The 57,059-nt window shown below is 64.1% G+C and carries 49 protein-coding genes and 1 pseudogene (1 of these 50 running past the window's edge); 26 read left to right on the forward strand and 24 right to left on the reverse strand.

Annotated elements, in window-relative coordinates; genetic code table 11:
• Positions 1-759: pseudogene (locus BM269_RS29545) on the forward strand (hypothetical protein); the annotation flags it as partial.
• Positions 760-840: 81 nt separating this feature from the next.
• Here BM269_RS29545 and serB read toward each other — a convergent pair.
• From serB to BM269_RS24510, 4 genes are all read right to left on the reverse strand, one after another.
• Positions 841-1,686 (reverse strand): phosphoserine phosphatase SerB, encoded by an 846-nt coding sequence (serB, locus tag BM269_RS24495; protein ID WP_090443837.1) that lies wholly within the window; start codon positions 1,684-1,686, stop codon positions 841-843.
• A 14-nt stretch (positions 1,687-1,700) separates the two neighbouring features.
• Positions 1,701-5,132 carry a transcription-repair coupling factor gene (mfd, locus tag BM269_RS24500; protein WP_090443566.1) on the reverse strand — a complete coding sequence of 1,144 codons (3,432 nt, stop codon included), beginning with the start codon at positions 5,130-5,132 and terminating at the stop codon, positions 1,701-1,703.
• Between the two features lie 61 nt (positions 5,133-5,193).
• Entirely contained in the window at positions 5,194-5,976 is a 783-nt protein-coding gene (locus BM269_RS24505; RefSeq protein ID WP_229204787.1) for a lipase secretion chaperone, read from the reverse strand.
• Positions 5,977-6,140: 164 nt separating this feature from the next.
• Complete coding sequence (locus tag BM269_RS24510) at positions 6,141-7,049, reverse strand: esterase/lipase family protein (protein WP_090443573.1); 909 nt, start codon at positions 7,047-7,049, stop codon at positions 6,141-6,143.
• 245 nt (positions 7,050-7,294) lie between these two features.
• On the opposite strand from BM269_RS24510, the gene BM269_RS24515 reads away from it, so the two are divergent.
• Complete coding sequence (locus BM269_RS24515; RefSeq protein ID WP_090443575.1) at positions 7,295-9,124, forward strand: methyl-accepting chemotaxis protein; 1,830 nt, start codon at positions 7,295-7,297, stop codon at positions 9,122-9,124.
• On the opposite strand, the gene BM269_RS24520 is transcribed toward BM269_RS24515, so the two are convergent.
• From BM269_RS24520 to BM269_RS24530, 3 genes are read right to left on the reverse strand one after another with little or no spacing between them, the layout of a single operon-like run.
• The gene (locus BM269_RS24520) at positions 9,121-9,891 is read right to left on the reverse strand and encodes a PP2C family protein-serine/threonine phosphatase (protein WP_090443577.1); all 771 of its coding nucleotides are present in this window, start codon (positions 9,889-9,891) and stop codon (positions 9,121-9,123) included. The genes BM269_RS24515 and BM269_RS24520 overlap by 4 nt on opposite strands.
• A complete protein-coding gene (locus BM269_RS24525) occupies positions 9,888-10,898 on the reverse strand; it encodes an ABC transporter substrate-binding protein (protein WP_090443580.1) in 1,011 nt (336 codons plus the stop codon). Before BM269_RS24525 ends, BM269_RS24520 begins: the two co-directional genes overlap by 4 nt.
• Before the next feature lie 2 nt (positions 10,899-10,900).
• On the reverse strand, positions 10,901-13,300 hold the full coding sequence (locus BM269_RS24530) for a penicillin-binding protein 1A (RefSeq protein ID WP_090443583.1): 2,400 nt from the start codon (positions 13,298-13,300) through the stop codon (positions 10,901-10,903).
• Between the two features lie 108 nt (positions 13,301-13,408).
• Here BM269_RS24530 and BM269_RS24535 point away from each other — a divergent pair, with 108 nt between their 5' ends.
• The 3 genes from BM269_RS24535 to glpD are packed head-to-tail and all read left to right on the forward strand — an operon-like array spanning position 13,409 to position 18,454.
• Positions 13,409-15,640, forward strand: a complete 2,232-nt coding sequence (locus BM269_RS24535) for an OPT family oligopeptide transporter (RefSeq protein WP_229204788.1) — start codon at positions 13,409-13,411, stop codon at positions 15,638-15,640.
• A 13-nt stretch (positions 15,641-15,653) separates the two neighbouring features.
• Complete coding sequence (locus BM269_RS24540) at positions 15,654-16,931, forward strand: metal-dependent hydrolase family protein (RefSeq protein WP_090443588.1); 1,278 nt, start codon at positions 15,654-15,656, stop codon at positions 16,929-16,931.
• Positions 16,932-16,942: 11 nt separating this feature from the next.
• A complete protein-coding gene (gene glpD, locus BM269_RS24545; protein ID WP_090443591.1) occupies positions 16,943-18,454 on the forward strand; it encodes a glycerol-3-phosphate dehydrogenase in 1,512 nt (503 codons plus the stop codon).
• 64 nt (positions 18,455-18,518) lie between these two features.
• On the opposite strand, the gene BM269_RS24550 is transcribed toward glpD, so the two are convergent.
• Positions 18,519-20,024, reverse strand: coding sequence for a peptide MFS transporter (locus BM269_RS24550; protein ID WP_090443594.1), 1,506 nt, complete (start codon positions 20,022-20,024; stop codon positions 18,519-18,521).
• Between the two features lie 183 nt (positions 20,025-20,207).
• Between BM269_RS24550 and ppnN the strand changes: the two genes are divergently transcribed.
• Positions 20,208-21,578 carry a nucleotide 5'-monophosphate nucleosidase PpnN gene (gene ppnN / locus BM269_RS24555; RefSeq protein ID WP_090443597.1) on the forward strand — a complete coding sequence of 457 codons (1,371 nt, stop codon included), beginning with the start codon at positions 20,208-20,210 and terminating at the stop codon, positions 21,576-21,578.
• A gap of 33 nt (positions 21,579-21,611) precedes the next feature.
• Here ppnN and lysS read toward each other — a convergent pair whose 3' ends face one another.
• The 9 genes from lysS to BM269_RS24605 form a co-directional block, all read right to left on the reverse strand.
• The gene (gene lysS / locus BM269_RS24560; protein ID WP_090443599.1) at positions 21,612-23,150 is read right to left on the reverse strand and encodes a lysine--tRNA ligase; all 1,539 of its coding nucleotides are present in this window, start codon (positions 23,148-23,150) and stop codon (positions 21,612-21,614) included.
• Positions 23,151-23,154: 4 nt separating this feature from the next.
• On the reverse strand, positions 23,155-23,814 hold the full coding sequence (locus BM269_RS24565) for an HAD family hydrolase (RefSeq protein WP_090443839.1): 660 nt from the start codon (positions 23,812-23,814) through the stop codon (positions 23,155-23,157).
• A 16-nt stretch (positions 23,815-23,830) separates the two neighbouring features.
• Positions 23,831-24,935 (reverse strand): peptide chain release factor 2 gene (prfB, locus tag BM269_RS24570; protein ID WP_139232860.1). Its coding sequence is split into 2 segments (ribosomal slippage): positions 23,831-24,853 and positions 24,855-24,935, totalling 1,104 coding nucleotides; the frame shifts between segments, so codons are not numbered across the junction.
• Between the two features lie 70 nt (positions 24,936-25,005).
• A complete protein-coding gene (locus BM269_RS24580; RefSeq protein ID WP_090443605.1) occupies positions 25,006-25,392 on the reverse strand; it encodes a DUF6916 family protein in 387 nt (128 codons plus the stop codon).
• 3 nt (positions 25,393-25,395) lie between these two features.
• Entirely contained in the window at positions 25,396-25,872 is a 477-nt protein-coding gene (locus BM269_RS24585; protein ID WP_090443608.1) for a GNAT family N-acetyltransferase, read from the reverse strand.
• 6 nt (positions 25,873-25,878) lie between these two features.
• Positions 25,879-26,400 (reverse strand): phage tail protein, encoded by a 522-nt coding sequence (locus BM269_RS24590; RefSeq protein WP_090443611.1) that lies wholly within the window; start codon positions 26,398-26,400, stop codon positions 25,879-25,881.
• A gap of 14 nt (positions 26,401-26,414) precedes the next feature.
• Positions 26,415-26,957, reverse strand: a complete 543-nt coding sequence (locus BM269_RS24595) for a phage tail protein (protein ID WP_090443615.1) — start codon at positions 26,955-26,957, stop codon at positions 26,415-26,417.
• A 19-nt stretch (positions 26,958-26,976) separates the two neighbouring features.
• Complete coding sequence (locus tag BM269_RS24600; protein ID WP_090443617.1) at positions 26,977-27,486, reverse strand: phage tail protein; 510 nt, start codon at positions 27,484-27,486, stop codon at positions 26,977-26,979.
• Between the two features lie 65 nt (positions 27,487-27,551).
• On the reverse strand, positions 27,552-28,163 hold the full coding sequence (locus BM269_RS24605) for a PEP-CTERM sorting domain-containing protein (RefSeq protein ID WP_090443621.1): 612 nt from the start codon (positions 28,161-28,163) through the stop codon (positions 27,552-27,554).
• A 230-nt stretch (positions 28,164-28,393) separates the two neighbouring features.
• On the opposite strand from BM269_RS24605, the gene BM269_RS24610 reads away from it, so the two are divergent.
• Positions 28,394-30,427 carry a bifunctional 2',3'-cyclic-nucleotide 2'-phosphodiesterase/3'-nucleotidase gene (locus tag BM269_RS24610; RefSeq protein ID WP_090443624.1) on the forward strand — a complete coding sequence of 678 codons (2,034 nt, stop codon included), beginning with the start codon at positions 28,394-28,396 and terminating at the stop codon, positions 30,425-30,427.
• On the opposite strand, the gene BM269_RS24615 is transcribed toward BM269_RS24610, so the two are convergent.
• Genes BM269_RS24615 through BM269_RS24625 form a run of 3 tightly spaced genes read right to left on the reverse strand, consistent with a single transcriptional unit; the run spans position 30,390 to position 31,841 of the window.
• The gene (locus tag BM269_RS24615; RefSeq protein WP_090443627.1) at positions 30,390-30,710 is read right to left on the reverse strand and encodes a DUF2288 domain-containing protein; all 321 of its coding nucleotides are present in this window, start codon (positions 30,708-30,710) and stop codon (positions 30,390-30,392) included. The two genes, BM269_RS24610 and BM269_RS24615, sit on opposite strands and share 38 nt — an antisense overlap.
• A gap of 9 nt (positions 30,711-30,719) precedes the next feature.
• Positions 30,720-31,403 (reverse strand): RES family NAD+ phosphorylase, encoded by a 684-nt coding sequence (locus tag BM269_RS24620; RefSeq protein ID WP_229204789.1) that lies wholly within the window; start codon positions 31,401-31,403, stop codon positions 30,720-30,722.
• Entirely contained in the window at positions 31,404-31,841 is a 438-nt protein-coding gene (locus tag BM269_RS24625; RefSeq protein ID WP_090443630.1) for an MbcA/ParS/Xre antitoxin family protein, read from the reverse strand.
• A 132-nt stretch (positions 31,842-31,973) separates the two neighbouring features.
• Between BM269_RS24625 and BM269_RS24630 the strand changes: the two genes are divergently transcribed.
• The 3 genes from BM269_RS24630 to BM269_RS24640 are packed head-to-tail and all read left to right on the forward strand — an operon-like array spanning position 31,974 to position 34,605.
• Complete coding sequence (locus tag BM269_RS24630) at positions 31,974-33,347, forward strand: type VI secretion system baseplate subunit TssF (protein WP_090443633.1); 1,374 nt, start codon at positions 31,974-31,976, stop codon at positions 33,345-33,347.
• Complete coding sequence (locus BM269_RS24635; RefSeq protein WP_170860476.1) at positions 33,311-34,120, forward strand: type VI secretion system baseplate subunit TssG; 810 nt, start codon at positions 33,311-33,313, stop codon at positions 34,118-34,120. The genes BM269_RS24630 and BM269_RS24635 overlap by 37 nt, the downstream gene beginning before the upstream one ends.
• Before the next feature lie 32 nt (positions 34,121-34,152).
• Positions 34,153-34,605 carry a YybH family protein gene (locus BM269_RS24640; protein WP_090443637.1) on the forward strand — a complete coding sequence of 151 codons (453 nt, stop codon included), beginning with the start codon at positions 34,153-34,155 and terminating at the stop codon, positions 34,603-34,605.
• Here the strand turns inward: BM269_RS24640 and recJ are convergent, their stop codons facing one another.
• Both recJ and BM269_RS24650 read right to left on the reverse strand, forming a co-directional pair.
• Positions 34,606-36,300, reverse strand: a complete 1,695-nt coding sequence (recJ, locus tag BM269_RS24645) for a single-stranded-DNA-specific exonuclease RecJ (protein ID WP_090443640.1) — start codon at positions 36,298-36,300, stop codon at positions 34,606-34,608.
• Positions 36,297-37,286 carry a hypothetical protein gene (locus BM269_RS24650; protein ID WP_090443643.1) on the reverse strand — a complete coding sequence of 330 codons (990 nt, stop codon included), beginning with the start codon at positions 37,284-37,286 and terminating at the stop codon, positions 36,297-36,299. The genes recJ and BM269_RS24650 overlap by 4 nt, the downstream gene beginning before the upstream one ends.
• Positions 37,287-37,351: 65 nt before the next feature.
• Here BM269_RS24650 and BM269_RS24655 point away from each other — a divergent pair, with 65 nt between their 5' ends.
• The 7 genes from BM269_RS24655 to dcd all read left to right on the forward strand — a co-directional run bounded on the left by BM269_RS24655 (position 37,352) and on the right by dcd (position 45,319).
• Positions 37,352-38,602, forward strand: a complete 1,251-nt coding sequence (locus BM269_RS24655) for a lipoprotein-releasing ABC transporter permease subunit (protein ID WP_229204790.1) — start codon at positions 37,352-37,354, stop codon at positions 38,600-38,602.
• Complete coding sequence (locus BM269_RS24660) at positions 38,595-39,857, forward strand: lipoprotein-releasing ABC transporter permease subunit (RefSeq protein WP_090443649.1); 1,263 nt, start codon at positions 38,595-38,597, stop codon at positions 39,855-39,857. Before BM269_RS24655 ends, BM269_RS24660 begins: the two co-directional genes overlap by 8 nt.
• A complete protein-coding gene (gene lolD, locus BM269_RS24665) occupies positions 39,850-40,527 on the forward strand; it encodes a lipoprotein-releasing ABC transporter ATP-binding protein LolD (RefSeq protein ID WP_090443652.1) in 678 nt (225 codons plus the stop codon). The genes BM269_RS24660 and lolD overlap by 8 nt, the downstream gene beginning before the upstream one ends.
• Before the next feature lie 10 nt (positions 40,528-40,537).
• Positions 40,538-41,341 (forward strand): TatD family hydrolase, encoded by an 804-nt coding sequence (locus tag BM269_RS24670; RefSeq protein ID WP_090443656.1) that lies wholly within the window; start codon positions 40,538-40,540, stop codon positions 41,339-41,341.
• Between the two features lie 25 nt (positions 41,342-41,366).
• A complete protein-coding gene (locus BM269_RS24675; protein WP_090443659.1) occupies positions 41,367-43,808 on the forward strand; it encodes a DNA internalization-related competence protein ComEC/Rec2 in 2,442 nt (813 codons plus the stop codon).
• 63 nt (positions 43,809-43,871) lie between these two features.
• Positions 43,872-44,711, forward strand: a complete 840-nt coding sequence (locus BM269_RS24680) for an alpha/beta fold hydrolase (protein WP_090443662.1) — start codon at positions 43,872-43,874, stop codon at positions 44,709-44,711.
• A 41-nt stretch (positions 44,712-44,752) separates the two neighbouring features.
• Positions 44,753-45,319, forward strand: coding sequence for a dCTP deaminase (gene dcd / locus BM269_RS24685; RefSeq protein WP_090443665.1), 567 nt, complete (start codon positions 44,753-44,755; stop codon positions 45,317-45,319).
• Positions 45,320-45,322: 3 nt separating this feature from the next.
• Here dcd and BM269_RS24690 read toward each other — a convergent pair whose 3' ends face one another.
• Together BM269_RS24690 and BM269_RS24695 are read right to left on the reverse strand one after the other, a co-directional pair.
• On the reverse strand, positions 45,323-46,873 hold the full coding sequence (locus BM269_RS24690; RefSeq protein WP_090443668.1) for a HAMP domain-containing sensor histidine kinase: 1,551 nt from the start codon (positions 46,871-46,873) through the stop codon (positions 45,323-45,325).
• A gap of 3 nt (positions 46,874-46,876) precedes the next feature.
• On the reverse strand, positions 46,877-47,560 hold the full coding sequence (locus tag BM269_RS24695) for a response regulator transcription factor (RefSeq protein ID WP_090443672.1): 684 nt from the start codon (positions 47,558-47,560) through the stop codon (positions 46,877-46,879).
• Positions 47,561-47,686: 126 nt separating this feature from the next.
• Here BM269_RS24695 and BM269_RS24700 point away from each other — a divergent pair, with 126 nt between their 5' ends.
• From BM269_RS24700 to BM269_RS24740, 9 genes are all read left to right on the forward strand, one after another.
• Complete coding sequence (locus BM269_RS24700) at positions 47,687-48,145, forward strand: Spy/CpxP family protein refolding chaperone (protein ID WP_090443675.1); 459 nt, start codon at positions 47,687-47,689, stop codon at positions 48,143-48,145.
• Positions 48,135-48,668: a hypothetical protein gene (locus tag BM269_RS24705; protein ID WP_090443678.1), complete on the forward strand. Its 534-nt coding sequence runs from the start codon at positions 48,135-48,137 to the stop codon at positions 48,666-48,668. The genes BM269_RS24700 and BM269_RS24705 overlap by 11 nt, the downstream gene beginning before the upstream one ends.
• 13 nt (positions 48,669-48,681) lie before the next feature.
• Entirely contained in the window at positions 48,682-49,533 is an 852-nt protein-coding gene (locus BM269_RS24710) for a dioxygenase family protein (protein ID WP_170860477.1), read from the forward strand.
• A 172-nt stretch (positions 49,534-49,705) separates the two neighbouring features.
• A complete protein-coding gene (locus tag BM269_RS29690) occupies positions 49,706-50,860 on the forward strand; it encodes a hypothetical protein (protein ID WP_211482746.1) in 1,155 nt (384 codons plus the stop codon).
• A gap of 5 nt (positions 50,861-50,865) precedes the next feature.
• The gene (locus tag BM269_RS24720; RefSeq protein ID WP_090443683.1) at positions 50,866-52,125 is read left to right on the forward strand and encodes a hypothetical protein; all 1,260 of its coding nucleotides are present in this window, start codon (positions 50,866-50,868) and stop codon (positions 52,123-52,125) included.
• A 13-nt stretch (positions 52,126-52,138) separates the two neighbouring features.
• Positions 52,139-54,313 carry a hypothetical protein gene (locus BM269_RS24725; RefSeq protein ID WP_090443685.1) on the forward strand — a complete coding sequence of 725 codons (2,175 nt, stop codon included), beginning with the start codon at positions 52,139-52,141 and terminating at the stop codon, positions 54,311-54,313.
• Between the two features lie 7 nt (positions 54,314-54,320).
• Entirely contained in the window at positions 54,321-55,358 is a 1,038-nt protein-coding gene (locus tag BM269_RS24730) for a PLP-dependent aminotransferase family protein (protein WP_090443688.1), read from the forward strand.
• On the forward strand, positions 55,351-56,457 hold the full coding sequence (locus BM269_RS24735; protein WP_139232862.1) for a hypothetical protein: 1,107 nt from the start codon (positions 55,351-55,353) through the stop codon (positions 56,455-56,457). Before BM269_RS24730 ends, BM269_RS24735 begins: the two co-directional genes overlap by 8 nt.
• A protein-coding gene (locus tag BM269_RS24740; RefSeq protein WP_090443693.1) for an amidohydrolase family protein crosses the window boundary here: on the forward strand, positions 56,454-57,059 show its 5' portion. Its footprint extends 132 nt past the window's final position; the window shows 606 of its 738 coding nt (coding positions 1-606); its start codon is at positions 56,454-56,456; its stop codon lies off the right edge, out of view. Before BM269_RS24735 ends, BM269_RS24740 begins: the two co-directional genes overlap by 4 nt.

A 57,059-nucleotide genomic window follows, 5' to 3' on the forward strand; every position in this document is an offset into this window, starting at 1 on the left:
CGCCAATCAATTTGCCATTCTGTTTGGGGAACGCTTTACCAACGCGATCAATTAATCAAACCGCGACCCCGGCACACAAAATTCCTGACAGGTCCCAGCGCTTGGAATCGGCTGGAGACTGCGGATCCTGCAACGGGAGTCTCGCTCACCGACCGGCATATCGCGACATATGAAGATGGTGGCCCAAGGCCGGCTCACTATCTCGACTACTTCCATGGCAGGCTGTGGCCCAGCCCCGATGGCAGCAGCATCCTTGATGATGGGTGGGTCTGGCATCCGGTTTCCGTGCCACGCATTTGGTCAGCCACGGATTGGCTGCGCCGCAATCCGTGGGAAAGTGAAGATGGTCCTTCTGTTGTTGATCTCGTATTTCGGGACGACTGGAACACTCCCACTTGCTGGATTGGCGACCATCATGTTGCGATGTGGGGCTTGGTTGATTCGGGAGATCCTGAGGAGAGCGGAAAACGACCTGGTGTACAAATCTCCGATACGACATCCACCGACCGATCATCGGATGAGCAATGGCCAATGGAAGCGGATCAGGTTCCTCGAAACCTGTTCAGTGACGGAAAGCGGCTTGTCGTCGTTGATGAAAAGAGCTGTACTGTTTGGGATATAGCATCTCGTTCAACCATTGCGGCCTTGCCCAATTTTCCAGCCCATATATACGATGCGAACCGCGGGACGCTGGTTGCGATTGGCGAAACCACTGTGGCCGAGCTTAGGCTTTCCTGGCTTGCTGGCCATGCGAAGTAACAGCTTGCCCTGAAGCCGGCAACCTTCGGGCAGGTCTGAAAACCGGCCGAAATGGCGGGTTGCCAGAGCTGACCCCGACTTTTAATGCGCTAGCAGGTTCAGGATGCCGTCCAGGCCGACGAAGTTGAGGGCGACGTTGGCTTGTTCGCGCACCACGGGCTTGGCGCGGAAGGCGACCGACATGCCGGAGATGCCCATCATCTTCAGGTCGTTGGCGCCGTCGCCCATGACGATGGCTTGCTCCGGCAGGATGCCGATGGCGGCGCATACGTGTTCGACCGTGTCGCGCTTGACGGTGGCGTCGACGATCTCGCCGATTACTTTGCCGGTCAGCTTTCCGTCGACGATCTCCAGTTCGTTGGCGCGGGTGAAGTCGAGGCCCAGGCGGGTCTTCAGGCGTTCGGTGAAGAAGGTGAAGCCGCCCGATACCAGCAGGGTTTTCAGGCCGGCGGCTTGTACCGCTTTCAGCATGTCCTCGGCGCCCATCGACAGGCGCAGGCGTTCTTCGTAAACGCGTTCCAGGGCCGATGCTTCCAGGCCTTCCAGCAGTGCCACGCGGCGCTTCAGGCTTTCGGAGAAATCGAGCTCGCCGCGCATGGCGGCTTCGGTGATTTCGGATACTTGCGGCTTCAGGCCCTGCATGTCGGCGATTTCGTCGATGCACTCGATGGTGATCAGGGTCGAATCCATATCCATTGCCACCAGCTTGAATTCGTCCAGGCGGCGCACGCCCATCATGTAGGTTGCGTCGAGCTGGGCCGCCTGGGCTGCAATCTCGATGGTCTGGCGCAGGGCTGGCGTGAAGCTGATTCCTTCGCAGCGCAGGGCGTTGTCGGAAACAGTCACCACGTTCTTGGGCGCGGTCAGGGCGGCAATGCGTTGCAGGCGGGCGGCGCATTCGCCGACGCCTTGCAGCACAAGGTTCATGGTCATGTCGTGGTTCATGTCAATTGTTTGATGGCGGTCTTGATCTGGTTCACGCGGGCCGCCAGGTCAGGCATGTTCGCTGTGATCTTGAGCTTGTCCTGTCCATTCAGCTTGATGTGGCGCTGGTTCTGGATCAGGTGGATGATGCGCATCGGGTCGATCGGTGGCTGCGGCATGAACTGCAGGTTGACCGCTTCCGAGTGGGCATCGATCTTGACGATGCCGACAGTCTTGGCGGCGATGCGCAGGCGGTGGGTCTCCACCAGCGCTTTGGCGGATTCAGGCAGTTTGCCAAAGCGGTCGATCAGCTCCTCTTGCAGGTCGTCGATTGCGTTCTGGGTTTCGCAATTGGCCAGGCGTTTGTAGATCGACAGGCGTTCGTGCACGTCGCCGCAGAAGTCCGCTGGTAGCAGGGCAGGCGTGTGCAGGTTGATTTCGGTGGTGGTGGCCAGCGGGGCCGCCAGGTCGGGCTCTTTGCCGGCTTTCAGCGAGCGTACGGCCTCGTTCAGCATGTCGGTGTAGAGCTGGAAGCCGACTTCCAGCATTTCGCCGGACTGGTTTTCGCCCAGCACTTCGCCGGCACCGCGGATTTCCAGGTCGTGCATCGCCAGGTAGAAGCCGGAGCCCAGTTCTTCCATCTGCTGGATGGCGTCCAGGCGGCGCTGCGCTTGCTTGGTCAGGCCTTGCACGTCGGTCACCAGCAGGTAGGCATAGGCCTGGTGGTGCGAACGGCCGACGCGGCCGCGCAGCTGGTGCAACTGCGCCAGCCCGAACTTGTCGGCGCGGTGCATGATGATGGTGTTCGCGGTCGGCACGTCGATACCGGTTTCGATAATCGTCGTGCACAGCAGGATGTTGTAGCGCTGCGCCACGAAGTCGCGCATCACCTTTTCCAGGTCGCGTTCGTGCATCTGGCCGTGGGCCACCGCAATGCGCGCTTCGGGCAGCATTTCGGTCAGCTTGGCCAGGCGGTTCTGGATGGTCTCGACCTCGTTGTGCAGGAAGTAGACCTGGCCGCCGCGCTTCAGTTCACGCAGCACGGCTTCGCGGATGATGGAGTCGTTTTCGCTGCGCACGAAGGTCTTGATGGCCAGGCGCTTTTGCGGTGCGGTGGCAATGACGGAAAAGTCGCGCAAGCCTTCCAGCGCCATGCCAAGGGTGCGCGGAATCGGGGTTGCCGTCAGGGTCAGCACGTCGACTTCGGCGCGCAGGGATTTCAGCGCTTCTTTCTGGCGCACGCCGAAGCGGTGCTCTTCGTCGATGATGACCAGGCCGAGGCGGTCGAACTTGACGTCGTCCGACAGCAGCTTGTGGGTGCCGATCACGATGTCCAGGGTGCCGTCCTGCATGCCTTTGATCGCATTGGCGATCTCTTTGCCGGTGCGGAAGCGCGACATTTCGGCGATCCGTACGGGCCAGTCGGCGAAGCGGTCGGCGAAGGTCTGCGCGTGTTGTTCGGCGAGCAGGGTGGTTGGCGCCAGGAGGGCGACCTGCTTGCCGCCCATGACGGCGATGAATGCCGCGCGCAGAGCGACTTCGGTCTTGCCGAAACCGACGTCGCCGCACACCAGGCGGTCCATCGGCTTGCCGGAGGTCATGTCCTTGATCACGTTCACGATCGCGGCCGCCTGGTCGGGCGTCTCGTCGAAGCCGAAGCTGTCGGCGAAGCGCTCGTAATCCTGCGAGGAGTATTCGAAGGAGTGGCCCTGGCGGGCGGCACGGCGCGCGTACAGGTTGAGCAGCTCGGCGGCGGTGTCGCGCACTTGTTCGGCGGCCTTGCGCTTGGCTTTGTCCCATTGGCCGGAGCCGAGGGTGTGCAACGGTGCGTCGTCCGGCGCGGCGCCGGAGTAGCGCGAGATTACGTGGAGCTGCGATACCGGTACATACAGCTTGCTCTCCTTGGCGTATTCCAGGTGCAGGAATTCGGTCTCGCCTTCGCCCAGGTCCATGCTGACCAGGCCCATATAGCGGCCGATGCCGTGGTTGATGTGCACTACCGGGTCGCCGATCTTGAGCTCGGACAGGTCGCGTACCATCGATTCGACCTGCGTGACCGCCTCCTGTTTCTTGCGGCCGGCGCGGCGGCCGCTGCCTGCGTACAGTTCGGTTTCGGTGATGAAGGCCAGGCCCTCGTCCAGTTCGAAGCCGGCGTGCAGCGGCGAGACGCCCAGCACCACCTTGGCGTCGCTGGCGAGGAAGCCGTCGAAGCCCTCGACCAGGGCTGGCGCCAGCTCGAACTCGGCGAAATACTGCTGCAGGGTCTCGCGGCGGCCGTTGCTTTCGGCACAGATCATCACGCGGCGGCCCGATTGCAGCAGGTAGGCGCGCAGGTTGGTCAGCGGGTCGTCCAGGTGGCGGTTGACCGCGATATTCGGGATCGGCGCCGACAGCTCGGACGATGGCAGCGACATGTCGCGCGATACGGCGAGCCGTGGGTGCGGCTTGGCCAGCACGAAGAACTGTTCGTCGCCGAGGAAAATGTCCTGCGGCGGCAGGATCGGGCGCTCGCGGTCGGCCTTCAGGAATTTGTAGCGCGACTCGGTGTCGGCCCAGAAGCGCTTGATGGCGGTGTCGATGTCGCCGACCATGGCCACGCTGGCTTCCGGCGGCAGGTAGTCGAAGAAGGTTGCGGTTTCGTCGAAGAACAGCGGCAGGTAATACTCGATGCCGGCCGAGGCGATGCCGCTGCTGATGTCCTTGTAGACCACGGAGCGCGATGGGTCGCCTTCGAAAGTCTCGCGCCAGCGGCTGCGGAAGGCGGTGCGCGAGGCTTCGTCCATCGGGAATTCACGGCCCGGCAGCAGGCGCACTTCCTTGACCGGGTACAGCGAGCGCTGGGTGTCGGCATCGAAAGTGCGGATGGTTTCAATGGTGTCGCCAAACAGGTCCAGGCGATACGGCAGGGCGGAACCCATCGGGAACAGGTCGATCAGCCCTCCGCGCACCGAATATTCGCCGGGCGACATCACCTGGGTGACGTGGGTATAGCCGGCCAGGGTCAGTTGCGACTTGAGCTGGGCCTCGTCCAGCGATTCGCCTTGCTTGAAGAAGAAAGTGTAAGCGGCCAGGAAGGAGGGCGGCGCCATGCGCACCAGCGCGGTCGTGGCCGGGATGATGGCCACGTCGCACTGGCCGGTCTGGATCTCGTGCAGGGTTGCCAGCCGCTCGGACACCAGGTCCTGGTGCGGCGAGAATGCGTCGTAAGGCAGCGTTTCCCAGTCCGGCAGCAGATGGCAGCGCAGACCGTTGTTGGCGAACCATGGGATCTCGGCCAGCAGGCGCTGGCCGTCGCTGGCCTGGGCTACGACCACGGCCAGCATCTGGCCGCGCGCCTTCAATTCGAGTGCGGTTTTCGCCAGCGCGTAGGCGTCACCGGAGCCGAACAGGTTGGGCAAGGCAAAGCGATTGCCGGGCTTGGGAAGTGCTTTTTTGAAGTCGAAAGGCATGCAAACGTGGCGCTAACTGAGGAGACACTAATATGCTGGCCCCACATTATAGTGCAAGCATCTATTCGTAGGCGCCCAGCCGTTTTTGTTCCCACGATGTAAAAAGACTATCGCGCAGTTGCTGGATTGCGGCCGGGTTGCCGCCCAGGGCGGTGCTTGCCGAACGGTAGGCCGCGACCCGGCGCACCCATTCGGCTTGTTCGCGGTCGAGTTGGGCCAACCGGTTGGCGGCTTGCGGGTCGAATGCCGCTGCGCGCAGCCGGAAAACCTCATCGTCGCTGGCGCCGCCGTTGCGGGCCGCTTCGACCTGCTGTTCGACGTTGAGCACCCTCTGCGGGGCGGTCCGTTCTTCCTGAAGCCCGGCGGGCAGGTTGCGGTCCAGGTCCGCCATCTTCTGCAGGCGCTGGGCGGGCGTCAGGGATTTGTCGTCCGCCAGCGCCAGGCGGGCGATGGCGTCCTGGTCACGGGCGTCCGTGTCGCCGAACAGTCCTGCAGTTTCGACGGGGCTGAAATAGCGCTTGCGCAGTTCCTGCATGGCGAGCAATCGACTGCGCGCTGCGGCGGCCAACGAGGTACCGGATGCCGGGGCGCCCACACTTTGTTCGGCTTCGGCCAGGGCCCGTTTGTAGGCCAGGTACTGAGCGAGAAGCCGCTTGGCTTCAGCGGCTGCGGCGGGTTGCAGGCGCCGTTCCAATTCGCGCTCGATGCCCGCGCGGATGGCGGGCAGCCCGGCTTCGCCCAAGGCGGACAGGTAGTAGTCGAACAGGTGCCGCAGCTCGGCGTCGACTTTCAGCCCGCTGCCGGCAGCGGCGTCCAGCCGGCCGTCGGGCTGGGTGCCGGCCATGGAGGGGACGAAGGGGACCGGTGCCGGCGACCTCGCCGGCGGCCCGGGTTGGGCGCCCGGGCCGGGCGGCTGTGCCGGCGGGGCGCTGGCACCCCAGACCCAGAGAGCGCCCGCGCCGGCTGCCGCCAGGACGAACGCCGCCAATCCCGCCCGTCCCCGGGCGCTCACAGGCCCATTCCCTGCAGGCGGTTGGCGTGCTGGCGGAACAGCGTCACCGGACTGGTTTCGAACAGGTGGGTGATGCCGACCATCTGGTTGACCTCATCGAGGTGGTTCATCCAGTAGTCGTCGCGGATCACTCGGCCAAGGTGGGACGAGCAGCTCGCGACCAGGCCATCGTTCTTGGCGCCGCCAAACGCGATGGAAGTGACGGCGAGGAAGGGATCGGCGGGATCGAAGATGTTGGTATAGGGCGTTGCGCCGCTCCAGGAGAAGTAATACACGCCGTTGGCTTGGTGCGCACCCTCGCCGCAGGCGGTCGAAGGCAGGCCGGCGGGATGGCGGGCGTTGAAGGTTGCGGTGCCGGTCGTGCTGAGCGATTGTGCTGCCGCGTAGGCGTTCTGCGGCAGCGAAGGGCTGCCCGAGATCAGGCCGAGGAAGCCGCCCAGCGCGTTGCCAATGCTGTAGACCAGGTCCGGCGCGGCGCCGACCAGCGCATCCGCCACCTTGGAGCCCTTGTTCACCCCGCCAATGCTGGTCACCGAGGCCACCAGGTCCGGCCGCACCGAGGCGACATAGCGTGAGGTCGGGCCGCCGTGGCTATGGCCGATCAGGTTGACCTTTTCGGCGCCGGTGGCGGCAAGTATCTGGCGGACCTGGAACAGGAGCTGCTCGCCGCGAACTTCCGTGCTGTTGGCTGCCGACACCGAGGTCACGTAGACCCGCGCTCCGCCGCTACGCAGTGCACCGGGAACGCCGTAAAAGTATTCGAGCGGGCCAAGGCTGTCAAAGCCGAACAGGCCGTGCACCAGGACGATGGGGTAACGGGTTTGTGTGTAGCCGGTTGCAGAAGCGGGGAGTGAGGTGATGGCGATGAACAGGACCGAGAGCAGCTGCCAGACGAACTTCTTCATAAAGCCTCCTGTGCTGATGGGTGGTGGGAGAGTCCAATCTAGCACCGGCAATGCGGCGCGCGACAAGATTGCTGAATAAGTACGGTGGGTTCCTTCAGTGCCAAATCACTTTGTTGCACGAATGGTGCGCGGTGACGGGATTCCGTTGACGCACAGGAATTAAAGTCCGATATTCGTTCGGGAGGAGCACAATCTCACCAAATATCACTTGATTAATAACCGTGCCTCAGAAGAAAGGTGGATTCATGTTCAAGAACCTTCTGATCAAATGGAAATTGGCCGTGCTGGTGGCGGTCATGATGTTGGCGTTGGCGGTACTTGGCATCGCCGGCTACGGCGGCATTGCGAAAGTGGGCGAGTCGGTCAATGAGATCGGTGTGGTGCGGCTACCGTCGATCCACGGCTTGCTGGTCCTGAGTGAAGGCCAGACCGCGGTCGATAAGGCGACCTTGTCGACGGCTATCTACGAGAACGATTACCAGGCGCAGGCCAAGTTCGCCGACGTGGCGAAGGCGCGCGACGCGGCCTGGGCGAAGGCAACGGCGGGCTGGAAGAAATACGAACCGCTGCCGCAAACCGCTGAGGAAGCTGTGATGTGGAAGCAGTTTGTCGGCGAATGGGAAGCCTGGAAGGCGGCCGACGCGAAGCTTGGCGGCATCGTGTCTGCCTTGGCCGGCAATCAGGATGAAGCGAAGCAGAAGGAAATGTTTGCCCAGTTCTTCCAGCAATACCAGGCATCGGGACCCTTGTTCAGCAAGGCGGAGCAGACGCTGAACAAGATCATTGAACTGAATGACAACATTGCGAAAGATTCGATCCGGTCCGGTAGCGAAGCGGTCGTCTCGGCGGAGCGCGTGATGGTCATCACAGCCGTGGTCGCGATGGCGCTGGCGATTGCGATTGCGTGGTATATCGCGTTGGCGATCACGCGGCCGATCGAGTCGGCCGTGAAAGTGGCGCAGACGGTCGCTGCGGGCGACCTGACCAGCGATATTTCTGTCGAGACGTCAGAGGAGACCGGCCAGTTGCTGCAGGCGCTGAAGGATATGAACGAAAGCCTGATCCGCGTCGTGGGCCAGGTGCGCAAGGGCACCGGCATGATCGGCAGCGCCACGTCGGAAATTGCGACCGGCAATATGGATTTGTCCAGCCGCACCGAGGAACAGGCCAGTTCGCTGGAGGAAACCGCGTCGTCGATGGAGGAATTGACGTCCACCGTGCGGCACAATTCCGACAATGCACTGCAGGCGAACCAGCTGGCCAAGACTGCGTCGACGGTGGCGGCCAAGGGCGGCGAAGTGGTGGCGCGCGTGGTGGAAACCATGGATTCGATCAACGAGTCGTCCAGCAAGATCGTCGATATCATCAGCGTGATCGATGGCATCGCGTTCCAGACCAATATCCTGGCGCTGAATGCAGCGGTGGAGGCGGCGCGGGCCGGCGAACAGGGACGCGGCTTTGCCGTCGTGGCGTCCGAGGTGCGCAATCTGGCGCAGCGTTCGGCGGCTGCGGCGAAGGAAATCAAGCAGCTGATCGGCGACTCGGTGGAGAAGGTCGGCGCCGGCAGCAGGCTGGTTGGCGAGGCGGGAGCGACCATGGGCGAAGTGGTCACCAGCGTGCAGCGCGTGACCGACATCATCTCCGAAATCAGCCTGGCGACGCAGGAGCAAAGCGCGGGCATTGACCAGATCAACACGGCGATCAGCCAGATGGATCATGTGACGCAGCAGAACGCGGCATTGGTTGAGGAGGCTGCCGCGGCATCGGCCGCACTGGAGGAGCAGGCTGCGCGTTTGATGGAGGTGGTGAGCGTGTTCAAGCTCGATCCTGCGGCCGTGGCGGCGATGGGCGCCGAGGCGCCGGCGCGGCGGCCGTCAACGCAGGCGAGGGCGCTGGCCGTGGCGAGGCCGGCGCGCGGTAGCGAACAACGTGCCGCCCGGCGCAGCGAACTGCAGGCCGCGGCGGGCGCCGCTCCAGGCGCAGCTGGCGTGGATGGTAGCCCGGGTTTGCGCGCCGAGACGCGCCGTCCGGCAACGGCCGCCGGCAAGCCAGGCGATGATTGGGAAGAGTTCTAGGCCGGGCAGAGCAGCAGGATGGCCGTAATGTTATCGCGGCTGCCATCCTGCTTGGCTTTCTCGACCAGCGCGGCGCAGGTCTCGGGCAGGTTGTCCGGGCCGGCGTTGGCCAGCAGGGCGGCCAGGTCTTCCGACGTCGAGGCGCCGTACATGCCGTCACTGCACAACAGGTAGAGATCGCCCGCGGCCACCGGGTGGGTGAACACGTCCGGCCGCACTTCCTCGGCCGGCCCGATCGCTTGCAGCAGCAGGTTCCGCGGCGGCAGGATGCCTTTCATGCCGGCTTCCAGCGCCTGCTGGTACAGCGTCTGGTCGTGGGTCAACTGCGCCAGGAGCCCGTCGCGGTAGCGATAGATCCGGCTGTCGCCGACGTGGAAGATGAAAGCAGGGCCGTCGGCATGCGGCTGCCACATGCCGGTCAACGTCGTGCCCATGCCATAGCCGTCGGCCAGGCCGGCTGCCGCGTTGTTGCGGAACAGGGTGCTGTTGGCGAACAAGACCGCTTCATGCAACTGACGCAGGGCCTCGGCATCGCTGCCCGGCACGTGCTGGGCGCGCAGATGCTTCCATACCAGCAGCAAGGCTTCGGTACTGGCGATATCGCCGCCGACGTGGCCGCCCATGCCGTCGGCGACGGCGACCAGGTTCAGTTCCGGCAGCAGCAGCAGGTTGTCCTGGTTGCTGGGGCGTACAGTGCCGACGTCAGTCAATCCATAGGCCAGGCCCATGGCCATCTGCTGCAATACCGGCGGCGACAGCGGGATCATTTGATTTGCTCCGCAAACTGCAGCACGCGGGCCGGCGGCATCATGCCGAGCTGGCGTGCCACGTCCATGTTGACGAGGTAAGAGTAAGCGCCCGGCGTTTCAATCGGAAGCGCGGCGGGCTTGACGCGATGGTACAGGATCCGGGCCGCTTTATGGGCAGTCAGTCGCCCGACATTCTGATAGCCAGCCACCAGGCCAAACAGCGCGCTGCCGTCGCGCAGGGCGACTTCGGCGGCGGAAAACACCGGCAGGCCAAGCGCCAGCGCGGTTTCCGTGACCAGGATGCGCTGGGAGGCAATGAAGCTGTCGGGGCCGATATAGATCAGCTGCGTCCTGTTTTCGGCGAAATCCGCCAGCATGCCGGGAATCGCGTCGGCGCGCGGTTGTCCCGCTGCGTCGAGCGGGACGGGGCGGGCATTGAATGCAGCGCCTGCACGAGCAGCCTCTGCCCGCATTTCGCGGATGGCCACTTTCGCGTTGACTTCATTGGGATTGAAGATCGCACCGATGCGGTCGACGCGGCGGTAGCTTTGAATGGCGCTCATTTGCTGGCGCGCCGGCACCACGTGGCTGACGCCCGTCAGGTTGCGCCGGGACGAGGCCAGGCTTTGCGTCAGCCCGGCCGCAATCGGCGCCGATACCATGGTGAATACAATGGGGACATCAAACTCCCGGGCTGCCACGGCCATGGTGACCGGCGTGCCCCAGGTGTAGATCAGGTCTGCGCGCCAGGCGCGGGCCTCTTCCAGCAAGGCCGGCACGCGGCTGGCGTCCATGTCCACGCTGCGAACCATGAAGTCCGCTTGCAGCCGGTTGTCCTTGAACCATTGATGGAAGCCGGCTTCGACATCGGTCTCGCCGCGAAACAGGATCATATAAACGCGCGGAATAGGCGAATTGGCGCTGCGGGCGAGCGCGGCAGGCGCGATGGCCGCCAGCGGGGCGAACACTGCGGCGGCGCCGAGCAGGCGCCGGCGCCGGAACGATGGAGCCCGTTGGCCCGGCATGTTCAGGCCCCCACCGGGGCTTGCTGTGGCGGGACCTGCTGCAGCGCCGGCTGGGCCGGCTGGATTGGCACGGCCGGCGATGCCGGTGTCGCCGGGGGTTGCGGGGTGCCGTCGGCGGGCACCGGCTCCTCGCCTTCGTCCGGAAGTTCACCCATGTCGATCGCCAGGACGGTCGGGTCGTTGGCGTATTCTTCCAGCAGCCAGTCGCCGTTCAGCTGCACCACGCCTTCCGGCACCGGACGGTCGACCGGCGGGCGCTTCGGCAGCGCCGAGCGCATATAGTCCATCCAGATCGGCAGCGACAGGGTGGCGCCGAACTCGCGGCCGCCCAGCGACTTCGGATCGTCGTAACCCATCCAGGCCACCGCCACCACGCCGCCGCCATAGCCGGCGAACCAGCCGTCGAAGGAATCGTTGGTGGTGCCGGTCTTGCCGGCCAGGTCAGGGCGACCCAGGCGGCCTGCGGCGGCGCCGGTACCGCTGCGCGCCACGTCGCGCATCATGCTGTCGGTGATGAACACATTGCGTTCATCGAGCACCCGTTCGCCTGACGTGGCTGGAGCGGGAGGCTGGATGTCCATGATCGGCACGCCCTTGGAGTCGGTGACGCGCGAGATCAGGTATGGCGTGGCCCGGTAGCCGCCATTGGCGAATACCGCGTAGGCGCCGGCCAGCTGCAGCGGCGTGACGGCGCCGGTGCCCAATGCCATGGTGAAGTTCTTCGGGTGGCGCGACAGGTCGAAGCCGAAGCGGGCCAGGTAGGCGTGGGTGTCATCCAGGCCGGCGGCGCGCAGGATACGCACCGAGGGGACGTTCTTCGACGCTGCCAGCGAGCGGCGCATGGTGACCTGGCCGTCGAACTTGCCGTCGTCGTTTTGCGGCTTCCACGGTTGGCCGATCGAACTGCCCGGCAGTTCGATCGGCTCGTCGGCGATCACCGTGCCGGGGCCGAAGCCTTTGGCGACGGCGGCGGAATAGATGAAGGGCTTGATCGAGGAGCCGGGCTGGCGCCAGGCCTGCGTCACGTGGTTGAACTTTTGCAGGCCGTAGTCGAAACCGCCCACCATGGCCTGGTAGGCGCCGGTGTTGGCGTCCAGCGCCACGAATGCGGCGGCGACCTGCGGCACCTGGGTGATGGCCCAGCCTTTCTTTTCAGTCTGCATGACGCGGATCACGGCACCGGGATGGATTGCCGTGGCAGGCTTGGCCTTGCTGGACAGCGCGGACGCGGCCAGTTTCAGGCCGTCGCCGCTGATCGACAGCACGTCGCCGTCCGAGGTTTCAGCCTTGACCAGGGTAGGGCTGGCTTCCAGCACCACGGCGGGGATCAGGCCATCGCTGACGACGCGCTTGCCCAGCACTTCGTCGATGGCATCGCCGCGCTCTTCCTCGTCGGCCGGCAGTTCGATATGGGCTTCCGGGCCGCGGTAGCCGTGGCGCTGGTCGTAGGCCACCACGTTGCGGCGCACCGAATCGTAGGCAGCGTCCTGGTCGCGCGACTGGATGGTGGTGTAGACGTTGATGCCCTTGGTGTAGCTCTCTTCCTTGAACTGCGCGAACACGGCCTGGCGCGCCAGTTCAGCCACGTATTCGGCATGGACGTCGAATGCCTGGCCGCGATGATTGACGTGAAGCTGTTCCTTCTTCGCTTTCTCGTATTGCGCTTCGGTGATGTAGTCGAGTTCGAACATGCGGCGCAGCACCACTTGCTGGCGCGAGCGCGCTTTCTTCGGATTGACCGCAGGGTTGTTGCGCGAAGGATTTTGCGGCAGGCCGGCCAGCATCGCCGTTTCGGCAATCGACAACTCCTTCAGCGATTTGCCGAAGTAAGCCTGGGCGGCGCTGGCGAAGCCGTAGGAGCGCTGGCCCAGGTAGATATTGTTCATGTACAGTTCAAGGATCTTGTCCTTGTCCAGCGCATCCTCGATGCGATAGGCCAGCATGGCCTCGGCCAGCTTGCGCGAGATGAATTTGTCTTTGCTCAGGTAGAAATCGCGCGCCACCTGCATGGTGATGGTCGAACCGCCCTGGCGGAAGCTGCCGCGCAGGTTGGCGCGGGCGGCGCCCAGCACGCGTACCCAGTCGATGCCGCCGTGCTCGTAGAAACGCGAGTCTTCAATCGCCAGCACGGCCTTCTTCATCAGGTCCGGCACTTCGGCAATCGGCGTGAAATCGCGGTGCTCTTCACCGAACTCGCCGATCAGCACCTTGTCAGCCGTGTAAATGCGCAGCGGGATCTTGGGACGGTAATCGGTGACCGCTTCCAGCGTTGGCAGGTTGGGGCGGATCACGAAGGCCGCGTAACATGCCAGGGCAATGCCGCCCGCAAGGGTGGCGAGGCCCGCGCCGACACCGGCGCGAATGACGTTACGGCGGTTCAGCCAGGAAGGACGATTGATCAAATCAGCTCTTTCGGTTGCTAAGTCGAGGGCATTATAGACTACTCGATAGTTGCTACTTCATTGCTAGATATGCCATAGTCCTAGGTGTTTTAGTCTAAAAGGATTTACGTGTTCCGTCCCTATATACCCGACCAGGCGCGGCTGCCGGAGATGACTTTCCGCGCCTTGTTCCTCGGTACCTTGCTGGGCATGGTGTTTGGCGCTTCTTCGCTGTACCTGGTGCTGAAAGTCGGCCTGACTGTCAGCGCATCGATTCCCGTGGCGGTCATTGCGATCACCTTCTTCGGCCTGGCCAGGAAAATGGGCGGCAAGGACGCCAGCATCCTGGAGAACAGCATCGCGCAGACCGCCGGTTCGGCGGGGGAATCGATTGCCTTCGGCCTGGGCGTGACCATGCCGGCGATCCTGATCCTGGGCTTCGAGCTGGAGATCTGGCGCGTGATGCTGGTGGGCGTGCTGGGCGGCTTGCTGGGCATCCTGATGATGATCCCGATGCGCCGCACCATGATCGTGGACCAGCACCACGAGCTCAAATTCCCGGAGGGGACGGCCTGCGCCGAGGTGCTGAAGGCCGCGGCCAGCGATTCTTCGCGCCAGGCGGCCGGCGAGCCATTGCAGGGTGAATCGGAAGCGGCGCGCGATGCGCGTCGCCGGGCACGGCTGATTTTCGGCGGCTTCGGCATCGGGCTGCTGTACAAGGCCCTCAACGTCTCGTTCAAGGGATGGAAGGATACGCCGGACGTTGTGCTGGGCGCTCCCCTGAAGGGCGGCTCGATCGGCGCCGAAGTCTCGCCCGAACTACTGGGCGTGGGCTACATCATCGGCCCGCGCATCGCGCTGACCATGACTGCGGGCGGTGTGCTGTCATACCTGCTGCTGATCCCGATGATCAAGTTCTTCGGCGACCCGCTGAGCACCATCCTGGCGCCGGGCACCATGCTGATTTCGGCAATGGGGCCGGACGATGTGCGCGGCGCATATATCCTGTACATCGGTGCCGGCGCCGTGGCCGCCGGTGGCCTGATCGCGCTACTGCGTGCGATGCCGATGATCTGGCGCAGCCTGGCGGCTGGCTTGTCGGGCGTGGGCAAGGGCAGCAAGGCGGACGTTACGCGCCGCACCGAGCAGGACATTCCGATGAAGTGGGTGGTGATCGGTTGCCTGGCCCTGATCGCTGTGATCACCGCCGCCGCCCCGCTGCACATGAATTTGCTGGGCGCCTTGCTGATCCTGGTGTTTGGCTTCCTGTTCTCCACGGTATCGTCGCGCCTGACCGGCGAAATCGGCTCGTCCTCGAATCCGACTTCGGGCATGGCGGTGGCAACGCTGCTGTTCACCTGCCTGATCTTCCTGATGGTCGGCTGGACCGGCGGCCAGTACTATGTCACCGCCTTGTCGGTTGGCGCCATTGTCTGCATCGCCTCGGCCAACGCGGGCACCGTATCGCAGGACTTGAAGACCGGCTTCCTGGTCGGCTCCACGCCGCGCCTGCAGCAGTATGCCATGCTGGTTGGTTCGCTGGCGTCGGCCCTGCTGCTTGGCCCGATCCTGCTGCAGCTGAATAGTTCCAGCACGGTGTACGTTCCGGCGGCCCAGGTTGCCCCGGGCCTGGCGACCGATGCTTCCCGGCTGGCGGTTACTGCACGCCTCGACGGCCCGCAAGCTGCCGGCGACAGCGCCAGCTACAAGGTCTGGCAGAAGCCGGATGCGCAGGGTGGCCCGGAAGGCAAGTACCTGGTCGCGCCGGACGGCAAGGCGGTCTGGTTCGTCGATCCCGGCATCAACGGCACGCACCACAAGCGTCCCGATGGCACCGAGGTGCGCAAATACGATGCGCCCAAGGCGGTGCTGGTGTCCTACATCATCAAGGGTATCCTTGACCAGCAGTTGCCGTGGACGCTGGTGATGCTGGGCGTGATGATCGCCTTGGTGCTTGAAATGTCGGGCGTGCAGTCGCTCTCGTTTGCAGTGGGGGTTTACCTGCCGCTGTCGGCCACGCTGCCGATTGCGGTCGGCGGCGTGCTGCGCTGGCTGGCGGACCGCCGCAACAACAAGCTGCCGCAATACGCCGGGATGAGCGAGGAAGAGCTGCAGGCCGCGGGCGACCGCAGCGAGGGCGTGCTGCTGGCATCCGGCTATATCGCAGGCGGCGCCTTGGCCGGCATCGTGATCGCGATCACCGCGGGCGTAATGACCAACTTCGATGCTGCGGTCACCGCGTGGGCGGAAAGCAGCAACCCATTCTTCAGCGGGCCGATGGCCGATTTGCTGTCCTTGCTGCCTTATGCTGTAATCATGGGGCTGCTCTTGTGGGCGGCGCGGGAAAAATCCACACCTTAAAGGAGGCTGGGCGATGAGGAAACTGGGAGCAGCGGGCCTGCTGCTGGCAATGGGAGCGGCGAATGCCGCCACGCAGACTGTCAATTGCGGCCGCCTGCTGGACGTAAAGGCCGGCGTATGGCGCGAGAATGTCACGCTCCACATCGAGAATGGCGTTGTGAAGGCGATCGAGCCGGCCAAGGGCAAGGCGGACGTGGACCTGGGCTCAATGTCCTGCATGCCCGGCTTCATCGACATGCACGTGCACCTGACCAGCCAGACCCAGCCCCAGGTCGAAGCCCTGCGCGGCCAGATGACGCTGGACGCCATCGACCGTGCCTACGATTCGGTCGCCTTTGCCGAACGCACGCTCAAGGCCGGCTTCACCACGGTGCGCGACCTGGGCGCCAATGAGGGCCTGAATATCGCCATGAAGCGCGCCATCAACAGCGGCGCCATTGTCGGCCCACGCATGTTCACCTCCGGCAAAGCCATCGCCACCACCGGCGGCCATGGCGACCCAAGCAACGGCAGATCGCGCGAATTGCGCCACCTGCACGGCACACCGGGCCCGGACGAAGGAGTGGTCAATAGCCCTGACGAAGCCCGACAGGCCGTGCGTGCGCGCTACCAGGAAGGTGCCGACGTCATCAAGATTACGGCCACAGGCGGCGTCCTGAGCCAGGCCAGCAGCGGCATGAATTCGCAGTTTGACGACGCGGAATTGAAGGCGCTGATCGCCGCGGCGAGGGATTACGGCTTCAAGGTTGCGGCACACGCCCACGGCGCGGAAGGGATGAAACGCGCGCTGAAAGCCGGCGTGGACTCGATCGAGCACGGCACCTTCATGGACGACGAGACGATCGCCCTGTTCAAGAAAACCGGCGGCTGGTACGTACCCACCATCAGTGCGGGCCGATATGTCGCCGACAAGTCCAGGGAGCCCGGTTATTATTCGCCGCTGGTGCGTCCGAAAGCGGCTGCCATCGGCCCCCAAATCCAGGGCACTTTCGCGCGCGCCTACAAGGCCGGCGTGAAGATCGCCTTCGGCACCGACGCCGGCGTGTTCCCGCATGGCGAGAATGCCAAGGAATTCGCCTATATGGTGGAGGCGGGCATGCCAGCCTTGGAGGCAATCCGTTCCGCCACGCTCGGCGCCGCATCGCTGCTGGGACAGTCCAGCCGCCTCGGTTCGCTGGAGCCAGGATTTGCGGCCGACATCGTGGCGGTTGCGGGCGATCCATTGAAAGACATCACCCTGCTGCAGAAGGTAGGATTCGTGATGAAAGAAGGCGTCGTTTATAAACAGTAGTCGGGGAGCGCATGGCGGACGTAGATTGCGATGTACTGGTAGTTGGCGGCGGGATTAACGGGGCGGGCATCGCGCGCGATGCGGCGGGCCGCGGCCTGTGCGTCGTATTGTGCGAGAAGGACGACCTGGCGTCGCATACCTCGTCCGCTTCCACCAAGTTGATTCACGGCGGCTTGCGCTACCTGGAATACTATGAATTCCGGCTGGTGCGCAAAGCCCTGGCCGAACGTGAAGTGCTGTTGCGCAGTGCGCCGCACATCATGTGGCCATTGCGTTTCGTGATGCCGCATGACGCGGGTCAGCGGCCGGCACTGCTGATACGCGCGGGCCTGTTCCTGTACGACATGCTGGCCAAGCGTGAGCTGCTGCCAGGTTCGCGCGGCATCGACCTGCGACGCCACCCGGCGGGGCGGCCGTTGAAAGAGTCCTTCAGTGCCGGCTTCGAATATTCCGATGGCTGGGTCGACGACGCCAGGCTGGTTGTGCTGAATGCCATGGACGCTTGTGCCAAAGGCGCCTGCATCCTGACCCGCACCAGTTGCGTTGGCGTTGAGCGCCACGCCGACCACTGGGTAGCCACGCTGCGCAAGGCCGACGGTACCGAGAAGCGCATCACCGCCCGGGCGGTGGTTAATGCCGCCGGTCCTTGGGCGCAGTCCTTCATCCAGTCGGCGGGCGGCAAGCAGCAGTCACGCAACCTGCGCCTGGTCAAAGGCAGCCATATCGTGGTGCGCCGCATCTTCGAGCATGACCAGGCCTATATATTCCAGAACAAGGATGGCCGCATCGTGTTTGCCATCCCGTATGAACGTGAATTCACATTGATCGGCACGACCGACCTCGAATACAAGGGCGATCCGCAGCGCGTAGCGATTGAAGAAAGCGAGATCCGCTACCTGTGCGAGCTGGCCAGCGGCTACTTCCGCGAACCGGTGCGCCCGGCCGATGTGGTCTGGACCTACGCCGGCGTGCGCCCATTGCTGGAGGACGCGGCGTCCGATGCGAAAGCCGTGACGCGCGACTACTTCCTGGAAATCGACAAGGAAGGCGCGCCGCTGCTGAACATCTTCGGCGGCAAGATCACGACGTTCCGCAAGCTGGCCGAAGACGCAACGGACATTCTATGCAAGACGCTCGGCCGGCCCGAGAAAAGCTGGACCGAAAAGGCATGCCTGCCAGGCGGCGACCTGTTTGGCGCCGTGCCGCAGAACCGCTCGGTGCTCGAATTTTGCGCCTGGGCCGCCGCGGTGCAGGTGAAGTACGACTGGCTGCCGCAGGAGCTGGTGAAGCGTTATGTGCGCGCATATGGCACGCGGGTCCATACGCTGCTCGAAGGTTGCGCTTCGGTGGCCGACATGGGGGAGGAAATCCTGCCTGGTGTGTACGCAGCCGAAGTGAACTACCTACGCCGCAAGGAATGGGCGGTCAGCGCGGCGGACATCCTGTGGCGCCGCTCCAAGCTCGGACTACACTTGCCGGCAGGCGCCGAAGCCAGGCTCGACGCCTGGCTGGCAGCGAACTGAAACAAAAAAGGCAGCCGAGGCTGCCTTTTTTGTTGCCTGAAAAATGGGGTACGTCCCCATTTTTTTATTTCACGCCGTGCATCAGTTTCTGGATGAATGGGGCGAGGATGAACAGCAGCACGCCGCCGCCGATCAGGATCCAGAAGCCCTGGGTGTAGCCGGTCAGCGCCGATTCCACAGTCATGCCGTGTTCGCCGGACATCATCGATGCGACGATGCCGGACAGGTTGTTGCCGATGCCGGTGGACAGGAACCAGCCGCCCATGCCCATGCCGACCAGGCGGGTCGGAGCCAGCTTGGTCACCATCGACAGGCCGATCGGGGACAGGCACAGCTCACCGATGGACTGGATCACGTAGACCATGAACAGGGTCCAGAACGGGATCATTTTCTTGTCGTCGACCAGGTGGGTCAGCGCGTACATCAGCAGGCCGAAGGCCAGGCCGTTGCCGATAATGCCCAGTGCGAATTTGCGCGGGATCGATGGATTCTGGCCGCGCTTGCCCATCCAGACCCAGATCGCTGCCACAACCGGCGCGAAGAAGATGATGGCCAGCGAGTTGACGGACTGGAACCAGGCGACCGGGAAGGTCATGAAGCCCAAGTCACGGTTCACGATCTGGTCGGCCAGGAAGGTGAAGGACGAACCAGCCTGCTCGAAGAAGCACCAGAACATGATGTTGAAGGCGAAGATCACCATCATGGCGATGGTCTTGTCGCGGGCCACAGGACCGTTGCGCACGCCTTCGACGATCAGCATCACCACCAGGATCAGGAACAGCACGGACAGCACGCCTTGCAGGGCGGCGGCGCCGACTGCCAACAGGGCGTAGACCACCGGGATCACGGCCAGCGCGCCCAGCGAGACGTAAGCGATGCGCTTTGGATCCTTGGCTTCCGGTGCCGGTTCGCCAATGCCCTTCAGGCCACGGCGGCCCAGGTAGAACCAGAACAGCGAAATGATCATGCCAACGCCGGCGGAAATGAACACGATCTTGTAGGCCGGGGTGTCGCCGGTTGCGAACACTTTTTGTGCCAGCAACTGGGTGAAGATCGGGGCCAGGAAGCCGCCGACGTTAATGCCCATGTAGAAGATGGTGAAGCCGGAATCGCGGCGGGTGTCGCTCAGCGAATACAGCTTGCCGACCATGGTCGAGATGTTCGGCTTGAACATGCCGTTACCGACGATGATGGTCGCCAGGCCGAACTTGAAGATTGTCGGGTCGGGGATGGCGATCATGAACAGGCCTGCCGCCATGAAGGCCGCGCCGACCAGGATGGAGCGCTGGTAGCCCAGTACGCGGTCGGCGACATAGCCGCCGAACAGTGCGCCGGCATATACCAGTGCCAGGTAGGAACCGTAAGTCAGGTTGGCCGCGGCCTGGCCCGATGCATCGCCACCGTAGAACTGCGAAACGATGTACAGCACCAGTGCCCAGCGAATCCCATAAAACGCAAAGCGTTCCCAGAATTCAGACATAAACAGCATCCAGAGCGGAGCAGGGTGACCCATGATCTGCTTGAATTCAGGGATTTTAACCTCGGTGGTTTGCGTCGTAGGACCGCTCATGCGGTTTCTCCTGGTCGAAAAAAAGCCGAATTGTAATCCACCCCGCACCGTTAAAGGATAATTTCGCGTGCTGCATAGCAGCAATGTGGTATGTTTGCCAAGCTTGTGTCTGTGAATCAGCACAGCATGGGCGTATATTGCAAGTGCAGTCCCCGAAAAGTTAAATAAAAGGATTTACGTATCATGGACAGCAACGTTGTCGATACTCTCATCGCTCCGGAGGGCAGGCTGGAAGTCCTGTCCAAGGCGGAGGTGGTCCAGCTGCTCGACTCGGGCAAGGGCGGCCTCTATAACATCTTCCGCAACTGCGCCCTGGCGGTGCTGAATTGCGGCAGCACGATCGACGATGGAAAGGAATTGCTGGATCGTTTCAAGTCGTTTGACATCAACATCCTGCAGCGCGAACGCGGGATCAAGCTGGAAATCAAAGGTGCGCCGGCCATCGCTTTCGTCGATGGCAAGATGATCAAGGGTATCCACGAGCACCTGTTCGCGGTGCTGCGCGATATCGTCTTCGTCAGCAACGAAGTTACCGGGAATCCGAAGTTCGACCTGGCCCGCAGCGAGGGCATCACCGATGCGGTGTTCCATATCCTGCGCAATGCGAATGTGCTGAAGCCGCAGCTCAATCCGAACCTGGTGGTGTGCTGGGGCGGCCATTCGATCAACCGCGCTGAATATAACTATTCGAAGGAAGTGGGCTACCAGCTTGGCTTGCGTGGGCTCGATATCTGCACCGGCTGCGGTCCGGGCGCGATGAAGGGTCCGATGAAGGGCGCCACTATCGGCCACGCGAAGCAGCGCTTTACCGGCGGGCGTTATCTGGGCATCACGGAGCCGGGCATCATCGCGGCCGAATCGCCGAACCCGATCGTGAACGACCTGGTCATCATGCCCGACATCGAGAAGCGGCTGGAAGCGTTCGTGCGCGTCGGTCATGGCATCTGCGTGTTCCCCGGCGGCGCCGGCACGGCCGAGGAGATTCTTTATATCCTCGGCATCCTGCTGCACCCTGATAATGCGGAAATTCCGTTCCCGCTGATCTTCACCGGACCGGAAACGGCGCGCGAATACTTCGTGCAGATCAATGAGTTCATCGGCCTGACCCTTGGCCCGGAAGCACAGAAACGCTACAAGATCATCGTCGACGATCCGGAACTGGTGGCGCAGGAGATGCAGGAAGGGATGAAGCAGGTGCGCGAATTCCGTAAATCGCGTTCGGACGCCTATTATTTCAACTGGGCGTTGAAGATCGACGACGAGTTCCAGCGCCCGTTCGCGCCGACACACGAAAACATGCGCAACCTGAGCCTGCACAAGAACCAGCCGGTGCACGTGCTGGCGGCCAACCTGCGCCGGGCGTTCTCGGGCGTGGTGGCGGGGAATGTGAAGGAAGAGGGCATCCGCACTATCGAGAAGTACGGCCACTTCGAGATCCACGGCGACAAGGAAATCATGGGGCCGATGGACGCGTTGCTGGCGTCATTCGTGGCGCAGAGCCGGATGAAGCTGGCGGGCAAGGCATACACGCCTTGCTACCGGGTGATCCAGTAATTAAACAGGGCCGCGTCGAGCGGCCCTTTTTTATCAGTCTTCCTTGCGCAGGTGCGGGAACAGCAGCACGTCGCGGATGTTTGGCGAGTCGGTCAGCAACATCATCAGGCGGTCGATGCCGATGCCGCAGCCGCCGGCAGGCGGCATGCCGTATTCCAGGGCGCGGATGAAGTCGGCGTCGTAGTACATCGCTTCGTCGTCGCCGGCTTCCTTGGCCTTCATCTGGGCCAGGAAACGCGCCGACTGGTCTTCCGCGTCGTTCAGCTCCGAGAAGCCGTTGGCGATTTCGCGGCCGACCATGAACAGTTCGAATCGTTCGGTGATGCCTTCGCGGGTGTCGGAAGCGCGGGCCAATGGCGACACTTCGATCGGGTAGTCGATGATGAAGGTCGGCTCCCACAGTTGCGCTTCGGCGGTTTCTTCGAACAGCGCCAGCTGCAGCGCGCCCAGGCCGGAGGTGGCGAATGGCTTCACACCGAATTTCAGCAGCTCGGCCTTCAGGAAGTCCATGTCGTTCAGCTGCGCTTCGGTGTAGCCCGGGGCGTACTTGTTGATGGCGCCGCAGATGGTCAGGCGCTGGAACGGCTTGGACAGGTCCAGTTCACGGCCGCCGTAGGTCAGCACGGCAGTACCCTTGGCGTCGACCGCCGCCTGGCGGATCACCTTCTCGGTGAAGTCCATGATCCATTCGTAATCGGTGTAGGCCGCGTAGAACTCCATCATGGTGAATTCAGGGTTGTGGCGGACCGACACGCCTTCGTTACGGAAGTTGCGGTTGATTTCGAACACGCGGTCAAAGCCGCCCACCACCAGGCGCTTCAGGTACAGCTCGGGAGCGATACGCATGAACATCTGCATGTCCAGCGCGTTGTGGTGGGTAATGAAAGGCTTGGCCGATGCGCCGCCCGGGATCGGGTGCAGCATCGGGGTTTCGACTTCCATGAATTCGTTCGCTTCCATGAAGCGGCGGATCGAGGAAATCGCAGCGGTACGCGCCTTGAAGGTGCGACGGGTTTCTTCGCTGGTGATCAGGTCGACGTAGCGCTGGCGGTATTTGGTTTCCTGGTCGGCCAGGCCGTGGAACTTGTCCGGCAGCGGACGCAGGGCCTTGGTGATCAGCTTGACTTCGCTGACCTTGACGGTCAGTTCGTCGGTCTTGGTCTTGAACAGGGTGCCGGTGACACCCAGGATGTCGCCCAGGTCCCAGCCGCGGAAGGCTTCCATCGCCTCTTCGCCGGTGGTGTCCAGGGTAACGTAGATCTGGATGCGGCCGTCGGCTTTCTGGCCGGAGGAGTCCTGCAGGGTGGCGAAGGCGGCTTTCTTGCCGGCTTCGCGGCGCAGCATCATGCGGCCGGCAATGACCACGGGAACCGGCTCGGCTTCCAGTTCTTCACGGGTCTTCTCGCCGTACTGGACGTGCAGATCGGCAGCCTTGTGCTGAGGGCGGAAATCGTTAGGGAAGGCGACGCTCTGTTTCTCGCGGATGGCGGCCAGCTTGGCGCGGCGCTCGGCGATGATCTTGTTGTCGTCCTGGCCTGGCGCCTGGTCTTGCACTTGGTTTTCCGTAGTCATGGTTTTAATGGTTTGTCAGTGTATTGATGTCGATTTCGCTGAAGTCGCGTGCAATGCAGATCACATTGTCGAACGCCTTAAACGCTTCAGCAGGCAAAGTGGTTGTCAGGACGACGCAGCGCATGCCGGCTCGGCGCGCTGCTTCCACGCCCAAAGGCGCGTCCTCGAACACGATGCAGTGCGCCGGATCGGCGCCGCAGCGTTCGGCCGCCAGCAGGAACACGTCGGGTTCCGGCTTGCCGCGTTTGACGTCGGCGGCGCCGACGACGGTGTCGAACAGTTCGCGCACACCCAGGCCGTCCAGCGTGAAGTCCACGTTGCAGGGCGGGGCGGCGGTGCCGACCGCCAGGCGGATGCCGGCAGCCTGCGCTGCGCTCACCAGGGCGCCGAATCCTTCCACGGCGCGCAAGTGGGGAGCGTAGATTTCGCGGTACAGCACTTCCTTCTCGTCGATCAGCGCGGTCACGTCGTCATGCGCCAGGCCCTCGCCGAGGTATTGGCGCATGATTTCGTGGCCGGTGCGGCCGGCGGTGGCGGCAAAGAATGCCGCTTCGTCGACGGCATGGCCGCGGCGGCTGAAGAACTCCAGCCACGAGCGGGTGTGAAAACCCATGTTGTCGACGATGGTGCCGTCCATGTCGAAGATGAAGGCGCGCTGCTGCATGTCGTCCATTGCGCTATCAGATGCCTTGCTTCAGGGACGCGGAGATGAAGTCGTCCAGGTCGCCGTCCAGCACTTTGCCGGTGTTGCCGGTCTCGAAGCCGGTGCGCAAGTCCTTGATGCGGGACTGGTCCAGCACGTAGGAACGGATCTGGTGGCCCCAGCCCACGTCGGTCTTGGAGTCTTCCAGCGACTGCTGCTCGCTCATGCGCTTGCGCAGTTCCAGCTCGTACAGCTTGGCCTTCAGCATGTCCATCGCTTCCGCCTTGTTGCGGTGCTGCGAGCGGTCGTTCTGGCACTGCACCACAATGCCGGACGGGCCGTGGGTAATACGCACCGCGGAGTCGGTCTTGTTAATGTGCTGGCCACCGGCGCCCGATGCGCGGTAGGTATCGATGCGCAGGTCGGCCGGGTTGACCTCGATCTCGATCGAGTCATCCACTTCCGGGTACACGAACAGCGACACGAAGGAGGTATGGCGGCCGCCCGAGGAGTCGAACGGCGATTTGCGCACCAGGCGGTGCACGCCGGTTTCGGTGCGCAGGTGGCCGTAAGCGTATTCGCCTTCGACTTTCAGGGTGGCGGTCTTGATGCCGGCAACTTCGCCTTCGGACTCTTCCAGCACCTCGGCCTTGAAGCCTTTGCGGTCGCAATAGCGCAGGTACTGGCGCAGCAGCATGGACGCCCAGTCCTGGGCTTCGGTACCGCCGGCGCCGGCCTGGATGTCGATGAAGCAGTTGTTCGGGTCCATCGGATTGCTGAACATCCGGCGGAATTCCATCTGCTCGATGGTCTTCTGGATGTCGGCGGTATCCGCAATCACGGCTTCGAGCGTGTCGTCGTCGCCTTCTTCCTTGCCCATCGCGAACAGTTCGTTCATGTCGCGCAGGTCGCTCTCTGCCTTCTGCAAGGTCAGGACCACGCCTTCGAGGGCTTTTTTCTCGCGGCCCATGTCCTGGGCCTTTTTCGGGTCATTCCAAACGGCCGGATCTTCGAGTTCGGCGTTCAGTTGTTCCAGTTTCTCCGACTTCTTATCGAAGTCAAAGATACCTCCGAAGTTCGGCTTCGCGGTTGGTCAGGTCCGCGAGCAGGTTGGCGAGGGAATTGATGCGTTCAGCTTCCATGGTTTTTCAGGTCTGATAGTTGTTAAATCGAACCTGAAATTATACCTCAGAGGCTGGCGCATCGGGCAGCTCATACGAGGAGACTGTATTCGGCGCGGTAGAGGGCGCCCGGACCGGTTGCCGGGCCGCGGCCGGCCGGCTCCATGAAGATGGACAGGCGGCCGGCCAGCGGGTTGTCTATTTCGTAAATCCCGGACACGAGCCCGGGCTCGCCGGTGAAGAGCAGCGTGAATTGCTCCTGGTGCGGCACGGCTTTGCCGGGCCGCACGGCAAGCAGGTCGAGCGAAGTACCGCGTTTGCCCTGGAAGGCGATGAATTGCTGGCCCACCAGGCTGCGGAAGCCGGCCAGGCGCAGCGTGGTCGGCGTCGGCGGCAGCGCGGCCAGCGATGCGGCGCATGCTACGGCCGGGGCGCCGGCCAAAGTTCCAGCGGCGAGAAGGAAGTTGCGACGTTCCATGACTTATTCCTTTAACAAGATGGGGTGCCATTCCATGGCGATGTACAGGCCGTCCGTTTCGCCCGGCTGGAAGCCGAGGCGGCGATACAGGGCGCCCGCCGGGTTGTCTTGTAAAACGTGCAAGTGCAGCGGCAGCCCTGCGCGCTGGCTCCTGTCCTGCAGCCGGGCCAACAGGCGATACCCGATGCCCTGACCCCTGAACCCGGGCAGCAGGCTGATGTCGACCAGGCGGATCTCGTCGTGGCTGCATGCCACATACAGGCGGCCGGCGGCGACGCCATCGGCAAGGACGACGCTTTCTTCCATGTAAGGGAAGCGGCGGCGGTAATCGGTGAGCTGGGCTTCATATTGCAGGCGGACCAGCATCGCCTTGACGCTGTGGTCGAGGACCGCCAGGTCCCCGCGCGTGCTATCCACCAGCGCCAGCAGGAAGGCATGGTCGCCGGCTTCGACCGGCCGCAAGGTGAGATGGCTGCTCATCGGTGATCAACTGCGCGGCGGGAAAATCCCGCTCAAGGCAATGATGAAGTTGAGCACCAGGTAGGGCTGGAGATTGTTATGCGCGCTATTGCCGCCTGCCATGCCAAGCGGGCCTTCCGGCGATGCTGCCATCGACGTGGCGTCGTGATACGGTGCGCTGATCGTCACAGGCTTGGCGAGCAGGGCGTTGGCCGGCGATTGCACCGAGGCCGTTGCGCTGGAGGCGGTCATGCCATGGCCGTGTGAAGGCAGCTGGAGTACCGTCAGCGTGGCCGCCGCCTCGCCGCCCTGTTCGCCCAGGTCGCGGGGACTGAGCCCCGGGCCGGCGCCGGCATGCATGGGAGTGCGTTGGCGCAGGTCCGGCAGGGCGAAGTTGGTTTTGCCATTGCCGCCGTAGGTCGTGCCGAGAATGGAAAACAGTGCGGTGTTCTGCGCAATGGGAAGGAGCTGGCCATTGCACATGGCCCAGCCCACGGGTGCGAAATTACCGCTGAAGATCCGGATTTCGCCGATATAACGCTCTGCCATGCTGAACTCCTCGACTAGCCCTGCGAAGGGAAGATGCCTTCAATGGCGATGATGAAGCTGACCGCCAGGAAGGGCGCCATATTATTGTGAGGCTGGTTGCCGCCTGCCGGCTGGATCGCCTGGGAGGACATGGCCACCGCGGCGGAGCCGGCCGGCGCGTAGAACTTCGGCTTGGAGGGCGCTGCCGGCACATACGCCGTTGGTCCGCTCAGGTTGATGCCGGTGCCGGTGGCGGGCGGCAGCGCGGTGCTGGCGCTTGCGCTGTGATTGTGTGACGGGATCTGGTTGCCGGTTAGTGTCACGCTTTCGACGCCCGCTTGCTGGCCGATGACGTAACTGTTTCCGGTTCCTGGCTGGGTGCCCTGGTGCAGCGGCACCCGTCCGCGCAAGTCGGGCAGGGCGAAAGTGGTTTGACCATTGCCGCCGTAGGTGGTGCCGATCAGGGCAAACAGGGCGGTGTTTTGTGCAATCGACAGCAGGCTGCCGTCGCAAAAGGCCCAACCGAGGGGCGGGAAATTACCCGCGAACAGGCGAATCTCGCCGATGAAGTTATCCATGCGCCGGCTCCGGTCTGGTTCAGCTCTGCGAAGGGAAGATGCCCTGCAGCGCGATGATGAAGTTGATGGTCAGGTAGGGCTGCATATTCTCGTGCGGCTGGCTGCCGCCGGCATTGCCCACCGTGTTGGCCGCCAGCGTGGCTGTGCCGTCCTGCGGGGCGTAGTAATTGAGCGCGCCGGCCTCGACATTGCCCAGCACGCGACCGCTTGGATCGGCCTGGTGGCTGACGGCCGTGGAGATGCCGAGGCTGTGGGTGTGCGCGGGCATCTCGTTGGCGACCAGCGTGTGGCCGGCTTCACCTCCCTGCTGGCCCAGGTTGAAGCCGGCATCCATGTGGACCGGCACCCGGCCGCGCAAATCAGGCAGGGCGAAGGTGGTCTGGCCGTTGCCGCCATAGGTGGTGCCGAGAATGGAGAAGAGCGCCTGGTTCTGGTTGATCGGCAGGATCTGCCCATTGCAAAGGGCCCAGCCCTTGGGGGCAAAGTTAAATCCCGTCATCCGGATTTCTGCGAGATACGGTTCGGACATGCAGCCTCCTTGCAGGTGCGAGCGCCCCCGCCGGGGCGCTGCGGCCGTTTCAGTGGATGGAAAGGTCAGGAGCGGTGGGTACGGCGACGGCTGAAGCGCAGGGCGGCCAGGCCGCCGGCCAGCAACGCCAGCGTGGCCGGTTCGGGCACGCCAGGGTCGTTGGGGCCGCGCAGGAACTCAAGGCTGATGTTGTCGAGCTGGTTCCAGTAGATCGGGTCGTTGTTGAAGTTGCCGAACTCGAGGAGCGTGCTGCTGGACAGCGCCGTCACGATCAGGGTGTGGGAGCTCCAGTCGCCTGTGATATTGCTTTCGTTGAAGACAGTGGTGGCGCCGAAGTTGACCTGGGCTCGGTTATCGGGCGGAAATTGCGGGTCGGTGGTCCAGCGCTGCAGGTCGAACTTGAGCTGGTAAGTGGCGCCGGCGATGGTGGTGATTGTCTGGCGCAGGAAGCCAAGCTGGGCGGTGTTCAAGTCGCCAAAGACATTGTTGGTATCGTCGGCCAATGGCGAACCGGTCACGTCGACGCCAAACGCCTGGCCGCCGCCGCCCGGGCTGGAAAGCGTCCACATGCTGTAGTCGGCGGTTTCGAAATCGCCATTCAAGACCAGGTTGGGGCCCGCTTGCGCATATGATGCGGTGAGGAGAAGGATCGAGGCGAGCGCGGCATGCAGTTTCATGATCTCTTCCTTTTGGCGGATGGCTGAAAGTTGAGATGGATCATACGTCCGGGTATTGACAATGGAACATTTATTTGCGTCAACGTGGCGCTTTTGCAAAGATTCAATATAATTTTGCAAGTTGGTTTGCGGCGCACCAGAGTGCAATGTGCAATTCTTTGGATTGCAAGAGCAATATCAATGGCGCATGGCAAATATTCATCACTAAATTTCAATTCAAAAGACAGTTAATGCGCATCCTTTTCATCGTGCCGCTGGCCGCCTTGCTGGCCGCCTGCAGCAGCATTCGAGCCCCCGCGCCGCAAGGCTCGAAAGCCACGTTCGCGATCCTTGAGACGACGGATCTGCATGCCAATGTCCGTAGTTACGACTACTACAAACTGGCGCCGGATGCCGCGCTGGGGCTGGAGCGCACGGCGACCCTGATCCGCCAGGCGCGCAAGGAATTCCCGAATTCGCTGCTGCTTGATAACGGCGACACGATCCAAGGCACGGCGCTGGGCGACTATCAGGCGCTGGTGGCGCCGGTCGGTTGCGGTCAAACGCTCGCCATCTACAAGGCCATGAACGCGTTGGGCTTTGAAGGCGGCTCGGTCGGCAACCACGAATTCAACTGGGGCCTGGATTTCCTCGGGCAGGTCACCGCCAGCCATTTTGGCGCGGAAGGCGCCAACGTTCGCGCCCAGCCCTGTGCCGGGCCTTCGTTTCCGATGGTGCTGGCGAATGTCGTCGACGCGCGAACCGGCATTCCGTTGTTCGCGCCTTACCGCATCATCGAGAAGCGGGTGAGCGCGACCGGGCCGGATGGCAAGCCACTGGCGGCGACCGTCAAGGTGGGCATCATCGGTTTCACCACGCCTGCCATCATGGGATGGGACAAGCGCTGGCTGGAGGGCCGCGTGCGCACCGAAGGCTGGCGCGAGACCGCACAGCGTTACATTCCCGAGATGCGCGCCAAGGGGGCGGAAGTGATCGTAGCGATTGCGCACGCAGGACTGGATGGTGCCGCGTATGCGCCGTCGATGGAGAACGGCAGCCTGTACCTGGCCCAGGTGCCGGGCATTGATGCGCTGTTGCTGGGGCACTCGCACGACGTGTTCCCGAATGCAGCCGGCAAGGCGGCCGGCTTCAACCTGCCGGATGTCGACAAGGTCAACGGGCGGGTGCATGGCGTGCCGACCGTGATGCCGGGCCTGTGGGGCAAGCATCTGGGCGTGATCCAGCTTGCGCTGCGCCACGACGGCCGGCGCTGGATCGCAGATGCCGGCGCGGCGAAGGTGGAAACACGCAGCATCCAGCGCCCTGACCGCAGCTTCGTTGAGCCGGATGCGGAGCTCGCCGCGCTGGTAAGGGCCGAACATGAGGCGACCATCGCCTACGTCAAAACGCCCATTGGCGATACTGACTTCCGCATGTCAGCTTACTTTGCCGACGTCGGCGACGTATCGGCGATCCAGATCGTGAACCAGGCGCAGGCCGACTATGTGCGCCGTCACGTCCGGGCCAACTTGCCGCAATATGCGCAGTTGCCGGTGTTGTCGATGTCCGCGCCATTCAAGACCGGCGCTGCGGGCGTGGCCGATTACACCGACGTCGCTCCCGGCAATATGGCCCTGAACAACGCCGCCGACCTTTACCTGTACCCGAACGACCTGCATGCCGTGAAAATCGACGGCGCGACGCTGAAAGCCTGGTTGGAGAAGTCCGCCGGCCGCTTCAACACCATCGATCCAACGCTCAGCGAACCGCAGGAGCTGGTGAATGCGGGCTTCGCAGGCTTCAATTTCGACATGCTGACCGATCCCGACGTGCGCTACCAGATCGACGTGACGCAAGCGCCCGGCCAGCGCATCAAGGGACTGGCCTGGCGCGGCCAACCGGTACGCGCAGAGCAGGAATTCATTGTCGCGACCAATAACTTCCGCGCCAGCGGCGGAGGCGGCTTCCCGGGACTCGATGGCAGCAAGACCATCTTTGCTTCGCCCGACAATAACCGTGCGGTGCTGATCGCCTATATCAAGTCAGTGCGGCATCTGGCGCGTGCCGCCAATGGCTCGGCGCGCAGCTGGCGTTTTGCGCCGGTCAAGAGCAAGGGTGCGGTGGTATTTCGTTCAGCACCGGGCAAGCTGGCGCTGGCGCGTGAAGCCGGGCTGGCCGGCATATCGGTGCTGAAGGAGGAAGATGGAAGCGGAAAAGGCTACGCGCTGTACGCGATCGACCTCCGCTTCAGTGAGGCTTCCGCTTCTCCTGCTGGACGAGAATAAACGGGCTGACGACGCTGGCCCACAGGTTGGCGTCGCTGGCGATCCATTCCTGGCATTGCTGGTCGGAGACCCTGGCGACCTTGCCGGCTTCCATCCAGGCCGCGATGCTGGTTTTGTCGTCGTGGGCGATGCGCACGGCGACGTCCACCAGGTCCAGTTCATCGGCCACCCACACCACATTGCCCTGGGCGAAGTGCTTGAGCAATTCGCTCCATGGAATGCGGGCGGTTTCGCGGTTCACTTTGGCGCGGAGTTCCGCGTCTTTTTCTGGCTTCAGCTGCATTTTTTACTCTTAAATCGTGGGAATCTGCTCGACGATAGCCGCCGGCGAACCCCGCCATGTTAACCGATACGCCGGTCCTTTGCGAACATTGCCCACCAGCGCGGGACGGAAACAGGCCAGGTTGGTGCCGCCTGCGCGGCGCACGCTCGGGTAGATGATGCCGGTCGAGCCTTCAGCGAGCAGGCTGCGCGCCAGGCGTTGCGAGGCGACGTAGCTTTCCGGTGCCAGGCAAGCGGCATATTCAGGCTGGCCGCAGATGTCGTGGAACTGGGCGCTGAAGTCCGAAAGCAGGGCCTGGTAGCTCACGCTGTCGTCAAAACGGTCGATTTCGGCGTATTCCACGGTCTTGTGGAAGATGACTTCCGCCAATGCCGTTTCATGCTCGAAGGCGCAGTACCAGGCGCCGCGCTGGCCGTCGTTGAAACGGCTGCCCTGCGGGCGGGCGTAGGTGAAGGCGGCATTGATGCTGCGGTAGTTGGGGACGTAGTAGACGAGTTCCTCGATGCCGATGCCGATGGCGCCGCCGTGTTCTGCGCGCAGGCGGGCATTGGTGGCGTTATCGAGTTCAAATAGCTGGTGCAGCTCGGCGTCGTTATCGGCGAGGGCGGCCAGCACGGAATCTTCTTTATAGACAAAGCGCGATGGGATCAGGCGCACGGTGTCGAATTGGCGCAGCAGGCGGAATGGCGGCAATTACAGGCCTCCGCGACGAGCGTCGAGCAATTGGCGCACGGTCTGCATGGCGAGCAGGCCGCCGGCTTCCATATAGTCGAGCGGGGTGCGGCCGCCAAAAATACTGTTGCGGTTGGCCAGGCTGACCCATTCGTCGGCCAGCTTGTCGCCGTAGATGATGTGCAGCGACTTGTAGATGCCCAGCAGGTAGGAAATGCGCGTGATGCGGTCCACTTCAAGCACGCGGTCGGGGTGCTTTTTCCATTCGTAGAAGGCACTGCTGGATAGGCCGCCCAACAGTTCGCGGGCATCGTCGTCGCGCAGTTTCCAGGCCGCGGCGATCTTGAAAAAGCCCTTGAGGGCGGCGTGCGACAGGCGTTCACGTTCCTCTTTGCGGCTCAGGTCGACCGGCTGGGGGATGGTGTATTCGCTGTTGGGGTAGGCAAATGCGGGATTCATATATCCTCCGTTTATGGATTGTTTATACTCCATTTCCGCATTTATTTCAAGTTGAATGTGTTTGTGCGGAGTCAAAACGGGAAGCGCTGCCTGCTGTCAATATTGCACTAGATCATCGACTAGGGGCGCGCGATGGAGAAGATTCTTCCTGCGCTGGAGGGGCAATTGCGGCGCTTCAAGGTGAATGCAGCCGGGATGGCTGAGCGGCATCCGGGCTTGGCGCGGCAGCTTGGTGCCCGGGATTGGCCGCCCGATGTCCACGTCGACCGCCTGGTGCAGGGCGTGGCGGCGCTGCACGCGCGCACGGCACTGGTCCTGCAGAGGGCGCATTGCCAGCAGGATGAGCATGCGCTTGAGCTGCAGTTCCCAGAGCAGCTGCGCCCGTTCCCGGAGTGCCGCATCGGCCCCGCGCGGCAGGCTGCGGTCCTCGCTGCCTGTTATTGTCCAGGCCCGCCGGCTGCAATTGAGCTCGAGGTCGATCCCGGCCCGCAGCCTGCCGACAGCGTGGACATTTTCATCGACGGTGACGCTGCGTTCAGTGGCGCGCTTCGCAACGCGCTGCTGGCGGGCGGGAGCCGCCAGCTTGCGTGCCGGCCGTTTGCGCCGACGGGGCTGGACCCGGCGGAAGCGCTGCTGCCACGAGCGCCTGGCGCGCATGCCGGGCTGGCGCTGCTGCGCGAGTATTTCACCTTTCCCCCACGCTTCAACATCCTGCGCCTGGATCTCACCTCGTTTGTGAACGGCGGGCGCGGCAAGTTAAGCTTGCCAGTACCCGCAGCACGCCCTCTGGAAGCACTGCAAGCCAGCCATCTGCGCGCCGGCTGGGCAGCACGTGCCTGCCTGCGGCGTGCCGCCGCGGCGCCGGTCAGAATCGACGGGCGCCAAAGCGAATACCTGGTCTCCGTTCCGCCCGAGCTGGAAATTTTCAGCATCGACCGGGTGCACGTAGGCGGGGCGGAGGACCTGGGATGGGTTGCACGCCGAGTCGAAGATGCGCCGGCCGGCCATGAATGGCGCATCGCCTTCCACGGCGCACGGGGCGCGGTTGGCGCGGTCGCTTCGATCGACGTGACTTGCTGCGAACGCGACAAAGTGCTGGCCCGTCCGGCACGCGGCGCGGGTTGCCGCTGGCAGCTGAACTCGCTGCTGGCGCTGGAGCAGTTGCCGCTTGAAGCAGGCGCGTTGCGCGAGCTGATGGCAACGCAAGCCATCGACGACTCCCCAGCGAGCCACGCGATCATCAATGCGGTGCGCGCCCTGGACGTCCAACCCGCGGCCCTGCGCCCGGGCCGGGCCGCGCCCCTGATGGGAACCGACATCCGGCTGCAGGTCGATGAAGCGGCATTCGCAGGCAGCGGCCTGCTGCTGTTCGGACAAGTCATGGACCGCTTCTTTGGCGAATGCGCGCACATGAATACTTTTACCCGGCTGGTGCTGGTATCGGCCGAGACCGGCGAGGAGCTGATGCGATGCAAAGCGAGGAACGCTGGAACGCTGCTGGAGTGAGCGCAGCGGAGCCACAGGGATTTGGCATGTTCCAGTTGGCTGGCCTGCTTGGCGCGCCCGAATGGCGAAACGCCGTGTCGCTGGCGTTTCCTGCGAGCGATGTCGCGGCGGTGGATGGAAGCGCCGTCACGCCAGGCTGCATAGGATTGCTCGGCATGGCCGGCGCGCTGCCCTACCACTACACCGAGGCCGTGGCCCGGGCAGGCGGCGTTGGCGCGCGCGCATTTATCGACCTGCTGTCTGCGCCGGCCATTGACGCTTTTGGCACGGCGTGGCGCGAAGGCCGGCCCGAATACACGCCGTTGCCTTTCATTCCCGCCCAACGCGGCACCCTGAAGGCGAGGGCGGTTGGCGAACGGTTCGCGCAAGCCCTGGGGGTGCAGGTGCGGATCGAGCAGTTTGCCGGTCGCTGGGAGAAGCTGCCGCCAGGGCAAGCCACTGCGCTCGGAGGCGGCAATGCGTGCTGCGGAACAGGAGCGCTGCTGGGCGAACGCTTGTGGCGGACCGACAGCGCCGTGCGAATCCATGTGGGGCCACTGGGCCACCAATTGGCCCAGGCATTCCTGCCTGGCGGGCGGGGCGCACAGGCCTTGTCGCAGCTATGGCGTTCGGGTGCAGCCGATCGTGGCGTGCAGGCCGAGGCCCGCGTGCATTTCGGCCCCGGCGTGCACGCCGGCGCACAGCTGGGCGCTGGCCGGCGACTGGGGCATGATGCGCTGCTGGGCACGCAGCCCACCGGCGAAAGGGATGACTTGTGTTATCGCCTTTGCTAGTATTTGACCACCCAATAATGCGAGGAGGCGAGATGAAGAAGGCGATCCTGTTGGCGGCTATTGCCGCGACGACGGCGTGCACCAGTCTCCATGTACCACCGAGTAATGCGGAATTGAAGCAACAGGTGGCCGACACCGAGCGCGCTTTTGCCGGCACCATGGCCAAACGCGATCACCAGGCTTTCGTGACGTTCCTGGCCGACGAGACGATCTTCTACAGCGGGTCGAAAGCCTTGCGCGGCAAGGACACGGTCGCTGCGGAGTGGAAGGCCTTTTATGAGAAGCCGGAAGCGCCGTTCAGTTGGGAGCCCGACCAGGTCGAGGTGCTCGATTCCGGAACCCTGGCGCATTCCTCGGGACCGGTGCGCGACCCGCAAGGCAAGGTCACCGCCCGTTTCAATTCCGTCTGGCGCCTGGAGGCGCCCGGCAAATGGCGCATCGTGTTCGACAAGGGCGAACGCGTTTGCGACTGCAAGAAGCAGTAGTCAGGCCGATTCGGCGTGCTCCACCAGCAACTGGACCCGGGTCACGCCGTTGTATTCGTTGGCATCCAGGCGGAAGGCCACGCGGGCCCGTTCTCCCAGCGCATCCGTATGGCCGAACCAGATGGCGTCGTAGCGCACGCCTTTCTTTTCCAGCATCAGCTTGAGGTGGCGGTCTTTCAGGATGCGCTGGCTTAGCACGCGGAATTCGTCGCAAAATACCGGCGGCGCAAAGCCCTGGCCCCAGACCTGGCCATCGAGCAGCTCGATGAACTGGGTCGTATAGCAGTTCTCTTCCAGCGGGCCATCGGTTTCCACCACGCGTTCCAATTGCGATTCGGTCAGCCAGGCCTGGCCGATTGCCTCAAAGGCGGCGCAGAAATGCTCAAAGGCTTCGGCGCGCAGGCTCAGGCCTGCCGCCATGGCGTGGCCGCCGAACTTGTCGATCACGCCCGGCGCGCGCTTGGACACCAGGTCCAGCGCATCGCGCAGGTGGAAGCCGGGGATCGAACGGCCGGACCCCTTGATCATGCCGTCGCCCGCTGGGGCAAAAGTGATGGTCGGGCGGTAGAAGCGCTCTTTCAGGCGCGAGGCCACGATGCCGATCACGCCCTGGTGCCAGCCGTCGTCGTAGACGCAGATCGTGCTGCGGTCGGCCGGCTGGAAATCGTCCAGGTGCAGCAGGGCGGCATCCTGCATCTCCGCCTCGATCTCGCGGCGTTTCAGGTTGATGTCGTTAAGCTGCTGCGCCAGCTCCCAGGCGCGGGTTTCATCGTCCGTCAGCAGGCACTCGATCCCGAGCGACATGTCTTCCAGCCGGCCGGCCGCGTTCAGGCGCGGGCCGAGGGCGAAACCCAGGTCGAAAGGAGAGGCGGTACGGGACGCACGACCGGAAACGCGGAACAGCGCCGCCACGCCGGGGTGCATGCGGCCGGCGCGCATGCGCTTCAGGCCTTGGGCGACCAGGATGCGGTTATTGGTGTCCAGGCGCACCACGTCGGCAACGGTGCCCAGTGCGACCAAATCCAGCAGGGCGTCCAGCTTGGGCTGGGTCTGGGCGTCGAACACGCCGCGGCGGCGCATTTCGGCGCGCAGTGCCAGCAGCACGTAGAACACCACGCCCACGCCGGCCAGGTGCTTGGACGGGAAGCCGCAAGCAGGCTGGTTGGGGTTCACGATGACGCGGGCATCCGGCAGGCTGTCGCCGGGCAGGTGGTGGTCGGTGACCACGACGTCGATGCCGCGGCGCTTGGCTTCTTCCACGCCTTCGATGCTGGCGATGCCGTTATCGACGGTGATGATGATGTCGGGCGATTTCTCGCGCGCGGTCAGTTCGACGATCTCCGGCGTCAGGCCGTAGCCGTATTCGAAGCGGTTGGGAACGATGAAGTCCACCTTGGCGCCCATTGCGCGCAGGCCGCGCATTGCGGTGGCGCAGGCAGTGGCACCGTCGCAGTCGTAGTCGGCCACGATGACCATGCGCTTGCCGGCTGCGATGGAATCGGCCAGGAATTCGGCGGCGCGGCCGATATGCAGCAGGCCGGAAGGCTGCATCAGGGCGGCCAGTTCGCTGGAGAGTTCCGCGGCGTTGTTCAGGCCGCGTGCGGCAAACAGGCGGGCCAGCACCGGGTGGACGCCGCCTTGGCGCAGCAGTTCGGCTTCCTGCGACGGGCAGGGACGGATGGCGATACGGGTCATTGCGTGAGGTTCTTCAGGTTCTGTGCGCGCCAGAATTTGCGCAGGGCGGCTTTGCTGGTGCGGATTTCGGTCCAGCTTTCGCGGCTGGTCAGGATCATTGCCAGTTCGGTGATGCGGCCGTCGCGCAGCGCGGCCAGCAAGGGGGCGAACCATTCGTGCTCCAGTTGCTGCATCGCGCCAAGCCAGGCGCCCCAGTCGTTGCCGGCGCCAGCCGGAATCAATTGAGGCAGGATGACACTGCCGCTCCCTCCCGGAGCCGCCGTCACCCCTGGTGTTCCCAGGGCGGCCAGCCAGGACGGGGCCGCGCCGGCGGCGACCGCAAGGGACTGCGCCGGGGCGCAGGCGGCGGGGGGCGCCGCGCCGCTGGCGCCGCCCCACATCCAGAACGAATTCACCGGGGCCAGGCCGCGCTGCTGGCGGGCTTCGTTGACGGCATGCTCGTGCCACAGCATCTGGATTTCGTTCTGCAGCTTCTTGAAGGCCAGGGCGGTAGGGCCGACAGGCATCCAGTCGGCCAGGTTGCTGCCCATGGCGGCATCCGGCGACGCGGCATCCAGGCCTTGCCAGCCATCCGCGCGCATGAACCAGGTCTCGGCATCGCCCCAGACCAGTTCGTCGAAATAGGGCTTGGCCAGCTCGAACAGCACGCGCGAATCCGCCTGGTCCAGGCACAGGCGGCGCGCATCCGCCAGGACCAGGTGGTTGCGGGCGAGCTGGATGTGAACTGGATGGACGATGAACCAAAAGCCTTCCTTCGGCGCCAGTCCAAAGCCTTGCATGACGGCGGCGGCGAGGGCTCCGCGCTCCTTGGCCAGCCATGCTTCATGCGGCAAGATGCGGTTTTCGTCGCCGCTAACGTGCTTTTTCAGCAAGTTATTGTGTGAGAGTAATGTCGCCAGGGCGGGCGCCTGCAAGTTGCGGGACAGTTCAGGGGCCAGCTCGGCGGGAGGTAAGGCGAAGGGAAGAACGACGGTCGTGGAAGCCATGCGGCATTGTAGTGGAATCTCTTTATATGGCAAACTGCGGGCTTTACTGTGTCAATTTAATAAAAATGCCGTTTGAATGGCTGGTTGGCTTGCGCTACACGCGCGCAGGCAGGCGCAATGGGCGCAATAGCTTCATCTCCTTCATCTCCGCGATTTCGATGGCAGGCATCGCTCTTGGCGTTACCGCCTTGATCGTGGTGCTGTCCGTCTATAACGGCTTCCAGACCGTGGTGACCGAGCGCATGGTGTCGGTGCTGGGCCACGTGGAAGTCTACGAGGTCAGTGGTGCAGGCCTGGGCGATTGGCGCGCGGTCGCTGCCGACGCCGCCCGTAACCCGCAGGTGAAAGGCGCCGCGCCGTTCGTCGAGATGCAGGGCATGCTGGTGCATGGCGGCGATTTCCTGCGCCCTTCCATTGTCCGAGGAGTGCTGCCGGGCGAGGAACCCAAGGTCTCCGATATTGGCAAGCAGATGAAGCAGGGTACGCTCGATGTGCTGCAGCCCGGCGCCTTCCATATCATCCTCGGTGCCGAACTGGCACGCGAACTCGAAGTGAAGGTGGGCGACAAGGTGGCGCTGGCACTGGCACAAGGCAATTCCATGTCGAACATGGCGCCTACCATGCGTTCCTTCACGGTGGCGGGCACTTTCGAGGCCGGCCACAACGAATTCGACGCCGGCCTGGCACTGGTTCACCTGAGCGATGCCCAGGAATTGATCAATGCTAGCGGCCCGTATGGACTGCGCCTGCGCCTGCACGATATGCAGAAAGCGCCGGCCGTAGCGGATGAACTGCGCACGGTCATGCCGGGCCGCCTGGTGATCCGCGACTGGACCAAGCTCAATTCGGCCTGGTTTGCGGCGGTTAAATCGCAAAAGAACATGATGTTCATTATCCTGACCCTGATTATCGCGGTGGCGGCCTTCAACCTGGTCGCGACGCTGGTGATGACGGTCACCGACAAGCAGGCCGATATCGCGATCCTGCGCACGCTGGGCGCCTCGCCGTTTTCGATCATGAAGATATTCGTGGTGCAAGGCGCGCTGGTTGGCGTATGCGGCACCGCCATAGGTGTCGTTTGCGGCGTGCTGGTGGCCCTGAATGTCGGCACGATTGTGGGCGGCATTGAGAGCCTGTTCGGCGTGAAATTCCTGTCCCAGCAAATCTATTTCATCAGCGCGGTGCCGTCCGACCTGCGCTGGGGCGATGTCGCCTCGATCGGCGGTACGTCCCTGTTGCTGGCCCTTGTTTCGACCCTTTATCCAAGCTGGTGGGCCGCCCGTGTAAAACCTGCGGAGGCCCTGCGTTATGAGTAAAAACCTCCCATTCGAATGGATTGTCGGCTTGCGTTATACCCGTGCGGGCAAGCGCAATAGCCGGAATAGCTTCATTTCCTTCATCTCCCTGATTTCGGTCGGCGGCATTGCGCTCGGTGTGGGCGCCATGATCATCATCCTGTCGGTGATGAACGGCTTCCGCAAGGACGTTACCGGCCGCATGCTGTCGGTGCTGGCGCACGTGGAAGTGTTCGAGCGCGGCACCAGCTTGCCGAACTGGCAAGACCTGGCCAGGAAGCTGCAAACCAACCCCGAAGTGAAAGGGGTTGCACCGTTCGTGCAGGCGCAGGCCATGTTGTCGCACGGCGGTGAAGCCCTGCGGCCCGCCGTCGTGCGCGGCGTCCTGCCGGAGGCGGAGCCGAACGTGTCCGACCTGGCCAAAACCACTCGTTACGGCAGTTTCAACGATTTGCAGCCAGGCGAATTCCGCATCGTGCTGGGGATCGACCTGGCGCGCGCGCTGCAGGTCAACTTGGGCGATAAAGTGACCATGGTGCTGCCGCAGGGGACTGTAACCCCGGCCGGCATCGTGCCGCGCATGCGCAACTTCACCGTGGCCGGTGTGTTTGTGGCCGGGCACCAGGAATTCGATGGCGGCATGGCGTTCATCCATATCGAGGATGCCCAGAGACTGTTGCGGCTTGAAGGTCCTGCGGGCCTGCGCCTGCGCCTGGAAGACATGCACCGCGCCCCGGAGGTGGCAGGTGAGCTGCAAAAGCTGGTTCCGAAGGAAATGACTGTACGGGATTGGTCAAAACTCAATGCGACCTGGTTCGCAGCGGTGCAAACTGAGAAACGCATGATGTTCGTGGTGCTGGCGCTGATCGTGGCGGTAGCGGCTTTCAACCTCGTTTCGACCCTGGTCATGACCGTGACGGACAAACAGGCCGATATCGCCATCCTGCGCACGATTGGCGCTTCGCCGCGCTCGATCCAGAAGATCTTCGTGATCCAGGGCGCGCTGGTAGGCCTGCTCGGCGCGGCGCTCGGCGTGGCGGGCGGCGTGCTCGTGTCGCTGAATATCGACGTCATCGTTCCATTTATTGAAAACCTCCTGGGAGTGCAGTTCTTGCCTAAAGATATTTACACAATCAGCTCTGTGCCATCGGACATGCACTGGCCCGATGTCGGCGTGATCGGCGTGGTAGCCGTGCTGCTGGCGTTTGTGGCGACCTTGTACCCGAGCCGCTGGGCGGCCAACGTCAAACCTGCGGAGGCACTGCGCTATGAGTAATGTGCTGAGCTGCCGCGACCTCGGCAAGACCTTCGCCCAAGGCAATTACAAGGTCAAGGTACTGGAAAAGATCAACCTGTCGGTGGCGCGCGGTGAGCGCGTGGCGATTGTCGGGGCTTCCGGTTCCGGCAAATCGACCTTGCTGCACCTGCTAGGCGGCCTGGATACGCCGAGCGATGGCAACGTGGTCTTGAAAGGCAGCGATTTCGCGTCGATGAGCGAGGCGGCGCGCGGCGACTTGCGCAATCGTGAACTGGGCTTTGTCTACCAGTTCCACCACCTGCTGCCGGAATTTTCGGCACTGGACAATGTGGCGATGCCGTTGCTGATCCGTCGCACCAGGCGCGCGGAAGCGGAGCGGCAAGCACGTGAAATGCTGGCGCGCGTGGGCCTCGAAAAGCGCGTGACCCACGTGCCGGGCGAACTGTCCGGCGGCGAACGGCAGCGCGTCGCCCTGGCCAGGGCCCTGGTGACGCAACCGGCCTGCGTGCTGGCCGATGAACCGACCGGCAACCTGGATCACTCGACGGCCGAGAAAGTGTTCGACCTGATGCTCGAGCTGTCGCGCACCCTGGGTACGGCCTTCATCATCGTCACCCACGACGCCAGCCTGGCCGAGCGCTGCGACCGCATGCTGCGCCTGACTGACGAAGGCCTGAATCCTGCCTGAGGACCGTGCCATGTGGACCGATACCCATTGCCACCTTGACGCCCACGAATTCGGCGACCAGGCGCTGACGCTGGCTGCCCGGGCGCAGGAACGCGGCGTGGGGATCGTGGTGATTCCGGCCGTCGATCGGGCCAATTTTGCCGTGGTGCGCGAGCTGGCGCACCAGGCTCCCAATGCCTGCTACGGGCTGGGCATCCATCCGATCTACGTGCCGCATGCCGTGGAGGACGACCTGGACTTCATGCGCGAAGCCGTGGCGCAGGCGATGCACGATCCGCGCTTCGTGGCGATCGGTGAGATCGGCCTGGATTTCTTCATTCCCATGCTGGCCGAGCCGGAGATGCGCGAGAAGCAGGTGTTCTTCCTGCGTGAACAGCTCAAGATCGCGCGGGATTTCGACTTGCCGGTGCTGTGCCATGTGCGCAAGTCGCAGGACCAGGTGCTGAAGCACGTGCGCCAGCTTGGGCCCGCGGGAGGCATCGCGCACGCGTTCAACGGCAGCTTTCAGCAAGCGCAGGCCTATATCGATGCCGGTTTCAAGCTCGGGTTCGGCGGCAACCTGACATTTACGCGCGCGCTGCAGATCCGTCGCCTGGCGGCTGAATTGCCCCTGTCTTCCATCGTGGTCGAGACGGATGCGCCGGATATCGCCCCTTCCTGGGTGCATCCGGGCGTGAATACGCCGGCCGAGGTGGCCGGCATCGGCGAGGCACTGGCCGGACTGCGCGGCGAGGACCCGGTGGCGGTTGCGGCGGCGACTACCGGGAATGCTTTGGATGTGATGCCGCGCTTGCGGGCCTTGATGCCCGCCTGACCGGACAGCCCGCCGGGGAGGGGAGATGCGCTGCGCCATCCTCGGCCTGATCGGCGGCGTCGCCTGGCTCCAGGCGCAGCCGGTTTTGCCGAGTGCGGGCATCCAACTGGCCTGCGCGCTGGCCGCAGCATTGGCCGCAGCCTTGGCCGCCTTCGCCGCTGCGCGCGTTGAACGGCGCGCGCTCGCTGTCCTTCGCGCGGGCCTTGCAGTCGCGGCGGGGGCGTTGGCGGGTTTCGCCTGGGCCGCCTTCATCGCGCAAGGCGCGCTGTCCAAGGAACTGGCGAAGGCCGACGAGGGCAGGGACTTCGACATCGTCGGCACCATCGACAGCCTGCCAAGCCGGCAGGACAACAGCATACGCTTCAATTTTTCCGTTGAGTCGCCATCGGATGTGCCTCCGCGCATCGTGCTGTCCTGGTATTCCGGCGCGCGGGCAGGCAATCGTGCGCCGCCGCCCGAATTGCTGCCGGGCGAGCGCTGGCGCTTGAAAGTGCGCGTGCAACGGCCGCATGGCAACGCCAACCCGTTCGGTTTCGACTACGAATTGTGGCTGTTGGAGCAGGGCATCCGCGCCACCGGATACGTGCGCGCCGAGGGCCGTAACGAGCGCCTGTCCGCCTTTGTGCCGACACCGCACAATGTCGTCGAACATATGCGTCATGCAATCCGGGAGCATATCAACGCCGCTTTGCCCGATGCGCGCTATGCCGGGGTGATCGCCGCGCTGGCGATGGGCGATCAGCGCGGCATCACGCAGCAGGACTGGCAGGTCTTCAGCCGGACGGGCATTTCCCACCTCGTTTCCATTTCGGGCCTGCACATCACCATGATCGCCGGCCTGGTGGCTTGGCTGGTGGGCTGGCTCTGGCGCAAATCGTTCTTCATGCCGGAATGGCAGTTGCCTTTGCTGCTGCCGGCAGCGCGGCTGGCGGTGATTGCGGGCTTCCTGGCTGCCTGGGGATATGTTGCGCTGGCGGGATTCGGCGTACCGGCGCAGCGCACCTTGTACATGCTGGCGGTGGTGGCGCTTGCAGTCTGGCTGGACCGGCTGTCGGCGATTTCGCATGTGCTGGCGCTGGCGGCAGGCGTTGTGGTGATCCTCGATCCTTGGGCCGTGATGTGGCCCGGGTTCTGGTTGTCGTTCGGGGCAGTTGCAGCGATCCTGTACGCGACGGTCGGCAGGATGGCGCAGGCCGGCGCGGCGGAGGATGCGCCGGCGGGCACCCGGCGGCACGCAGCATGGCTCAACCGCCTGCGCGACAACCTGCGCCTGGCCGCCGTAACGCAGCTCGCGGTAACGGTCGGCCTTGTCCCGCTGACAATGCTGCTTTTTTCGCAAGTATCGATCGTCAGTCCGCTGGCGAACGCCATCGCGATCCCCGTTATCAGCCTGCTGGTGACGCCGCTGGCATTGGCAGGCAGCGTGCTGCCGCACCCATTGGCCGCACCTGTGCTGCGATGCGCCCACTGGCTGCTGGAGGCCTTGCTCGACCTGCTGCATTGGATGTCCGCCCAGCCATTGGTGGTCTGGTCCGCGCCAACGCCAAGCGGGCCGGTATTCGCCTTCGCCCTGGCGGGAACCGCCTGGATGCTGGCCCCGCGCGGCTGGCCGCTGCGCTGGCTCGGACTCGCGTGCTGGCTGCCGCTGCTGTCGGCGCAGCCGGACAGCCCGCCGCCCGGCGTATTGCGCGCCATCGCCTTCGACGTCGGACAGGGCATGGCCATCCTGATAGAAACAAACAAGCACCGCCTGCTGTACGATACCGGCCCGGCCTACACGCCGGAATCCAACGGCGGCAACCGCGTGATCCTGCCATACCTGCGGGCGCGCGGCATCAATACGCTGGACGGCATGATCGTCACCCACAGCGATAGCGATCATTCCGGTGGCGCACTGGCGATCCTGCGCGACATCCGCACCGGCTGGGTGTTGTCTTCGCTGCCGGCGGGCCACCCGATCGCGCAAGCAGCGGCCCTGCACACACATTGCATCGCCGGCCAGGCGTGGGAGTGGGACGGCATCCGCTTCGAAATGCTGCACCCCACTGCGGCAAGCTACGATGACCCAAGCCTGAAGCCCAATGCACGCGGCTGCACGCTGCGCATCGCCACCAGAAACGGCAGCATGCTTCTGCCGGCCGACATCGAAGCGGCGCAGGAGGCTGCGCTGGTAGCGGCCATGCCCGAACAGCTGCGCGCCGGAACGCTCCTGGTGCCACACCACGGCAGCGGCACCTCATCGACCCCCGCCTTCCTGGCCGCGGTGCAGCCGGAACATGGAATTTTCCAGCTCGGCTACCGCAACCGCTACCACCACCCGCGTGCCGACGTGCTGCAACGCTACGTCGAACTGGGCGCCGGTATCTGGCGCACCGACCAATCCGGGGCCATTTCAATCGAAATCGGCGCTACGCAACGGCTCACCGCCTACCGCCAGCTGCATGCCCGCTACTGGCATGGCCGCTAAACCTGAGCGATAATTAGAAGATTTGTACGAAACACTAGTTGCCATTGCTTTTAGAATAAGTTGATGACGAAACCGAAAGTCCATTTCGCGCACGCGAACAGTTATCCCGCAGGGACCTACCGCCAATTCTTCGAGTACCTCGGCCAGGATTTCGAAGTGCAGGCGCTCGACATGCACGGCCATAACCCGCGCTACCCGGTGGAAGACGGCTGGGCCAAGCTGGTGGAGGAACTGATCGCCGAGCTGGAATCGCGCTACCGCAAAGAACCGGTGATCCTGGTCGGGCACTCCCTGGGCGGGCTGCTTAGCCTGATGGCTGCCGCCCAGCGCCCGGAACTGGTACGTTGCGTGGTCATGCTCGATTCCCCGGTGGTTGCCGGATGGCGTGCCAAGGTATGGCGCCTGTTCAAGGGTACCCGTTTCTCGGACCGCTATTCCCCGGCGCGCTTCTCGGTCAAGCGCCGCAACGTCTGGCCAAGCCACAAGGAAGCGCTGCGCCACTTCGCCAGCAAGGAAATGTTCGGCGCCTGGGCCCCCGGGGTCTTGCTCGATTACCTGGAGCACGGCCTGGTCGATCACCCGGAAGGCGTGCAATTGCGCTTCAGCCGCGATACCGAAACCGCCATTTACCGCAGCCTGCCGCACCATATCGGCACGCTGGTCAAAGGGGAGTTCCCGGTTCCCGTCGCTTACGTCGCGGGCGATAACTCGGTGGAAAACCGCCAGGCTGGCCTGGAGCATACCCGCCAGCTGGTTGGCCGCAACTTCCGCATGATGCGCGGCTCCCATCTGTTCCCGATGGAGATGCCGCGGCAAGCGGCTGAAATGACGCGCGACGTGATCCGCCAGATGCTCGGGAGAGAGCTCCAGGCCGGCGAAGCGCCCCAGCGCATGCGCGCCTGATGTAAAATCCGCACCATTATTTAAACCAGAAAGCACCTGCGATGACGATTAAAAGCGACAAATGGATACGCCGCATGGCGGAACAACACGGCATGATCGAACCGTACGAGCCCGGCCAGGTACGTGCCGTGGACGGCCGCAAAGTGATTTCCTACGGCACTTCCTCCTACGGCTACGACATTCGCTGCGCCGACGAATTCAAGGTGTTCACCAACATCAACAGCACCATCGTCGACCCGAAAAACTTCGATTCGAACTCCTTCGTCGACGTGAAGAGCGATGTCTGCATCATTCCTCCGAACTCCTTCGCACTGGCCCGCACCATCGAGTACTTCCGCATTCCGCGCAACGTGCTGACCGTTTGCCTGGGCAAATCGACCTATGCGCGCTGCGGCATCATCGTCAACGTGACCCCGTTCGAGCCTGAGTGGGAAGGTTATGTGACCCTGGAGTTCTCGAATACCACCCCGCTGCCGGCCAAGATCTACGCTGGCGAAGGCTGCGCCCAGGTGCTGTTCTTCGAAAGCGACGAAATCTGCGAAACCTCGTACAAAGACCGCAACGGCAAGTACCAGGGCCAGCACGGCGTGACCCTGCCGAAGGCTTGATCGCTAAGCACTGATCAGCGGGAGCGAGAGCTCCACGCAAAGTCCGCCGCCGCTTCGATTGGCGGCGGCAATGCGGCCACCGTGCTGCTGCACCACCTGCTGGGCGATTGCAAGGCCCAGTCCATGTCCATCCACGTCCTTTTCCGTGTTGCTGCTGCGGTAGAAGGGCTGGAAAATTCTCCCCAGGTCTTCCTGCGCTACGCCAGGGCCGTTGTCCATGACGCGGATGCGGATGAAACGCGCGTCGAGCGCGGTTGCCACGTCGACCCTGCCGCCGGCGGGGCTGTGCTTGATGGCGTTGCGCACCACGTTCTCGATGGCGCGGGCCAGGAGTTCCGGTTGACCGTTCAACTGCGCGTCGGCGGTGCTGGTGAAGGCGACTTCGCGGCCGTTGGTGGCTGCTTCGAATTTGGCGTCCTGCACGATGTCGTCGAGCAGTTCGCCTATGCTGAATTCCTGCTTGGGGGCGTCGAATGCGCCGGCTTCCAGGCGGGACAGGGTAAGCAATTCGCCGACCAGTTTGTCCATGCGTACGCTTTCGCGCTCGATCCGTTCCATCGACGCGGCTGTCTTTTCCGGCTGCTGGTGGGCCAGGCCGATCGCTGCCTGCAGGCGGGCCAGCGGAGAGCGCAGTTCGTGCGACACGTCGTGCAGCAGGTTTTTCTGGCCGTCCAGCAGGCCGCGCAAGCGGCCCGTCATGCGGTCGAAATCGCGGCCCAGCGTGGTGAGTTCGTCGCCGCCGGCGCGCGGTTTGGCGGTGAAGCGCGGGGCGAGGTCGCCGCTTGCCGCAGCGTCAAACGCCTGGCGCAGTGCCCGGATGGGGCGGGCGAAGTACCACGCGAGCAGGGCGGCGAACAGCAGGCTTGCCAACACGGCGGCACCAATCGGAATGAAGGGCGTCAATGGGCGGAAGCGCGGCGGCGGGCCGCCCGGGTCGCCACGGCCAGGCTGCGGGGCTGGACCGGCGCCCTGGCCGGGACCTCGCCCCTGGGCGGCGCCGGCGTCAGAGCGTGCGGCGTCACCTGGCGGCGGTGCCGGAAGTTGGCGACCTTCCGGGCGACCATCCGGGCGGCGGAAGGCACGCGGGTCGAGGCCAGGGATCCCAGAGCCAGCGAGCAGGTTGCGCGAGTCCGGCGCGTCCAGGGCGCCCTGGTGGCGGCGGGAAGGCAGGAACAGCAGGTAACGCTGGCCGTTGGGCGCAGTGACCTGGCGGACGCCGCGTGGGTCCGGACTGGCCAACCTCTTCTGCGCTTCCGACAGCATGCTTGGCGTGCTGATCCGGCCCAGCAGCTCCTTGCCGTCATCACCGACCGCATACACACGGTGGCGCGGCATATTCTCCAACAGCTGGCGCAAACCCTCGGTGCCGCCGAAAGCCAACGTGGCGGCGGCCGACTCGATCGACATTTCCGCCGGCGGCCCGGTCTCGATATCGGAGGGCCGCGCTTCAGCGGCAGCGCGCGCCTTGAGCCACACGGCACCGCCAATTGCAGCGGTGGCGGCTACCTGGGCGAGCAGGATCGAAAAGAAGAACTTCCAGAACAGGCGGCCCATGGCTTACTCCCGGATCAACTGGTAACCCAGGCGGTACACCGTTTGCAGGCAGGAGCGCCCGTCCGAAATGGAGCCCAGTTTGTGGCGCAAGCTGCTCATATGGACATCGATATTGCGGTCGAAACGCGCCATCGGCCGTCCCAATCCCTGCTCGGACAGCACGTTCTTGCTGACCGGCTTGCCCGCATGGCGCGCCAATACTTCAAGAAGATTGAATTCTGTGCTGGTCAGCTCCAGCGGCACGCCGGCCCACGCCGCGCGGCGCTGTTCCGGCCACATGGTGAGCTGGCCGACGACCAGCGGCCCGCTACCGGTATCGGGCACGGCCTGTGTGCGGCGCAGGATGGCGCGGATGCGCGCAGTCAGCTCGCGTGGCGTGCATGGCTTGGTGACGTAATCGTCGGCACCCAGTTCCAGGCCGACAATGCGGTCGGTATCGTCGCCGCGCGCGGTCAGCATCAGGATCGGCATCTGGCTCACCGCGCGGATGCGGCGCAGTGTTTCGAGGCCGTTCATGCGCGGCATCATCACATCCAGGACGGCGATGGCATACGCCCCCGTCAATGCGGATGCGGTGCCCGCTTCGCCATCGTGGGCGGTGCCGACTTCGAAGCCTTCCTGCTCCAGGTATTCCCGGAACATGCCGACCAGTTCGACGTCATCGTCAATCAATAGGACCTTGTTCATGGCCCCATGATATCAAATCGTCCCTGCCTGGCTCCTTCATCTTTACACGTTTTTACCTGCTACTTACGGCGCTTTACAGACTGTAGCCAGAGAATGGAATCTCACCATCACCACTGGAGATTCACGATGAATAAGAACACCTTGACCCGGCTCCTGCTGGCAGCCGCCATGGCGCTGCCGCTGCTGGCACGCGCGGAGGAAGCCATGCCGACGGAGGGGGATCGCCCGCACATGGCAGGCCCGCGCGGCCATTTCAGCCCGCACGGCTTGCCATTCCTGCACGGCCTGGAGCTGTCGGAAAGCCAGGAGGACAAGTTGTTCGAGCTGATGCACAACCAGGCGCCATACCTGCGCGAACAGGAGCGCGCCCACGAGAAGGCAATGCGCGCCCTGCACGAGATGCGCAATGCCGAGAAGTTCGATGACGCTGCCGCCGCCAGGCTGGCGCAGGCCGCCGCGCAGGCGCAAGCCAACCTGACGCTGTCCCATATCCGCACGCACCAGAAGGTGCTGGCCCTTTTGACCCCGGAGCAGCGTGCCCAAATCTCTTCCCGTCAACAGCGAGGCGGCTTCAATGAACGTTAATCCAGTCGGTTTCGGCGGCTACACCAGCCAGCTCTCCGCCAGCGCTAGCGAGCAGGCGCGCCAGGCTCCGCCACCACCGCCACCACCGCCACCACCGCCACCCGGTCCGCCGCCGGGCGAGGGCGGCTTTATCAACGCGATCGGCTCGGCACTGGAGTCGCTTGGCGTCACCGATGTCGCGTCGACCGACAAGGATAGCGCGGCATCCTCGCTGGGCAGCTTCCTGCAGGAGCTCATGACTGCCTTGCACGGGCAGGGCGAGGCCAATGGCGCTCAAGCGGAAGCTCCCGCAGGCCCCGGCCGCCTGGCGGAGGACTTGCAAAGCCTGCTCTCTTCGCTGCAAAGCGATTCGTCCGACACCGGCGAAACATCGTCGCTCGAGTCTTCCTTCTCGTCGCTGCTCGCGTCGCTCGGTGCCGACAGCAGCGATTCCAAGTCCAAGCTGGCCGGCTTCCTGCAAGCGCTGGCGGACAGGCTGCCACAAGCCGGCGGCAGCGGCAACCTGATTAACACCAGTGCGTAAAAAGGAGAACCTCATGGACGCATATGACCACGGCCTGGCAGCGGACCTGGAAGCATTGATGAATATGGACAGCACCCGCCGCCGTTCACTGCGATGGTTGCTGGCAGGCGCGGCCACGCTGCCCCTGATGGCCTGCGGCGGCGGATCGGTCGGTACGGGCACTGGCAGTAGCAGCAGCGGCAGCAGCGGAACCGGGAGCACCGGCACGGCCACCGCAAGCTGCACGGTGATTCCAGAAGAAACCGGTGGTCCATATCCGGGCGACGGCACCAACAGCAATGCCGGCGGCATCGTCAACGTGCTCACGCAAACCGGCGTCGTGCGCAGCGATATCCGCAGCAGCTTCAATGGCGCCAGCGGGATGGCGGCCGGTATCGCGCTGACCATCAAGCTGAAAATCGTCAACGCAAACAATAGTTGCGGCGCGGCCGGCGAATTCGCCGTCTACCTGTGGCATTGCGACCGCGAAGGCCGTTACTCACTGTACTCCAGCGGAGTGACGGACCAGAACTACCTGCGCGGCGTGCAAGGTGCGGACGCCAATGGCGAGCTGACATTCACCACTATCTTTCCCGGCTGCTACGACGGCCGCATGCCGCACGTGCATTTCGAGGTGTATCGCAGCCTGGCGCAAAGCAGCAGCGCCTCGAACCGTATCAAGACTTCGCAGTTCACGTTCCCGATGGCGACGCTGAACGAAGTCTATGCCACCACGGGCTACAGCAGTTCCGCAAGCAACTTGTCTCGCATCAGCTATACCACCGACAATGTCTTCAGCGATGGCTATTCCCTGCAACTGGGCACCATGAGCGGCAATCTCACCGACGGCTATGTGGTCACGCTGACGGTGGCGGTCGCCGCCTGATCCAGTCCTGATCCAGTCCTGATCCGCGCCGGGGGCGAAGCCGGTTTCGCCCCGGATCCTCCTTTTTCGCCAACTCCCGAAACGGCTTTCGCCGCGGCTCGCGCCTGCCCCAGTGGCAGCGCTGGCACGCGCCTTGCACTAATTCCTGCATGGCTTAGGCATTGGAGAAAGCATGGACCGTCTGCTCAGCTATCGACCGGAACTGGAGCTGTCCCCGGCAGCGCCGCAGGCAGCATGGCGCGATGAAAGCCTGCCGCAAGCAGCTGATTTGTTGGCGGCACGCCGCGAGGGCCGTTTGCCGGCATGGTTCCGCCATGTGGCGCCGGGCCTGGATAGCGTATTGCCCAAGCTTGCCGACCAGGTGCTCTCGGCCGGGCCCAGGGCCGCCCGCATGCTCGGCCTGGAGCTCGAGGGGCTGAGCGCTGAAGACCGCGAATTTGAAACGGCGCGCCAGTTCATGCGGTTTGCCGGACTGGCCGCACGCCGGGCCAGGCAGGCTGCCCGCGGCGATCCGCGCCAGCTCCGGCGCGCTGCGTTGAACATCGCGGCCAGGCAATACGCACCCGGGCTGTTGCCCACCATCGTATCCATCATGGAACGGCGTCCCGTTCCACCATCAGCAGCATCACATCTAAGGGGGATAATCATGCATGACACCGACCGTACCACCCTGGAATTCGGCAACGAAACTTCCTATGAAGGGGAATATGAGTTTGGCGAATCCGAATGGGGCGGTGAAATGGGCCAGCAAGGCATGCTGACCGAAGCTGAAGAAATGGAATTGGCCAGCGAACTGCTGTCGGTCACCAATGAAGCTGAACTGGAACAATTCCTGGGCGGCTTCCTGAAGAAGGCGGCTTCGTTTGCCGGCAATGTGATCCGCTCGCCGGTCGGCAAGGCTATTGGCGGCGCGCTCAAAGGCGTGGCCAAGAAGGCGCTGCCGTTGGCCGGTGGCGCCATCGGCGGCTATTTCGGCGGGCCGCTGGGCGCCAAGATCGGCAGTGGCCTGGCGTCGGCGGCAGGCGGCGCCCTGGGCCTGGAGGCGGAAGGCGAGATGTCGGGCGAGGATCGCGAATTCGACGGCGCCCGCACCTTCGTCAAGGTGGCTGCGGATACCGTCAATCGCGCCGCCCAGGCGCGCGGCGGCGACCCACGCCAGATTGCCATGCAAGCCGCAACTGCAGCGGTGCGCCAGCATGCGCCGGGCTTGCTGGCCAAGGCCGGCCAGCAGTTCGGGCAGGGCGGCCAGCAGGCCGGAGCCGCCGCGCGCGGCAACTCGGGGCGCTGGGTGCGCCAGGGCCGCAAGATCGTGATCTACGGGGCCTGAGACGTATGAGCCCCTACGCCGCCTGGATGCTGGCACAGGAGGCGCGCGCCTTGCTGGCGCGCCTGGCCCGTGTGCTGCCTTTCGCCCTGATCGAGCCGATGGTGCCTGCTGCGGCCCTCTTGCCGCAAGCGCAGCTTGGGATCGAGCGGCAGCTGGTGTCCGGGCGGCGCGAGTTGCGGGCAATGGCGCGCGGTTTCCTGCGCTGGCTGCACGGGCCGCAAGGGCGGCGTGCCAGTGCGGCGCAGGCGCAGCGCCGCTTTACCTTCCTGCGCATGAAGTTCAATGCCGCCCTGATCCAGTTCGACATGTTCAATGACGTGATCACGCAGCGCAGCGAGCACCGCAACGGGGTCTGGCTGGCGGGACTCGATGTGGCATCGGCCGACGCCCTGGCGCTGCGCGGCGGCTACTACAAGGCGCCGCCGGTGATCTGCTACCTGGACCGCGGGCCAGGGGCGGCGATCCGGCGCGCCCGCACCCGTCTGCCGGGCGGCGGCGACAACCCGGTAGCCATCATCCGTGTGCCGCGCGAGCGAATGGTCGGCGCCAGCATTGCCTCTTCCCTGTTTCACGAAGTGGGCCACCAGGGCGCGGCGCTGCTGGACCTGGTCAATTCGCTACGTCCGGTGCTGCAATCGCTGCAGACCGGCGCCACGGGTCCGGCGCCCGTCTGGCAGCTGTGGGAGCGCTGGATCTCGGAAATCGTTGCCGATTTCTGGTCGCTGGCCAGGGTCGGCGTGGCGGCGACCCACGGCCTGATCGGCGTGGTCAGCCTGCCGCGCATCTTCGTGTTCCGCCTCAACACCGATGATCCGCACCCGGTGCCGTGGATCCGGGTGCTGTTGAGTTGCGCGATGGGCGAACGCCTTTTCCCGCATCCGCAGTGGCAGCGCATGGCGCGCCTGTGGGAATCGTACTATCCGCTCGAAGGCTTGCCGCAAGCGGACCGGCAACTGCTGGTGCAGCTGCGCGCTTCGATGCCTGCACTGGCCGGCCTGCTGGCCAACCATCGGCCGGCCTTGCTGCGCGGGGCTTCGCTGCCGCAGGCCTTGCAGGTGGCGCAGCGCCAGCCGGCCTACCTGGCCCTGCTGTTTCGCCTGTGGCAGCGCAAGCCGCAAGGCATGTACCGGTCTTCGCCGGTGCTGGTGTTCGCGGTGATCGGCCAGGCGCGCGCGGACGGCATCCTGAGCCCGGAACACGAAAGCATCCTGCTGGCGCGCCTGCTGACGCACTGGGCGCTTCGCAATACCTTGACTGACCTTTGAGGAGAGCTCCATCATGGCAAAGAACGTAACGCAGGCGAAACCCGGCGGCGGGCATGGCCGGATCGACGTGCATGTGCGGGCAATGACGCCGGCCAACGGCGCCGTTCCGGTTGTGCATGCAAAACTCAACCTGTACAAGCTGACGCAGGGTGAAGTCGATGCATTGAAAGCCGGCAATCGGATCGAGGGCCAGAGGGCGGCTGTCGATGCCAACCCGGCATGGATGCTGGTCGCCCGCACGCACACCGGGCCCGCCGGCGATGCCCAGTTCGCGGGGTTGGAGAACGGCTTCTACATCGTGCTGTACATGAATGTCAGCCCGTTCGACAAGAACATGTTCAGGGGCCGCCTGATCGGCATCAGCGATGGCGACATGCGCGGGGAGTGTGCCTACCAGCTGGACACCAAATTCCGGCTGGAGACCGAGTTCTACGCCAACGGCGAAAAGCTGTCGCGGCTGCACGGCCTGGTGGGCGACCACGCCTGGGTAACGGTCAAGCACGACGCAAACGAAAAGAACCCGATGCCGGAAATGTACTACGTGCCGGAAGCGCCCTTGCAAAGCCAGGGCACGGACGGGGTCGAGTCGAGCGCGCGGCTGAACTCAGTCGGTAGCACGGAGGTGGCGGTGGGCGTGTACATGCGCGCCTATGACGACACCGGTGCGGTCGATCCGGACGACGCGGCCCATTACCGCAACGCCAGGCAGGTGATTGTCGATGAATCCAGTCCGCTGCAGGTGGCAGGAAAAATCACCACCCAGGCCTCGCGCACCGAGGCTGAATGGCGTCCCGTCATCGCCCATTGGACCTTGATCAGGAACAGCGCCGAGGCGCTTTCCTTCAACAACTACCAGCTCTTCGTGGACCACCTGTTCTGCCACAACGCCGGCGGCGTGGTGCCCGACTTCGAGCGCGAGCGCTTCCACGACAAGGAGCGCGCCTTCCGTTCGCTGGAGAAGCGGCGCGCCTTGCCGTTCAACGACTCCGATTCCTACCGCGTGCTGAAGGCCGCGACCGAAGCCTTCGTCATGGTCAATTGCGGCGTGTTGCGCACGCCGTATGCCTTCCGTGGCCAGGACGATGCCGAATACCTGGACCGGCGCGACCTGCCCGACGACCGCAAGCTGGAAGAAGAGCTGGTCAAGCGCTACCTTTCTTCGCTCGACCCGAAGACCAAGATCCTGCCGTACCTGGCCCTGATCCGCAGCAAGCTGCCCGATGTGCGCATCCACATGGGTCACCAGGAGGAGCATGAAGCCGAATTGTGCGCTGGTTTCATCCGCGAGCGCCTGGTCAACCCCTGCATGATGGAGTTGATCTGGGCCTACTGGCAGGAGGAGGGCATGCTGGTGCAGACCATGAATGCCATTACGCGCCGCTTCCAGAACGTACGCTCGCCCGGCCACGGCAGCGGCCCCGATCCGCTGGCCAATATGGAAATCGACATGCTGCGGCCCTTGAACAACCTGTTGTGGGGCTATGTGCAGGACGAACAGCACCGGCTGAGCGTGGTGCGCCGCAACTACGAGTACGACCACCACTATGGCATCCACCTGGACGGCAAGGCGGTGCGCGATTTCCGGCCGGCCGACAGCCGCTCCAAATTCATCGAGGCCTTCCACAACCTGCTGCGCCAACTGATGCCGTTCTTCCGGCAGGACGACGATACCACGGTCAAGGCCGACGCTTTCCCGATCCTCAATGCGCTGAAGGAAGTGCACCTTATCCTGTCGCAGGGGGCGCATAACCAGTTCGGCGACCTGCCGTCCACCGCGCGCATTGAAATGCTGATGCAGCAATGGATGCTGGCGCGGCCCGAATTCCGCGAATTCCTGCCCACCCGCCTGATGGTGGCGCACCCGGAACCGTGGATGGACCGGGTCGATGCGATGAAGAAGGTGCAGGGCTGGAGCGACACCAGCATCGCCCACTTCCGCGACCTGGCCATGTTCGGCGAGCAGTTGCTGCTGTCGATTCGCTACAGCCACTGGAGCGAGGTGTACGACCCGACCGAGGCCTTTGCCTGGGCGCGCTTCTGGCGTCCGCAGGCGCAAGGCTATATGCACGCTTACCGGGCCGTCACGGGCGTCGACCTGACGGCGGAGACCGCGAATCCGAAACTGGAGTCCACCATGCCGTCGGTGCTGCTGCGGCAGCGGCTGGAGGCCATGCCGCGGACCGCGTGAGGCGCTGGTGCACGCTGACTTCACCAGCGCCCTCTACCTGGGCATGCGGCATCCTGCGCCGTCGCTGCCGGCCTGGGATGAGCTGACGCTGGGGAAGCCGGCGGCATTGGAACCGGTGCCCGGCGAGCCGGAACTTGGCGCCGCCCTCGCGCGCCTGATGGATTGCGAAGCCGCTTGCCTGCTGCCTTCCAGCCTGCACCTGTTCTGGGATCTATTCGGATGGCTGGCATCGGCGCGGGTGTCGCTGCTGGTCGACAGCGCCGCCTACCCGGTGGCGCGCTGGGGTGCTGAACGCGCCAGGTCGCAAGGCGTTCCTTTGCAGTGCTTCAGCCATGGTAGTGCCGCCCAGGCAGCGTCGTTGGCGCGGCGCTGGAGGGAGGCAGGGCGCAGGCCGGTAATCCTGTCGGATGGCTATACGCCCGGAGATGCCGCGGCACCGCCGCTGGCCTCCTACGCCGACATCGCCGATGCCAACGGCGGCTTGCTTCTGTTGGATGATACACAGGCGCTCGGCGTACTGGGCGTGGATGGCGGCGGATCAGTGGCGGAACATGGGCTTGGCGGTGCGCCGATCCTGCTGGGCGCATCGCTGGCAAAGGGATTCGGGGCTCCGCTCGCGGTGCTGGCCGGGCCGCGCAAGATGTTGGGCAGCTTCATCGCGGCCAGCGCAACGCGGGTGCATTGCAGTCCGCCCTCGGTGGTGGCGATAGCGGCAGGCCGCTGCGCGCTCGAAGCCAATCGCCGGATGGGCCGGATGCTGCGCGGCCGCTTGCGGGAACGGATAGCGCAACTGCAGGCGGTGCTGGCCGGGCGTGGGATAGGGTGCCTGGGGGGGGAATTCCCCGTGCAGCGCATCGTGCTGCCGCCTTCATGCGATGGCGAGGCCTTAAGGCGCGAATTGTCCCTGGCAGGGATAGAAGTGCTGTTGCAGGGAACACCGGCAAGGCAAATCCTGACCATGCTGCTGCGGGCTGACCACAGCCCGCAGCAGATTGCCTATGCCGCCCATTCAATCGGACAACTGATGGAGGTGCTGCATGTTTGAGACGATGGAGTTCGAATGGCGGCCCAAAGGCGGCCGCGCAATGGGCCGGCCGCGAGGCCGTCCCGCTCGCAAACCTCGCCCCGCGCCTGTGTATGGCGGCGGCTGGCCTTACCGCATGCCGGTGTTCGAGCCGCTGCCGCTGCTCGAACCGCCCGCCAGCGACGAACCAGGCCCGGATGAAGGTGACCGGGATGGCGACAGCGAGCTGCCACCGACCATCGCCCAGGCCGTCGGGCGGATGCCAGCCGCCTTGCAGCCAGCCTATGTTCCGGTCACCTCGCTTGACCGGGCACCGGGCGATGCACGCACGCAGGGGCCAGGGTTGTACTACCTGGAATTCACGGTCAACGGCCGGCGCCGCGGTTATAGCGGCCAGGCCGGGCATATGGGACAGCGCCTGGCGCAGCACCGTATCTGCGCGGGGATGATGGGCATCCGGCCCGCCGACGTCAGCGTCTACGTTGCCGCCAACCTGGCCGATGGAGCCGACCGCCGGCGGCGCGAACGGACCTTGCACGATACGATGTTCAGGCATCACCAGGGTGTGCTGACCAACCAGCGGCGCGAACTGGAACTCGCGTTGCTGGGCGAGGAACATGCAGCCCCTTGCGGTTGCAAGCGCTGCCGGCACGGCCCGTTCAGCTCCGAGCAGGAAATGGAACTGGCAATGGAGCTGCTGGGCGTGCAAAGCGAAGAGGAGCTTGAGCAATTCCTGGGCAAGATGTTCAAAGGCGTCTGGAAGGGCATCAAGAAGGTCGCCAAGCCGCTGGGCGGCATCCTGAAGGGAATTGCCAAGAAGGCCCTGCCGTTCGTCGGCGGCGCGTTGGGATCGTTTATCCCGATTCCCGGTGTGGGTACGGCGTTGGGCCGTGCGCTGGGCGGAGCGCTAAGCAATGCGCTGGAGATGGAAATGCGGGAAATGCGGGAAATGCAGGAGATGCAGGAAGTGGACCGCGAATTGGAAGTCGCGCGTCGCTTCGTGCGCATTGCCGGCAGCGCTGCGCAGGCGGCCGGCGACAGCGATGCCAGCCCGCAAGCGGTGCGGCGTGCCGTGCTGGAAGCCTTGCGAACCCATGCCCCGCACTTCGGCAAGTCATGATCATCGACTGCCACTGTCATGCCGGTCCGGGCGACGGCCTGACCGGCCCTTGGGACAGCAACGCCGCGCTGGGCCGCTATGCCCGGCGCGCGCGTGACGCCGGCATTGACCGTACCGTCCTGCTGGCAGCCTTCCATTCCGACTACGGGGCTGCCAACGCGGGCGTGGCGCGGCTGGTGGCGGCCGAACCCGAACGCTACCTGGCCTTCGCCTTCGTGCACGCCAGGCGCGATGCGGGCCGGATCGCTGCGATGGTGCGGACCGCCGTGGAGGAGTATGGCTTCGTCGGCATCAAGCTGCACCGGCACGACGCGCCGATCACCGGCGAGGTGTGTGAAGTCGCGCGGCACTTCGGGCTGCCGGTGTTGTACGACCCAGTCGGCCTGACTTCGGTGGCGGAACTGTTGGCTGGGCAATATCCGGACGTGAATTTCATCCTGCCCCACCTGGGCAGCTTTGCCGACGACTGGTCTGCGCAACTGGCCCTGATCGACCAACTGGCGCGGCACCGGAACATCTACACCGACAGCGCCGGCGTGCGCCGCTTCGACCTGCTGGAGCAGGCGATCCGCCGCGCCGGCGCGCATAAGGTCCTGTTCGGC

The sequence above is a fragment of the Duganella sp. CF458 genome (assembly GCF_900113115.1).
Classification (GTDB): domain Bacteria; phylum Pseudomonadota; class Gammaproteobacteria; order Burkholderiales; family Burkholderiaceae_D; genus Rugamonas.

Bases quoted from the DNA above. Each gene is read 5' to 3' on its own strand.
- serB (WP_090443837.1), bottom strand. From the start codon at position 1,686: ATGAACCTTGTGCTGCAAGGCGTCGGCGAATGCGCCGCCCGCCTGCAA.
- ppnN (WP_090443597.1), top strand. From the start codon at position 20,208: ATGGACAGCAACGTTGTCGATACTCTCATCGCTCCGGAGGGCAGGCTG.
- BM269_RS24635 (WP_170860476.1), top strand. From the start codon at position 33,311: ATGCAAAGCGAGGAACGCTGGAACGCTGCTGGAGTGAGCGCAGCGGAG.
- BM269_RS24660 (WP_090443649.1), top strand. From the start codon at position 38,595: ATGAGTAAAAACCTCCCATTCGAATGGATTGTCGGCTTGCGTTATACC.
- BM269_RS24650 (WP_090443643.1), bottom strand. From the start codon at position 37,286: ATGGCTTCCACGACCGTCGTTCTTCCCTTCGCCTTACCTCCCGCCGAG.
- BM269_RS24580 (WP_090443605.1), bottom strand. From the start codon at position 25,392: ATGGAACGTCGCAACTTCCTTCTCGCCGCTGGAACTTTGGCCGGCGCC.
- BM269_RS24630 (WP_090443633.1), top strand. From the start codon at position 31,974: ATGGAGAAGATTCTTCCTGCGCTGGAGGGGCAATTGCGGCGCTTCAAG.
- lysS (WP_090443599.1), bottom strand. From the start codon at position 23,150: ATGACTACGGAAAACCAAGTGCAAGACCAGGCGCCAGGCCAGGACGAC.
- glpD (WP_090443591.1), top strand. From the start codon at position 16,943: ATGGCGGACGTAGATTGCGATGTACTGGTAGTTGGCGGCGGGATTAAC.
- BM269_RS24640 (WP_090443637.1), top strand. From the start codon at position 34,153: ATGAAGAAGGCGATCCTGTTGGCGGCTATTGCCGCGACGACGGCGTGC.
- dcd (WP_090443665.1), top strand. From the start codon at position 44,753: ATGACGATTAAAAGCGACAAATGGATACGCCGCATGGCGGAACAACAC.
- BM269_RS24510 (WP_090443573.1), bottom strand. From the start codon at position 7,049: ATGAAGAAGTTCGTCTGGCAGCTGCTCTCGGTCCTGTTCATCGCCATC.
- recJ (WP_090443640.1), bottom strand. From the start codon at position 36,300: ATGACCCGTATCGCCATCCGTCCCTGCCCGTCGCAGGAAGCCGAACTG.
- BM269_RS24600 (WP_090443617.1), bottom strand. From the start codon at position 27,486: ATGTCCGAACCGTATCTCGCAGAAATCCGGATGACGGGATTTAACTTT.
- BM269_RS24735 (WP_139232862.1), top strand. From the start codon at position 55,351: ATGTTTGAGACGATGGAGTTCGAATGGCGGCCCAAAGGCGGCCGCGCA.
- BM269_RS24565 (WP_090443839.1), bottom strand. From the start codon at position 23,814: ATGCAGCAGCGCGCCTTCATCTTCGACATGGACGGCACCATCGTCGAC.
- BM269_RS29690 (WP_211482746.1), top strand. From the start codon at position 49,706: ATGGACCGTCTGCTCAGCTATCGACCGGAACTGGAGCTGTCCCCGGCA.
- BM269_RS24670 (WP_090443656.1), top strand. From the start codon at position 40,538: ATGTGGACCGATACCCATTGCCACCTTGACGCCCACGAATTCGGCGAC.
- BM269_RS24540 (WP_090443588.1), top strand. From the start codon at position 15,654: ATGAGGAAACTGGGAGCAGCGGGCCTGCTGCTGGCAATGGGAGCGGCG.
- BM269_RS24675 (WP_090443659.1), top strand. From the start codon at position 41,367: ATGCGCTGCGCCATCCTCGGCCTGATCGGCGGCGTCGCCTGGCTCCAG.
- BM269_RS24595 (WP_090443615.1), bottom strand. From the start codon at position 26,957: ATGGATAACTTCATCGGCGAGATTCGCCTGTTCGCGGGTAATTTCCCG.
- BM269_RS24585 (WP_090443608.1), bottom strand. From the start codon at position 25,872: ATGAGCAGCCATCTCACCTTGCGGCCGGTCGAAGCCGGCGACCATGCC.
- BM269_RS24515 (WP_090443575.1), top strand. From the start codon at position 7,295: ATGTTCAAGAACCTTCTGATCAAATGGAAATTGGCCGTGCTGGTGGCG.
- BM269_RS24710 (WP_170860477.1), top strand. From the start codon at position 48,682: ATGGACGCATATGACCACGGCCTGGCAGCGGACCTGGAAGCATTGATG.
- BM269_RS24695 (WP_090443672.1), bottom strand. From the start codon at position 47,560: ATGAACAAGGTCCTATTGATTGACGATGACGTCGAACTGGTCGGCATG.
- BM269_RS24725 (WP_090443685.1), top strand. From the start codon at position 52,139: ATGGCAAAGAACGTAACGCAGGCGAAACCCGGCGGCGGGCATGGCCGG.
- BM269_RS24690 (WP_090443668.1), bottom strand. From the start codon at position 46,873: ATGGGCCGCCTGTTCTGGAAGTTCTTCTTTTCGATCCTGCTCGCCCAG.
- BM269_RS24655 (WP_229204790.1), top strand. From the start codon at position 37,352: ATGCCGTTTGAATGGCTGGTTGGCTTGCGCTACACGCGCGCAGGCAGG.
- BM269_RS24705 (WP_090443678.1), top strand. From the start codon at position 48,135: ATGAACGTTAATCCAGTCGGTTTCGGCGGCTACACCAGCCAGCTCTCC.
- BM269_RS24615 (WP_090443627.1), bottom strand. From the start codon at position 30,710: ATGCAGCTGAAGCCAGAAAAAGACGCGGAACTCCGCGCCAAAGTGAAC.
- BM269_RS24625 (WP_090443630.1), bottom strand. From the start codon at position 31,841: ATGAATCCCGCATTTGCCTACCCCAACAGCGAATACACCATCCCCCAG.
- BM269_RS24680 (WP_090443662.1), top strand. From the start codon at position 43,872: ATGACGAAACCGAAAGTCCATTTCGCGCACGCGAACAGTTATCCCGCA.
- BM269_RS24550 (WP_090443594.1), bottom strand. From the start codon at position 20,024: ATGAGCGGTCCTACGACGCAAACCACCGAGGTTAAAATCCCTGAATTC.
- BM269_RS24520 (WP_090443577.1), bottom strand. From the start codon at position 9,891: ATGATCCCGCTGTCGCCGCCGGTATTGCAGCAGATGGCCATGGGCCTG.
- mfd (WP_090443566.1), bottom strand. From the start codon at position 5,132: ATGCCTTTCGACTTCAAAAAAGCACTTCCCAAGCCCGGCAATCGCTTT.
- BM269_RS24505 (WP_229204787.1), bottom strand. From the start codon at position 5,976: ATGGCCGGCACCCAGCCCGACGGCCGGCTGGACGCCGCTGCCGGCAGC.
- BM269_RS24610 (WP_090443624.1), top strand. From the start codon at position 28,394: ATGCGCATCCTTTTCATCGTGCCGCTGGCCGCCTTGCTGGCCGCCTGC.
- BM269_RS24590 (WP_090443611.1), bottom strand. From the start codon at position 26,400: ATGGCAGAGCGTTATATCGGCGAAATCCGGATCTTCAGCGGTAATTTC.
- BM269_RS24720 (WP_090443683.1), top strand. From the start codon at position 50,866: ATGAGCCCCTACGCCGCCTGGATGCTGGCACAGGAGGCGCGCGCCTTG.
- BM269_RS24525 (WP_090443580.1), bottom strand. From the start codon at position 10,898: ATGCCGGGCCAACGGGCTCCATCGTTCCGGCGCCGGCGCCTGCTCGGC.
- lolD (WP_090443652.1), top strand. From the start codon at position 39,850: ATGAGTAATGTGCTGAGCTGCCGCGACCTCGGCAAGACCTTCGCCCAA.
- BM269_RS24605 (WP_090443621.1), bottom strand. From the start codon at position 28,163: ATGAAACTGCATGCCGCGCTCGCCTCGATCCTTCTCCTCACCGCATCA.
- BM269_RS24700 (WP_090443675.1), top strand. From the start codon at position 47,687: ATGAATAAGAACACCTTGACCCGGCTCCTGCTGGCAGCCGCCATGGCG.